The 57671-nt window shown below is 73.0% G+C and carries 54 protein-coding genes and 1 tRNA gene (2 of these 55 only partly in view); 44 read left to right on the plus strand and 11 right to left on the minus strand.

The window, feature by feature from the left end; translation table 11 throughout:
• Positions 1-334 carry the 3' portion of a hypothetical protein gene (locus tag ACQ1X7_RS03500; protein ID WP_432476761.1) on the plus strand. The gene continues 92 nt to the left of window position 1, outside the view, so 334 of the gene's 426 nt are visible here — the last part of the coding sequence; its start codon lies beyond the left edge, outside the window; its stop codon occupies positions 332-334.
• Here ACQ1X7_RS03500 and pth read toward each other — a convergent pair.
• Positions 324-926, minus strand: a complete 603-nt coding sequence (gene pth, locus ACQ1X7_RS03505) for an aminoacyl-tRNA hydrolase (RefSeq protein ID WP_432476762.1) — start codon at positions 924-926, stop codon at positions 324-326. The genes ACQ1X7_RS03500 and pth overlap by 11 nt on opposite strands.
• An 81-nt stretch (positions 927-1007) precedes the next feature.
• Between pth and ACQ1X7_RS03510 the strand changes: the two genes are divergently transcribed.
• Positions 1008-1802, plus strand: coding sequence for a 3'(2'),5'-bisphosphate nucleotidase CysQ (locus tag ACQ1X7_RS03510; RefSeq protein WP_432476763.1), 795 nt, complete (start codon positions 1008-1010; stop codon positions 1800-1802).
• A gap of 6 nt (positions 1803-1808) precedes the next feature.
• Here the strand turns inward: ACQ1X7_RS03510 and ACQ1X7_RS03515 are convergent, their stop codons facing one another.
• Positions 1809-2828: a transglycosylase SLT domain-containing protein gene (locus tag ACQ1X7_RS03515; protein ID WP_432476764.1), complete on the minus strand. Its 1020-nt coding sequence runs from the start codon at positions 2826-2828 to the stop codon at positions 1809-1811.
• Between the two features lie 99 nt (positions 2829-2927).
• Here ACQ1X7_RS03515 and mfd point away from each other — a divergent pair, with 99 nt between their 5' ends.
• The 9 genes from mfd (at position 2928) to ACQ1X7_RS03560 (ending at position 14953) form a co-directional block, all read left to right on the plus strand.
• Positions 2928-6482 carry a transcription-repair coupling factor gene (gene mfd / locus ACQ1X7_RS03520; protein WP_432476765.1) on the plus strand — a complete coding sequence of 1185 codons (3555 nt, stop codon included), beginning with the start codon at positions 2928-2930 and terminating at the stop codon, positions 6480-6482.
• Positions 6479-7159 carry a hypothetical protein gene (locus ACQ1X7_RS03525; protein WP_432476766.1) on the plus strand — a complete coding sequence of 227 codons (681 nt, stop codon included), beginning with the start codon at positions 6479-6481 and terminating at the stop codon, positions 7157-7159. Before mfd ends, ACQ1X7_RS03525 begins: the two co-directional genes overlap by 4 nt.
• 8 nt (positions 7160-7167) lie before the next feature.
• Entirely contained in the window at positions 7168-7779 is a 612-nt protein-coding gene (locus ACQ1X7_RS03530) for a MazG family protein (protein WP_432476767.1), read from the plus strand.
• 160 nt (positions 7780-7939) lie between these two features.
• Positions 7940-8707 (plus strand): GntR family transcriptional regulator, encoded by a 768-nt coding sequence (locus ACQ1X7_RS03535; RefSeq protein ID WP_432476768.1) that lies wholly within the window; start codon positions 7940-7942, stop codon positions 8705-8707.
• A 23-nt stretch (positions 8708-8730) separates the two neighbouring features.
• Positions 8731-9045 (plus strand): 4Fe-4S dicluster domain-containing protein, encoded by a 315-nt coding sequence (locus tag ACQ1X7_RS03540; RefSeq protein ID WP_432476769.1) that lies wholly within the window; start codon positions 8731-8733, stop codon positions 9043-9045.
• Positions 9046-9055: 10 nt separating this feature from the next.
• Positions 9056-10504 (plus strand): ABC transporter substrate-binding protein, encoded by a 1449-nt coding sequence (locus ACQ1X7_RS03545; protein ID WP_432476770.1) that lies wholly within the window; start codon positions 9056-9058, stop codon positions 10502-10504.
• Positions 10501-11358 (plus strand): ABC transporter permease, encoded by an 858-nt coding sequence (locus ACQ1X7_RS03550; protein WP_432476771.1) that lies wholly within the window; start codon positions 10501-10503, stop codon positions 11356-11358. Before ACQ1X7_RS03545 ends, ACQ1X7_RS03550 begins: the two co-directional genes overlap by 4 nt.
• Entirely contained in the window at positions 11358-12197 is an 840-nt protein-coding gene (locus tag ACQ1X7_RS03555) for an ABC transporter ATP-binding protein (RefSeq protein ID WP_432476772.1), read from the plus strand. The genes ACQ1X7_RS03550 and ACQ1X7_RS03555 overlap by 1 nt, the downstream gene beginning before the upstream one ends.
• Positions 12194-14953 carry a fumarate reductase/succinate dehydrogenase flavoprotein subunit gene (locus ACQ1X7_RS03560; protein ID WP_432476773.1) on the plus strand — a complete coding sequence of 920 codons (2760 nt, stop codon included), beginning with the start codon at positions 12194-12196 and terminating at the stop codon, positions 14951-14953. Before ACQ1X7_RS03555 ends, ACQ1X7_RS03560 begins: the two co-directional genes overlap by 4 nt.
• A gap of 60 nt (positions 14954-15013) precedes the next feature.
• Here the strand turns inward: ACQ1X7_RS03560 and ACQ1X7_RS03565 are convergent, their stop codons facing one another.
• Positions 15014-16471, minus strand: a complete 1458-nt coding sequence (locus ACQ1X7_RS03565; protein WP_432476774.1) for an Nramp family divalent metal transporter — start codon at positions 16469-16471, stop codon at positions 15014-15016.
• A gap of 166 nt (positions 16472-16637) precedes the next feature.
• The gene (locus tag ACQ1X7_RS03570; RefSeq protein WP_432476775.1) at positions 16638-17867 is read right to left on the minus strand and encodes a hypothetical protein; all 1230 of its coding nucleotides are present in this window, start codon (positions 17865-17867) and stop codon (positions 16638-16640) included.
• A 201-nt stretch (positions 17868-18068) separates the two neighbouring features.
• On the opposite strand from ACQ1X7_RS03570, the gene ACQ1X7_RS03575 reads away from it, so the two are divergent.
• Complete coding sequence (locus tag ACQ1X7_RS03575; protein ID WP_432476776.1) at positions 18069-18914, plus strand: DUF4397 domain-containing protein; 846 nt, start codon at positions 18069-18071, stop codon at positions 18912-18914.
• Positions 18911-19645: a class F sortase gene (locus ACQ1X7_RS03580; RefSeq protein ID WP_432476777.1), complete on the plus strand. Its 735-nt coding sequence runs from the start codon at positions 18911-18913 to the stop codon at positions 19643-19645. Before ACQ1X7_RS03575 ends, ACQ1X7_RS03580 begins: the two co-directional genes overlap by 4 nt.
• A 4-nt stretch (positions 19646-19649) precedes the next feature.
• Here the strand turns inward: ACQ1X7_RS03580 and ACQ1X7_RS03585 are convergent, their stop codons facing one another.
• A complete protein-coding gene (locus ACQ1X7_RS03585; RefSeq protein ID WP_432476778.1) occupies positions 19650-20744 on the minus strand; it encodes a sulfite oxidase in 1095 nt (364 codons plus the stop codon).
• 143 nt (positions 20745-20887) lie between these two features.
• On the opposite strand from ACQ1X7_RS03585, the gene eno reads away from it, so the two are divergent.
• The 9 genes from eno to ACQ1X7_RS03630 all read left to right on the plus strand — a co-directional run bounded on the left by eno (position 20888) and on the right by ACQ1X7_RS03630 (position 27276).
• Entirely contained in the window at positions 20888-22165 is a 1278-nt protein-coding gene (gene eno / locus ACQ1X7_RS03590; protein WP_432476779.1) for a phosphopyruvate hydratase, read from the plus strand.
• A 19-nt stretch (positions 22166-22184) separates the two neighbouring features.
• Positions 22185-22766, plus strand: a complete 582-nt coding sequence (locus ACQ1X7_RS03595) for an FtsB family cell division protein (protein ID WP_432476780.1) — start codon at positions 22185-22187, stop codon at positions 22764-22766.
• A 5-nt stretch (positions 22767-22771) separates the two neighbouring features.
• Positions 22772-23272, plus strand: a complete 501-nt coding sequence (locus ACQ1X7_RS03600; protein WP_432476781.1) for a DUF501 domain-containing protein — start codon at positions 22772-22774, stop codon at positions 23270-23272.
• Between the two features lies 1 nt (position 23273).
• A complete protein-coding gene (locus ACQ1X7_RS03605) occupies positions 23274-24230 on the plus strand; it encodes an exopolyphosphatase (protein ID WP_432476782.1) in 957 nt (318 codons plus the stop codon).
• Complete coding sequence (locus ACQ1X7_RS03610) at positions 24227-25054, plus strand: uracil-DNA glycosylase (RefSeq protein ID WP_432476783.1); 828 nt, start codon at positions 24227-24229, stop codon at positions 25052-25054. The genes ACQ1X7_RS03605 and ACQ1X7_RS03610 overlap by 4 nt, the downstream gene beginning before the upstream one ends.
• Positions 25055-25066: 12 nt before the next feature.
• On the plus strand, positions 25067-25585 hold the full coding sequence (locus ACQ1X7_RS03615) for a glycine cleavage system protein R (RefSeq protein ID WP_432476784.1): 519 nt from the start codon (positions 25067-25069) through the stop codon (positions 25583-25585).
• Positions 25582-26139, plus strand: coding sequence for a peptide deformylase (gene def / locus ACQ1X7_RS03620; RefSeq protein ID WP_432476785.1), 558 nt, complete (start codon positions 25582-25584; stop codon positions 26137-26139). Before ACQ1X7_RS03615 ends, def begins: the two co-directional genes overlap by 4 nt.
• A 31-nt stretch (positions 26140-26170) precedes the next feature.
• Positions 26171-26244, plus strand: a tRNA-Leu gene (locus ACQ1X7_RS03625).
• A gap of 159 nt (positions 26245-26403) precedes the next feature.
• The gene (locus tag ACQ1X7_RS03630) at positions 26404-27276 is read left to right on the plus strand and encodes a Bax inhibitor-1/YccA family protein (protein WP_432476786.1); all 873 of its coding nucleotides are present in this window, start codon (positions 26404-26406) and stop codon (positions 27274-27276) included.
• A 52-nt stretch (positions 27277-27328) separates the two neighbouring features.
• Here ACQ1X7_RS03630 and ACQ1X7_RS03635 read toward each other — a convergent pair whose 3' ends face one another.
• Positions 27329-28354: an SGNH/GDSL hydrolase family protein gene (locus ACQ1X7_RS03635; RefSeq protein ID WP_432476787.1), complete on the minus strand. Its 1026-nt coding sequence runs from the start codon at positions 28352-28354 to the stop codon at positions 27329-27331.
• A 61-nt stretch (positions 28355-28415) separates the two neighbouring features.
• Between ACQ1X7_RS03635 and ACQ1X7_RS03640 the strand changes: the two genes are divergently transcribed.
• The 7 genes from ACQ1X7_RS03640 (at position 28416) to ACQ1X7_RS03670 (ending at position 36768) form a co-directional block, all read left to right on the plus strand.
• On the plus strand, positions 28416-29801 hold the full coding sequence (locus ACQ1X7_RS03640; protein ID WP_432476788.1) for a cystathionine beta-synthase: 1386 nt from the start codon (positions 28416-28418) through the stop codon (positions 29799-29801).
• Between the two features lie 265 nt (positions 29802-30066).
• Entirely contained in the window at positions 30067-30597 is a 531-nt protein-coding gene (locus ACQ1X7_RS03645; protein ID WP_432476789.1) for an alternate-type signal peptide domain-containing protein, read from the plus strand.
• A 23-nt stretch (positions 30598-30620) separates the two neighbouring features.
• On the plus strand, positions 30621-31448 hold the full coding sequence (locus ACQ1X7_RS03650) for a hypothetical protein (protein ID WP_432476790.1): 828 nt from the start codon (positions 30621-30623) through the stop codon (positions 31446-31448).
• Entirely contained in the window at positions 31445-32398 is a 954-nt protein-coding gene (locus ACQ1X7_RS03655) for a signal peptidase I (protein WP_432476791.1), read from the plus strand. The genes ACQ1X7_RS03650 and ACQ1X7_RS03655 overlap by 4 nt, the downstream gene beginning before the upstream one ends.
• Complete coding sequence (locus ACQ1X7_RS03660; RefSeq protein ID WP_432476792.1) at positions 32395-33249, plus strand: hypothetical protein; 855 nt, start codon at positions 32395-32397, stop codon at positions 33247-33249. Before ACQ1X7_RS03655 ends, ACQ1X7_RS03660 begins: the two co-directional genes overlap by 4 nt.
• A 9-nt stretch (positions 33250-33258) precedes the next feature.
• Positions 33259-34647 (plus strand): sigma 54-interacting transcriptional regulator, encoded by a 1389-nt coding sequence (locus ACQ1X7_RS03665; RefSeq protein ID WP_432476793.1) that lies wholly within the window; start codon positions 33259-33261, stop codon positions 34645-34647.
• A gap of 111 nt (positions 34648-34758) precedes the next feature.
• Positions 34759-36768: a VWA domain-containing protein gene (locus tag ACQ1X7_RS03670; protein WP_432476794.1), complete on the plus strand. Its 2010-nt coding sequence runs from the start codon at positions 34759-34761 to the stop codon at positions 36766-36768.
• 96 nt (positions 36769-36864) lie between these two features.
• On the opposite strand, the gene ACQ1X7_RS03675 is transcribed toward ACQ1X7_RS03670, so the two are convergent.
• Complete coding sequence (locus ACQ1X7_RS03675; RefSeq protein ID WP_432476795.1) at positions 36865-37719, minus strand: ABC transporter substrate-binding protein; 855 nt, start codon at positions 37717-37719, stop codon at positions 36865-36867.
• Between the two features lie 24 nt (positions 37720-37743).
• On the opposite strand from ACQ1X7_RS03675, the gene ACQ1X7_RS03680 reads away from it, so the two are divergent.
• The 3 genes from ACQ1X7_RS03680 (at position 37744) to ACQ1X7_RS03690 (ending at position 40366) form a co-directional block, all read left to right on the plus strand.
• A complete protein-coding gene (locus ACQ1X7_RS03680) occupies positions 37744-38523 on the plus strand; it encodes a sulfite exporter TauE/SafE family protein (protein WP_432476796.1) in 780 nt (259 codons plus the stop codon).
• A gap of 140 nt (positions 38524-38663) precedes the next feature.
• A complete protein-coding gene (locus ACQ1X7_RS03685; protein ID WP_432476797.1) occupies positions 38664-39758 on the plus strand; it encodes an S-(hydroxymethyl)mycothiol dehydrogenase in 1095 nt (364 codons plus the stop codon).
• Positions 39758-40366, plus strand: a complete 609-nt coding sequence (locus ACQ1X7_RS03690) for an MBL fold metallo-hydrolase (RefSeq protein ID WP_432476798.1) — start codon at positions 39758-39760, stop codon at positions 40364-40366. Before ACQ1X7_RS03685 ends, ACQ1X7_RS03690 begins: the two co-directional genes overlap by 1 nt.
• Here ACQ1X7_RS03690 and ACQ1X7_RS03695 read toward each other — a convergent pair.
• The gene (locus tag ACQ1X7_RS03695; protein WP_432476799.1) at positions 40363-40674 is read right to left on the minus strand and encodes a DUF202 domain-containing protein; all 312 of its coding nucleotides are present in this window, start codon (positions 40672-40674) and stop codon (positions 40363-40365) included. The two genes, ACQ1X7_RS03690 and ACQ1X7_RS03695, sit on opposite strands and share 4 nt — an antisense overlap.
• A gap of 1 nt (position 40675) precedes the next feature.
• A complete protein-coding gene (locus tag ACQ1X7_RS03700; protein ID WP_432476800.1) occupies positions 40676-41035 on the minus strand; it encodes a DUF202 domain-containing protein in 360 nt (119 codons plus the stop codon).
• A gap of 71 nt (positions 41036-41106) precedes the next feature.
• On the opposite strand from ACQ1X7_RS03700, the gene ACQ1X7_RS03705 reads away from it, so the two are divergent.
• On the plus strand, positions 41107-42894 hold the full coding sequence (locus ACQ1X7_RS03705) for a glycoside hydrolase family 3 N-terminal domain-containing protein (protein ID WP_432476801.1): 1788 nt from the start codon (positions 41107-41109) through the stop codon (positions 42892-42894).
• Here the strand turns inward: ACQ1X7_RS03705 and ACQ1X7_RS03710 are convergent.
• A complete protein-coding gene (locus ACQ1X7_RS03710; protein WP_432476802.1) occupies positions 42891-44048 on the minus strand; it encodes a THUMP-like domain-containing protein in 1158 nt (385 codons plus the stop codon). The two genes, ACQ1X7_RS03705 and ACQ1X7_RS03710, sit on opposite strands and share 4 nt — an antisense overlap.
• A gap of 210 nt (positions 44049-44258) precedes the next feature.
• On the opposite strand from ACQ1X7_RS03710, the gene groES reads away from it, so the two are divergent.
• From groES to ACQ1X7_RS03735, 5 genes are all read left to right on the plus strand, one after another.
• Positions 44259-44552 (plus strand): co-chaperone GroES, encoded by a 294-nt coding sequence (gene groES / locus ACQ1X7_RS03715; RefSeq protein WP_432476803.1) that lies wholly within the window; start codon positions 44259-44261, stop codon positions 44550-44552.
• 90 nt (positions 44553-44642) lie between these two features.
• Positions 44643-46262, plus strand: coding sequence for a chaperonin GroEL (gene groL / locus ACQ1X7_RS03720; RefSeq protein ID WP_432476804.1), 1620 nt, complete (start codon positions 44643-44645; stop codon positions 46260-46262).
• Between the two features lie 126 nt (positions 46263-46388).
• The gene (locus ACQ1X7_RS03725) at positions 46389-47642 is read left to right on the plus strand and encodes a multidrug effflux MFS transporter (RefSeq protein ID WP_432476805.1); all 1254 of its coding nucleotides are present in this window, start codon (positions 46389-46391) and stop codon (positions 47640-47642) included.
• A gap of 9 nt (positions 47643-47651) precedes the next feature.
• Complete coding sequence (gene guaB / locus ACQ1X7_RS03730; protein WP_432476806.1) at positions 47652-49154, plus strand: IMP dehydrogenase; 1503 nt, start codon at positions 47652-47654, stop codon at positions 49152-49154.
• Positions 49155-49171: 17 nt separating this feature from the next.
• Positions 49172-49795: a TetR/AcrR family transcriptional regulator gene (locus tag ACQ1X7_RS03735; RefSeq protein ID WP_432476807.1), complete on the plus strand. Its 624-nt coding sequence runs from the start codon at positions 49172-49174 to the stop codon at positions 49793-49795.
• Positions 49796-50038: 243 nt separating this feature from the next.
• On the opposite strand, the gene ACQ1X7_RS03740 is transcribed toward ACQ1X7_RS03735, so the two are convergent.
• Positions 50039-50425 carry a VOC family protein gene (locus ACQ1X7_RS03740; protein ID WP_432476808.1) on the minus strand — a complete coding sequence of 129 codons (387 nt, stop codon included), beginning with the start codon at positions 50423-50425 and terminating at the stop codon, positions 50039-50041.
• A 202-nt stretch (positions 50426-50627) separates the two neighbouring features.
• Between ACQ1X7_RS03740 and ACQ1X7_RS03745 the strand changes: the two genes are divergently transcribed.
• The 6 genes from ACQ1X7_RS03745 to ACQ1X7_RS03770 all read left to right on the plus strand — a co-directional run.
• Complete coding sequence (locus ACQ1X7_RS03745; protein WP_432476809.1) at positions 50628-52616, plus strand: pre-peptidase C-terminal domain-containing protein; 1989 nt, start codon at positions 50628-50630, stop codon at positions 52614-52616.
• 64 nt (positions 52617-52680) lie between these two features.
• Positions 52681-53787: a GuaB3 family IMP dehydrogenase-related protein gene (locus ACQ1X7_RS03750; protein ID WP_432476810.1), complete on the plus strand. Its 1107-nt coding sequence runs from the start codon at positions 52681-52683 to the stop codon at positions 53785-53787.
• Entirely contained in the window at positions 53787-54257 is a 471-nt protein-coding gene (locus ACQ1X7_RS03755; protein ID WP_432476811.1) for an SRPBCC family protein, read from the plus strand. Before ACQ1X7_RS03750 ends, ACQ1X7_RS03755 begins: the two co-directional genes overlap by 1 nt.
• Before the next feature lie 2 nt (positions 54258-54259).
• Positions 54260-55366 (plus strand): NAD(P)H-binding protein, encoded by a 1107-nt coding sequence (locus tag ACQ1X7_RS03760; protein ID WP_432476812.1) that lies wholly within the window; start codon positions 54260-54262, stop codon positions 55364-55366.
• 12 nt (positions 55367-55378) lie between these two features.
• Entirely contained in the window at positions 55379-57091 is a 1713-nt protein-coding gene (locus tag ACQ1X7_RS03765) for a glycerol-3-phosphate dehydrogenase/oxidase (protein ID WP_432476813.1), read from the plus strand.
• Positions 57092-57268: 177 nt separating this feature from the next.
• A protein-coding gene (locus ACQ1X7_RS03770; protein ID WP_432476814.1) for a succinic semialdehyde dehydrogenase crosses the window boundary here: on the plus strand, positions 57269-57671 show its 5' end (the start). 1214 nt of this gene lie beyond the right edge of the window; the window shows 403 of its 1617 coding nt (coding positions 1-403); the start codon lies at positions 57269-57271; its stop codon lies beyond the right edge, outside the window.

Genomic DNA, 57671 nt, shown 5'->3' on the forward strand with positions numbered 1-57671 from the left:
CCACACCGTGACGATCGGGCTGGCCAGCCGCGGGCTGACCGCGGCACGCGCCGGCCGCCGCGCAGGGGTGGGCGCCGACCTGCGCCCCGGAGACGTGGCCGTGCTGATCGACGACCTCGACGGCGAGGCAGCGGTGCGCTGGGCGTGCGACCTGGTGCAGCACCAGGGGGTGCCGTGGCTGGTGCTGACCGCTGCGCCGCCGGGTCCGGTCTGGGATGCCCTCCTCCGGAGCGGCGCGGACACCGCCATCCTGCCCTCCACCACGTCCCTCGACGAGGTCGAGGCTGCCCTCGTCGTGCTGCTGCGCGGCAGCGAGCGCGTCGTCAGGTGTTGAAGCGCTGCTGGGTCCTCTCCAGGCCGTCGGTGAGCAGCGAGACGACCGCGTCCGCGGCGTCCACCACCTGCACCGGCAGCAGCGACGTCTCCGCAGCGGAGTACCGCGACAGGACGAAGTCCGAGACCTCGGTCCGGCCCGGCGGCCGTCCGATGCCCAGACGTACGCGGTAGAAGTCGCCCGTCCCGAGGGAGGAGCGCAGCGAGCGCAGGCCGTTGTGCCCGTTGTCCCCGCCCCCGAACTTGATCCGAAGCGTGCCGAAGCCGATGTCCAGCTCGTCGTGGACCGCCACGAGGTGGTCGGGGGCGATCCCGTAGAACGCGAGCAGTGCCTTGACCGGCCCGCCGCTCTCGTTCATGTAGCAGCGCGGTCGGGCCAGCACCACGCGCGGTCCGGGCACCGCGAGCCTCCCCTCGACCACGTCGGCACGCCCGGACTTGTGGGACCGGAACCGCGACCCCATCCGCTCGGCCAGCACGTCGGCCACCCGGTAGCCCACGTTGTGGCGGTGGTCGGCGTACCGGGGTCCGGGGTTGCCGAGGCCGACCACGAGCCAGGGTCCGTGGTCGTCTCCCGGGGTCTGCACCGCCATGGGCGCATCCTCCCAAGGCTCGGCTCCGTGAGGTAGCCAGGGCCGACGATCCGGGTGCGGGACGCGTGAGAAGGTGGTGGAGTGAGCGATGCGAACCCCGAGACGGCCGACAGCGCGACCCGTGACGACCACGCCTTCGCGGCCTGGGCGGCCGAGCAGGCCGGGGCCCGGCTGCTCGAGGTCCGGGGCCAGGGCCTCGAGGGCAGGGAGCTGAAGGACGCCGGGGACGCCGCCGCCCAGGAGCTGCTCGCCCGGCTGCTCGCCGAGCATCGCCCCGCCGACAGCGTGCTCAGCGAGGAGGCGAGCGACGACAAGGCACGGCTCGACGCCGACCGGGTGTGGATCATCGACCCCCTCGACGGGACCCGCGAGTTCTCCGAGCCGCCCCGTGACGACTGGGCCGTCCACGTCGCCCTGTGGGAGCGGGACGGTGGCGAGCACGGCGAGCTGACCGCCGGAGCCGTCGCGCAGCCGGCGCTCGGCGAGACCTTCCACACCGGGACGCCGCCCGTGGTCGCGCCGCCGACGTCGTCCAGGCCGCGGATCGCGGTGTCCCGCACCCGGCCGCCGGCGTTCGTCGAGGCGTTGGCCGGCGAGATCGACGCCGAGCTGGTGCCGATGGGCTCGGCCGGCGTGAAGGTGATGAGCGTGGTGCGCGACGTCGCCGACGCCTACGTGCACGCCGGTGGCCAGTACCAGTGGGACAACGCCGCTCCCGTGGCCGTCGCCCGCGCGGCCGGGCTCCACTGCTCGCGGGTGGACGGGTCGCCCCTGGTCTACAACGAGGACGACACCTCGCTGCCCGACCTGATCGTGTGCCGCCCCGAGCTCGCCGACACCATCATCGACTTCGTGGTGCGCCACGGCACCGCCTGACGGCGGTCACCCGGCCGGACGACCCTCGCGCTCGAGCCAGCGTCGTACCGGCACCGGGCGTCGCTCGGAGTAGCCCTCCGGCAACCAGATGCTGCCGGCGCGGGTCAGGTAGTAGATCGGCCACTGGTGGTAGGCGAGGTAGGTCCGCGGCCGTCGCTGCATCACCTCGGCGTAGAGGCTCACGCCGCGGACGTACGCCGAGGAGTTGTTGTAGCGGTAGAGCGCGCCAGACGGGTCGCGGGCGAAGCCGTTGGCGCGGAGCAGCCGGCCCGCGGCCAGGATCGCGTCGTGCGGGTCGTGGACGTCGCCGCCCTGCCCGTAGATGTCCCACGTGGTGGGGATGAACTGCATCGGTCCCTGCGCCCCGGCGACCGAGGTGCCGTCGATGCGCCCGAAGCCGGTCTCGACGAGGTTGATCGCGGCGAGGTACTCCCAGTCGACGCCGTAGCGGCGCTCGGCCTCCTGGTAGTAGCGGCGCAGCTCGGCTGCCGGCCGGGGCTCCACGATCCGCCACGCGGGCAGCTCGGTGGCCAGGTCGGCGTCACGGGTCGGGTGCATGGAGCGGAAGGCCCGCCGTGCTGTGACGTTGGCGCGGGTCTCGCGGCGCAGCGTCGCGGGGAGCAGCGCCGCGACCCGACGGTCCCAGCCCGGGCGGTCGGCCACCGCGCGGTAGGCCAGCTGCTGGGCGTGGCCGGCGGCCGCGAGCCGGGCCGGGACGGTGCCGGGGTCGGCGACGGCGCGCGCCGCCGCCTCGATCTGCGCCGCGGCCTCACGCGGGGAGCCCGGCGCACCGGGGCGTCCGTCGAGGGCGGCCGCCAGCGGGTCGGGCTTCCGGGATCCGACCGCGGACCCGTCGGGACGACCCCCGCCGGAGGCCGATCCGGCCGAGGCCGACCGGTCGGCGGAGGGGGACTCTGCGCCGTCGCCGGACGTCGCGGGACGCGGGTCGTCCGGTGCCGGCGGCGCCTCGCTGCACCCGGCCAGCACCAGCAGCAGCCCTGAGGCGGCCAGCGCTCCACGCGTCATCCCGCCACCGTAGACTCGCCCCCGAAACCCCCCGGCCCGACGGGGGTGACACCCCCTCCACGTCCGCGGGAGGGGGATCTCCGTGTGCGAAGGGGAAGCGTGACCCTCACCCAGCTGGCCGACGAGGTGCTCGGCGCCCCGACCCTGGCCTCCCTCGTCGACGACGCCCGCAGCGGGTCGGTGCGCAGCCTCGACCTGGTCGCGCCCGAGGGGCTGCGGCCCTTCCTCGTCGACGGCCTGGTGCGCGCCGGCCGCACCGTGCTGGCCGTGACCGCCACCTCCCGCGAGGCCGAGGACCTGGTCACCGAGCTGGGCGACCTGGTGGGACCCGACCTCGTGGCCTACTACCCGAGCTGGGAGACGCTGCCCCACGAGCGGCTCAGCCCGCGCAGCGACACCGTCGGTCGGCGGTTGGCGGTGCTCCGCCGGCTCCGGCACCCCGGCGGCACGGCCGGCACCGGTCCGCTCCGCGTGGTGGTCGCGCCGGTGCGCGCGGTGCTCCAGCCGCAGGTGCGGGGACTGGGCGACCTCGAGCCGGTCGAGCTCGCCGTCGGCGACGACCGGGGGCTCGAGCAGGTCGTGCGCGGCCTCGCCGACGCGGCGTACACCCGGGTCGACCTGGTCGAGAAGCGCGGGGAGTTCGCGGTCCGCGGCGGCATCGTCGACGTGTTCCCCCCGACCGAGGAGCACCCCGTCCGGGTGGAGTTCTGGGGCGACGACGTCGAGGAGATCCGCACCTTCGCGGTCGCCGACCAGCGCACGCTGGAGCCGCTCGACCGGCTCTGGGCTCCGCCCTGCCGCGAGCTCCTCCTCACCGACGACGTACGCCGACGCGCAGCCGAGCTGGGCGAGGCGCACCCCCAGCTGCTCGGGCTCACCGACCAGATCGCCGCCGGCATCGCCGTCGAGGGGATGGAGTCGCTGGCACCCGTGCTGGTCGACGAGATGGAGCTGCTCGTCGACGTGATGCCGGCGGACACCCACGTCCTGGTCGTCGACCCGGAGCGCGCGCGCACCCGCGCCCACGACCTGGTGGCGACCAGCCAGGAGTTCCTCGGGGCGAGCTGGGCGGCCGCCGCCGGTGGCGGCACCGCACCCATCGACCTCGGCGCCGCGTCGTACCGGGAGATCGGCGACGTCCGGGTCCACGCGCTCGAGCGCGACACCCCGTGGTGGACGGTCAGCCCGTTCGGGCTCGACGACGAGACCAGCGGCGTCCGCGACCTCGGTGCCCGTCCGGTCGACCCCTACCGCGGCGACGTCGCCCGCGCCGTCGGCGACGTGGAGTCCTGGCGCAAGGACGGCTACCGCGTGGTCGTGGTCTTCCCGGGCCACGGCCCCGCGCAACGACTGGTCGAGACCCTCGGCGAGCACGACGTCCCCGCCCGGCTGGTCGAGGAGGCGCGCGGTGACGCCGACGTCGTCGAGGTCACCTGCGGTGTCCTCGGCCACGGCTTCGTCGACGAGGCCCGGCGGCTGGTCGTCATGTCGGGCGACGACATCTCCGCACAGGGTGCCTCGACCCGCGACATGCGCCGGATGCCGGCCCGCCGCAAGAAGCAGATCGACCCGCTCGAGCTGTCGGCCGGCGACTACGTGGTCCACGAGCAGCACGGCGTCGGCCGCTTCGTCGAGATGCGCCAGCGCGAGGTGCAGGGCGCGGTGCGCGAGTACCTCGTCCTGGAGTACGGCGCCAGCAAGCCCAGACGAGGGAGTGGCCCGCTCCATGACGTCTTGTACGTGCCGGCCGACGCGCTCGACCAGGTCACCCGCTACGTCGGCGGCGAGCAGCCGAGCCTGGACCGGCTGGGCGGAGCCGACTGGACGAAGCGGAAGAACCGCGCCCGCAAGGCGGTGCGCGAGATCGCGGCGGAGCTGATCAAGCTCTACGCCGCCCGGCAGGCGACGCAGGGGCACGCCTACGGCCCCGACAGCCCATGGCAGCGCGAGCTCGAGGACGCCTTCCCGTTCCAGGAGACGCCCGACCAGCTGAGCACGGTCGACGAGGTCAAGGGCGACATGATGCGCCGCGTGCCGATGGACCGGCTGGTGTGTGGCGACGTGGGCTACGGCAAGACCGAGATCGCGGTCCGGGCCGCGTTCAAGGCGGTGCAGGAGGGCAAGCAGGTCGCCGTCCTGGTGCCGACCACGCTGCTGGTGACCCAGCACCTCTCGACGTTCGCCGAGCGGATGAGCGGCTTCCCGATCACCGTGAAGCCCCTGTCGCGGTTCCAGACCGACGCGGAGGCGCGTGACGTCACGGACGGCCTGCGCGAGGGGACGGTCGACGTGGTGATCGGCACCCACCGGCTGCTCAACCCCGACGTCCGGGTCAAGGACCTCGGCCTGATCATCGTCGACGAGGAGCAGCGGTTCGGCGTCGAGCACAAGGAGCAGATGAAGCGGCTCCGCACCTCGGTCGACGTGCTCAGCATGAGCGCGACGCCGATCCCGCGCACCCTCGAGATGGCGGTGACCGGCATCCGGGAGATGTCCACCATCACCACGCCGCCGGAGGAGCGGCACCCGGTCCTGACCTACGTCGGCGCGTACGAGGACCGCCAGGTGACGGCGGCGATCCGGCGCGAGCTGCTGCGCGACGGCCAGGTCTTCTTCATCCACAACCGGGTCAGCTCGATCGAGAAGGCCGCGGCCCGGATCCGGGAGCTGGTGCCGGAGGCACGGGTGGCGACCGCGCACGGCCAGATGGGGGAGCACCAGCTCGAGCAGGTGATGCTGGACTTCTGGGAGAAGCGCTTCGACGTCCTGGTCTGCACCACGATCGTCGAGTCGGGGCTCGACGTGTCCAACGCCAACACCATGATCATCGAGCGGGCCGACACCCTCGGCCTGTCCCAGCTCCACCAGCTGCGCGGCCGGGTCGGTCGCAGCCGCGAGCGGGCCTACGCCTACTTCCTCTACCCGGCCGAGAAGCCGCTCACCGAGACCGCGCACGAGCGGCTGGCCACCCTGGCCCAGCACTCCGACCTGGGCGGCGGCATGGCGATCGCCATGAAGGACCTGGAGATCCGCGGCGCCGGCAACCTGCTGGGCGGCGAGCAGTCCGGCCACATCGCCGACGTCGGCTTCGACCTCTACGTGCGCCTCGTCGGCGAGGCGGTGCAGGAGTTCAAGGGCGAGTCGGAACCGGAGCTGCGCGAGGTCCGGATCGAGCTGCCGGTCGACGCCCACCTGTCCCACGACTACATCCCGAGCGAGCGACTGCGTCTCGAGATGTACAAGCGGCTCGCGGAGGTCCGCACCGACCTCGACGTCGACGAGGTGCTCGCCGAGCTCCACGACCGGTACGGCGAACCGCCCGAGGCCGTGGCCGCGCTGCTCCTGGTCGCCCGGTTCCGGGCGCGGGCACGGCAGGCCGGGATCGGTGAGGTCACCATCGCCGGCCGCAACGTCCGCTTCTCGCCGGTGACCCTGCCGGAGTCGCGCGTCGTCCGGCTGCAGCGGCTCTACCCGAAGAGCATCGTCAAGACCCAGCTCGACACCGTGCTGGTGCCCCGTCCCGGCACTCCGGGGGCGACGGGCCGTCCGCTCGAGGGAGTGGCTTTGCTTGAATGGGCGCGCACCGTCATCGACTCCGTGATCGACCCCGTCACCGGCCCCCAGGAGTCCGGCCAGCCGAAGGAGCAGCAGTGAGCAAGTCCCGTGGTCCCGCCCGTGCGGCAGGTGTCGTCCTCGCGGCGGTGCTCCTGCTGAGCGGCTGCGCCGACCTGCACCCCGGCGCGGCCGTCCAGGTCGGCGACGAGCAGATCACCGAGACCGAGCTCGACGAGGTCACCAGCAGCTACTGCGAGGCGGCCCGGTCCTCGCTGGACCAGCAGGCACAGACGGTGCCCAACGGCTTCTTCCGGACCGGCATCGCGGGCCTGCTCGCGATGCGGGAGGTCGCCGAGCAGGCCGCGGCCGAGCTCGGCGTCACGGTCGGGCCCGAGGACTACCAGCAGCAGCTCGACGCCCTCCGCGAGCAGATCGCGTCGCTCCCCGAGGACCACCAGGAGGCCGTGCTCACGGTCGAGACCGCCCGCCTCTACACCCAGGCCGCGCAGCGGACGATCGGTGAGGACGTCCTCGGCGGGGAGGGCGACGAGGCCGCCTTCACTGCCGCCGGCGCCGCGGAGATGCAGCGCTGGATCGAGGAGAACGGCGTCGAGTTCGACCCCGCGCTCAACGTCACGATGCGCGACGGTCAGCCCGCGCCGACCGACAACTCCCTCTCGTTCGCGGTGAGCGAGGGCGCCAAGGCCGGGCAGGAGGAGCAGCCCAACTCGGCCCTCGCGGCCGAGCTGCCCGAGTCCCAGCGCTGCGGCCGCTAGCAGGCGCCGTGCCCGGCGACGACCAGGAGCTGCTGGAGTTCCTGGCGGTCATGCGTCGACTGCGCGCCGAGTGCCCGTGGAAGGCCGAGCAGACCCACCGGTCGCTCGCGCGCTACCTGCTCGAGGAGACCCACGAGACGCTGGAAGCCATTGACACCGGCGCCAGCACCGGAGACTGGGAGCACCTCCGCGAGGAGCTCGGTGACCTGTTGCTGCAGGTGTTCTTCCACGCGGCCATCGCCGAGCAGGACGGCGCCTTCACCACCGGCGACGTCGCGCGCGACATCTCCGCGAAGATGCGTCGCCGCAACCCGCACGTCTTCGGTGACCTCGCCGACCCGACGCTGGACGCGCGCGCCGTCAACGAGCTCTGGGAGGCCCGGAAGGCCGAGGAGAAGCATCGCGGATCGGTGACCGACGGGATCCCGCCCGGGCTGCCCGGGCTGCTGCTCGCCGACAAGGTGCTGGACCGCCTCGAGCGGTCGGGCGCGCCCGCTCCGACCGACCCGGGCGACCCCGACCTGGGCGAGCGCCTGCTCGCCCTCGTGGCCGAGGCGCGGCGCGAGGGCGTCGATCCCGAGCAGGCGCTGCGCGACGCCGTACGCCGTCGGCTGCCCTGACGCTCCGCACCTCGGATCGACGCTCCGACACGCCCGAGCGGGGTGGCGGATCGGCTCGGGAGGGCCTGTCCGTGCAGGTCAGAGCGCCAGTCGCAACTTTCTCGGTGGCGTTTCCATCCGCGTTGGCAATTAATTCTAGTGACTCACTACAGTTAGGCGCGTGCCGGACACCGACCTCCTCGAGGACCAGTCACCTGCGCGCCGTGGACGACGGACCGACGACGCGCGCCGGGTGGCCGACGTGCTGCGCCGCGTCGTCACCGACGGCGCCCCCGGACGACTGCTGCCCTCCGAGGACCTGCTCGGTGCCGAGCACGGCGTCTCCCGCAACGCAGTCCGGGCGGCCTTGGACCTGCTCCGGGCCGAAGGCCTGGTCGAGAGGATCCAGGGCACCGGGACCCGAGCCATCGGTGGTGCGCTCCCGCACGGCATCGACACCCTGCGTGGCTTCGCGGAGACCTTCGGGGCCTGTGGCGACGTGCGCAACGAGGTGCGGCTGGCCCGGTTGACGCGCGCGTCCGCTCCGGTCGCTGCGGGACTGGAGGTCGCCGTCGGGAGTGACGTCCTCTGCCTGGAGCGGCGGCGCCTGGTCGACGACCACCCGGTCTCGCTCGACCTGACCTTCGTGGTCGCGGACCTCGGGGAGGAGCTGCTCGGCTGCGACCTCGCGAGACGCGACGTGTTCGTTCTGCTCGAGCAGCTCGCGGGTCAGCCACTGGGGCGGGCGGAGCTCTCGATCGAGGCGACCACCGCCGACCGTTCGGCGGCCGACGCGCTCGAGGTCACGCCGGGGTCACCGCTGCTCCTCGTCGAGCGACTGACCCGGCTCGAGGACGGGCGCCCCGTCGACCTCGAGTTCCTGCGGCTCCGGGGTGACCGGATCAGCCTGCGCGGCACCACCCGACGGCCGCCGCCCGACCTGCCCTGAACCCACTCGAGAGGAGCACCACCGTGACCGACGCACACGTCGAGACCGGCCCGGCACCGCGCGGCCGGGCCTCCCGCAAGGCGGGCTGCAGCGACGGGACGTCGTCTCCGCCACCCCTGGTCGACATCCGGGTCGACGTACCCGTCTCGGTCGACCAGTCCCTGTGTATCGAGGGCTGCAACCTCTGCGTCGAGGTGTGCCCGCTCGACGCACTCGCGATCGACCCCGACACCGGCAAGGCCTACATGCACGTCGACGAGTGCTGGTACTGCGGCCCCTGCGCCGACCGCTGCCCCACGGGCGCGGTGACCGTGAACATCCCCTACCTGCTCCGCTGAGAGGACTCCGATGACCCGCACCAGAGCCGCACTGCCCCGCGCCGCCGCCGCGACCGGAGCGGCGGTGCTGACGCTCGGCCTCGCCGGATGCCAGCTGGCGGGAGCCGACGGAGGAAGCGGCGCCGACGAGGCCGACGTCGTCACGATCGGCTACCAGTCCAAGACCATCAACACCGTCACGGCCGGCACGTTGCTGCGGGAGCGCGGGTTCTTCGAGCAGGAGCTCGAGAAGGTCGACCCGGACCTCGAGGTCGACTGGCAGGACTACGACACCGGCGCCCCGATCACCGCCCAGATGCTCGCCGGCAAGATCGACATCGGCTCGATGGGCGACTACCCGCTCCTCATCAACGGCTCCCGTGCCGGCACCGGCGAGGGCGGCAGCTCGATGGTCGCCGTGACCGGCTACAACCTCGACGGTGCGCTGAACGGCGTCGTAGCGGCAGCCGACTCCGATGTCGAGACCCTCGAGGACCTCGACGGCGGGACCATCTCGGCGAGCGTCGGCTCGGCGGGCCACGGCACGCTCGTCCAGGCGCTCGACGAGGCGGGGATCGACCCCGACGAGGGGGTCTCCGTCGAGAACCAGGACCCGCCCGTCGGAGCGTCCTCGCTCCAGGCGGGCTCGGTCGACGCGGTCGCACAGTTCGTCGCCTGGCCGGCGCTGCTCGCCTTCCGAGACGACGCCCGTCTGGTCTACGACGGGGGGCGGCTCGAGGTGCCGACCCTCCACGGGACGGTGGTCCGCGACGACTACACGGCCGAGAACCAGGACGTCGTCACGGCCTTCCTGACCGCCCAGCAGCGAGCCACCGAGTGGCTGCACGACCACCCGGTGGAGGCTGCCGAGATCGTCGCCGAGGAGACGGGCCTCCCGGTCGAGGTGGTCTACCTCTACAACGGCCGGGGCGGTGTCTCGACATTCGACACCACGCTCAAGGAGCAGCAGGTGGCCGCACTCGAGCAGGACGTCCCGTTCCTGGAGAGCATCGGGGTGCTCGAGGACCCCGTCGACGTCCGGGAGTTCATCGACGACAGCCTGGTGCGCCAGGTGTGGGGCGACGACTACGACGCCGCCGCCCGGGACACCGCCAACCCGGCGGCGATCACCGGTCGCGACCGGGTCTGCGACCGGCCGGTGAAGGAGCCGGAGACCGCGGGTGAGGTGTGGGTGCAGGGCGAGGATGAGCCTCGCCCCGTCGCCGACCCGACCTGTCTGCTGCGCAACGTCGCCGCGGCCGAGGAGGCAGGCGCCACGGTGCGGGCGTCGTACGTCCCCGACGCGATCACCGGCACCCGCTGGTTCGCCGACCGGATGATCTGGGTGCAGGACGGCGAGGGGCTGCTCCCGTTCGCCACGCGGGAGTCCGCCGACGAGTACCTCGACCGGAGCGGCGGCGCCGCCGAGGTGTCGTGGGAGGAGGCCCGCGCAGCGGCGCAGGAGGTGGGGACCCGGTGACCGCGGTGCAGGAGCGCGTGGTCGTCGAGGACCCACCACCCGTGGAAGACCCGCCGCGCTCGAGGTCGCGGCGGCGGGTCACGCCGACGCGGTGGCTGGTGCGGCTGGCCGCCCTCGCCGCCGCGGTGATGCTGTGGCACCTGCTGACCGAGAACGACGTGGTGATGTGGCTGCGCTTCAACCGGCTCCCGGGTCCGGTCGAGGTGGCAGAGGCGTTGGCCGCCCAGCTCGGCACGAGCCGCTACTACCTCGACCTGGGGCAGAGCCTGGTCCGGATCATCAGCGGCTTCGCGATCGCCTCGGTGGCAGGGGTCGGGCTGGGCATCCTGCTGGCCCGGTCGCGGTGGCTGACCGACCTGCTCCAGCCGCTGCTGGAGGTGGCACGCCCGATCCCTGCCATCGCCCTGGTACCGGTGGCGATCCTGCTGTTCCCCACCAACGAGCAGGGGATCGTGTTCATCACCGCCACCGCAGCGTTCTTCCCGATCCTGGTGAGCACGCGCCACGCCGTGCGCGCGCTCCCCACGGTGTGGGAGGACGCCCTGCTCACGATGGGTGCCTCCCGTCGTCAGGTGCTGTCGACGGTGGTGCTGCCCGGCATCGTGCCCGGCGTCTTCGGGGGCCTCTCGGTCGGCATGGGCGTGGCCTGGATCTGCGTGATCTCCGCGGAGATGATCTCCGGCGACCTCGGCCTCGGTTACCGCACCTGGCAGGCCTACACGATCGTCGACTACCCCGCCGTGATCGTGGGGATGCTGTCGATCGGGGTGGTCGGCCAGCTCACGTCCAGCTGCATCGAACAGCTCGGTCGCCGGCTGACCCGGTGGCTCGCCTCCGAACAGAGGAGCCAGTGATGACGACGACCACGACGCGCACCACCAGCGTCGAGACACACCCCACGCCCGCCGCCGACGTCCGTCCCGCGGCCATCCGCGCCGAGGGCCTGACGCTCGGGTACGCCGGCGAGCCGGTCGTGGACGGGGTCGACATCGACGTCGAGCCCGGCGAGATCCTGGTCGTGCTCGGCCACTCCGGATGCGGCAAGTCGACCCTGCTCCGCGCGTTCGCCGGCCTGCTGCGGCCGCTGGCCGGCCGGGTGGTCGCGGACGGCGGCGACGTCACGGGGCCGGACGCCGAGCGGGCGCTCGTCTTCCAGGACGACGCCCTGCTGCCGTGGCGCACCGCACGCCGCAACGTGGAGCTGCCACTGAAGCTGCACGGGGTGGCCCGGCGCGAGCGGCGCAGGGTCGCCGAGCAGTGGCTCGAGCGGGTCGGCCTGTCGCGGTACGCCGAGCGACTCCCCGGGCAGCTCTCCGGCGGCATGCGGCAGCGGGTCCAGCTGGCCCGGGCGCTCGCCGGTTCGCCGGGGCTGATCTGCATGGACGAGCCGTTCGGAGCGCTCGACGCGCAGACCCGCGGCTCGATGCAGCAGCTGCTCGTCGAGACCTGGGCCGACTCCGGCTGCACCGTCGTGTTCGTCACCCACGACGTCGACGAGGCGATGGTCCTGGCCGACCGGATCGTCGTCCTCGGCCGGCACGGCATCGTCTCGGAGCACCGGCTCCTGCATCCGCGCGATCCCGGGCGGCCGCCTCGGCCCGAGCAGCGCGCGGAGATCCTCGAGGCCCTCACCCGGACCCAGTCGCTCGCGCCCGTGACCCGCCGTACCGACCCCGCGAAGGACCTGGCATGACTCCCCGCCCCAGCCCCACCGCGAACCGGCCCACCCCGGTGGGCCGGACCACCACCCGGTCGGCCCACGTCGCGATGGAGGTCCCACCGGTGACCCCCTCGCGCGAGCTGGTCTGCGACGTGCTCGTCGTCGGGGGCGGCACCGCCGGAACCATGGCGGCGATCACGGCCGCCGAGGCCGGCTCCGACGTGCTGCTGCTCGAGAAGGCGCACGTGCGGCACTCCGGCGCCCTCGCGATGGGCATGGACGGCGTGAACAACGCCGTGATCCCCGGCAAGGCCGATCCCGACGACTACGTCGCCGAGATCACCCGCGCCAACGACGGCATCGTCAACCAGGCCACCGTCCGGCAGACCGCCACCCGCGGCTACGACATGGTGCGGCGGCTGGAGAAGTACGGCGTGAAGTTCGAGAAGGACGAGTACGGCGATTACCACGTCCGTCAGGTCCACCGCTCGGGCTCCTACGTGCTGCCGATGCCCGAGGGCAAGGACGTCAAGAAGGTGCTCTACCGGGTGATGCGGCGGCGCGAGCTCCGCGAGCGGCTCACCATCGAGAACCGGCTGATGCCCGTCCGGGTGCTGACCTCCCACGGCCGCGCGGTGGGCGTGGCGGCGTTCGACACCCGCAGCGGGGAGTTCGTGACCGTCAGCGCCCGGGCGGTGATCCTCGCAACCGGTGCCGCCGGCAGGCTGGGGCTGCCGGCCAGCGGCTACCTCTACGGCACCTACGAGAACCCCACGAACGCCGGCGACGGGCACGCGATGGCCTTCCACGCGGGGGCGGAGCTCAGCGGGATCGAGTGCTTCCAGGTCAACCCGCTCATCAAGGACTACAACGGCCCGGCCTGCGCCTACGTCGCCAACCCCTTCGGCGGCTACCAGGTCAACTCCGATGGCGACCGCTTCGTCGACTGCGACTACTGGTCCGGCCAGATGATGGCCGAGGTGAAGGAGGAGATCGACTCCGCCCGTGGACCCATCTACCTCAAGCTCACGCATCTGCCCGACGAGACGATCTCCCAGCTCGAGGGGATCCTCCACCACACCGAGCGGCCGACCCGCGGCACCTTCCACGCGGGTCGCGGTCACGACTACCGCACCCACGACGTCGAGATGCACATCTCCGAGATCGGGCTGTGCGGCGGGCACTCGTCGTCCGGCGTCTGGGTCGACGAGCACGCGCAGACAACGGTGCCGGGCCTGTACGCAGCGGGCGACCTGGCGTGCGTCCCGCACAACTACATGATCGGCGCCTTCGTCTTCGGCGACCTGGCGGGTGCCCACGCCAGCGGGCACCTGCCCGACGCGCGGCTGCCGCTGCCCGAGGACCAGGTGGCGGCGGCCCACGACCTCGTCTACCGGCCGCTGCGGCACCCGGACGGTCCGCCCCAGCAGCAGGTCGAGTACAAGCTGCGCCGGTTCGTCAACGACTACGTCGCCCCGCCGAAGACCGCCCGCAAGCTCGAGATCGCCGTCGAGACCTTCGCCCGGATGACGCGGGAGATCGAGCAGATGGGGGCGCGCACGCCGCACGAACTGATGAGGTGCGTCGAGGTGAGCTTCATCCGCGACTGTGCCGAGCTCGCCGCGCGGGCCTCGACCGTGCGCGAGGAGAGCCGCTGGGGTCTCTACCACGCCCGCGCGGACCTCCCGCTGCGGGACGACGACGCGTGGTTCTTCCACCTGAACGTGCGTCGGCGTACCGACGGTGCGACCGAGTTCGTGCGCCGACCGGTCAACGACTACCTCGTGCCCCTCGACGACGTGCAGATCCCCGAGGGCGCACCGCAGGACGCAGCCGTGATCGCGGTCGTCGAGCCGAGCCGGACCACGCACGAGGTCCGCGAGGACCGGGTCCGTACGGCGGACGAGGAGCAGCAGTCACCGCGGATCCTGGAGCTGCTGGCGCTCACCGAGGCCGGCGCCGACCTGACCGCCCTCGCGGGCTTCCTGTCCGACGACGACGCCCGGGTCCGTCGAGCGGCGATCGCCTCGGTGACCGAGCTGGTGCCCGCGGGGACCGGACCGGCGCTCGCCACGCTTCTGGTGGACGACGACGCCGACGTGCGACACGCGGCGGGCGACGCGCTGCGGGAGCTGGTCGAGGTACTGCCTCCCTCACCCGAGCTGCGCGACGCCCTGTCCGCGTCGCTCGAGGCGGGCGACCCGGTCGCGCGCTCGGCCGTGGTCGACGTGCTCCGTGCGCTCAGGCTGGGGGACGCCGACGCGTTCCGCGCTGCCGTCGCCGACACCGACGCCCGGGTCAGGATCCAGGGCGTCCGCGGGCTGGTGTCGCTCGACGATGTCGAGGGCGTGACCACAGCGGCCTCGGACGAGGTGCGCGAGGTGCGGGTGGTCGTCGCGCACGGCCTGGGCACGATCGGTGTCACCGCGTCGGCACCGACGCTGGAGCGTCTGGCCGACGACGGTGACCTGCTGGTGCGTGCTGCCGCGCTGGAGGCGGCGGCGGGCCTGCCCGACGTTCCTCGGCTGTGGGAGCTCGCGGCCGCCTCCGTGGGGCACCCGGCGTGGCAGGTGCGCGTCGGCGCCGCGCGGGGCCTGGCGGGGGCGCCGGACACGGTGGCGGTATGGCCGCTGCTGGCCGCGCTCGGCGACCCCCACGCCGACGTCCGCAAGGCCGCGGTGCTGTCGCTGGCGACGCGCACCACCGACCCGGAGGTGCGGGACGCCGTGGAACGGGCGACCAAGGACACCGACGCCGACGTCCGCGGCCACGCCCGGCGCGCCCTGTGAGCCCGGGTGCCTGGGAACGCCACGCGGAGCGTTCCCGGGCACCCGCGACGGCGACGTGGATCAGATGCCGAACAGCTGCTTGGCCTGGTCCCAGAGCAGGATCACGGAGAAGAAGCCGTAGAACACGCACGCCCAGAGGACCGCGCCGAAGCGTCCGCCGGTCAGGCCGATCTCCCGCGGCAGCACGCCCCGGTTGAGCCGCACCAGCAGCAGCGAGTAGATGAACATCACGACGCCGTTGAGCGCGGAGGCGATCACCAGCAGCACCAGCGGCTGGTCGACGCCGATGAGCAGGATCAGGGAGCCGAACAGGATCATGGCCCAGACCGTGATGAAGTAGAGCTTGCTCTCGCTCCAGCGCTCGTTGTCGCGCAGCGCCCCCGTCTTGAGCACGTCGGCGGTGAGCCGGGCGATCATGTCGAGCACCGTCAGGTTCGTGGAGAAGAGCACGACGCTGCCGATCAGCCAGAAGGCCGTCGCGAGCCAGGCACCGTAGTCGGCCTCCAGCGCCTCGCCCTGGAGCTTGATGAAGTCGAAGCTCTCGGCCGAGCTGCCGGTGCCGACGGTGACGTAGGCGAGGGTCATGAAGACCAGCAGCGCGACGCCGCCGATGAGGAGGAACGTGAGCAGCTGCTCGCGGTTGGCGACCTTCCACCAGCCGCGCCAGCGGCGCATGTTCTCGTCGGTGCGCTTGAAGAAGTAGCCCGTCGTCGGCGCCGCGATCTCCTCGCCCGTGAACGGCGAGACGACCTTGGGGAGCCGGGCCCCCATGCCGAGGCCCTTGTCGCGGACCCAGTTGGACTGCACGAGGTTCATCACGCCGCCGGCGCCGGCGAAGGCGACCGCGCCCATCAGCACCGCGATCGGGACGTCGGAGAACCCGCCGGGAATCTCCTGCACCTCGACGAAGCCCTGGGCGAGCGCGGTGTAGCCGTCGGGGCCGAGCAGCGCCACCGCGGCGTACACGACGAAGATCACGATCAGCGCCACCATGAAGAACTGGATCTTCTCGACCGTCCGGTAGACGACGGGCGACACCGTGAGCACGATCCCGATCAGGACCAGCACCCCGATGGTGAGGTAGGGGATCAGGTCCTCGGAGAAGCCGAGTGCGAAGCTGAGGGTGGTGGTGCCTCCGGTCGCCCAGCCCGGCCACATCCAGGCCAGCACGCCCATGACGATGAAGAGGATCCCCCACGGCTTCCAGAGCCGGGTGAAGCCGGTGACCGCGGTCTCGCCGGTGGCGAGGGTGTAGCGCTCGATCTCCATGTTGAGGAAGTACTGCGTGGTCACGCCGATCACGACCAGCCAGACCAGCGTCAGCCCCGCCTGGGTCGAGATGTAGGGCCACAGCACGAACTCGCCCGAGCCGATCGCGCCTGCCAGCAGGAGCACGCTCGGCCCGACCACCTTCCCGAGCGACGCGGGCTCCGGCAGGTCGGCGTACTGGACGGGTGGGACGTTCTTCGCCGGGATCTCGGTGGCGGGCTCGCCACGGGACTCGCTGACGTCGGTCATGGCCGAGACTCCTCTGTCCGACACGCGGCTCGGATGGGGCCCCCGGTCGTCGGAGGCCACCGAGCTGCGTGCGATCGAGTGGGAGGGACCTCAGACGTGCTGCAGTTCCTCGAACCTAGTGGCCTGCGTGACGACCGGTCAACGACCGTGCACCGAGGGAGGTACCTCAGGCCGGCGGGAGGTCGACGAGCGCCACGACGCTCGACCGGTCGGCCGTGACGGGCTCGGTGTGCCAGCCGTCGCCGTCGGGTACGCCGCACAGCTGGCGCTCGCGCGGCTCGTCGACGCAGACCAGCGTGTGGACGACCGCACCGCGTACCTGGACCACCGCCGGCTGGGAGTCGAGCGCTGCCGACGCCGCCGGGCGGATCGCCAGGGTGGCCCGGCCGTCCGGCGCCGTGACGCTCTGCGCATCGGCGTTCTCGACCCGGTAGCGCAGCTCGATCGTGGTCGCCGGCCGAGGCAGCGAGAGCTCGCGCTCCTTCCCGATCTCGGTCGAGCCGGCGATGGCGAGGTCCTGGTCGTCCGCCGACACGCTCAGGTCCACGAGACGTGGCAGGCCGAAGGCCTCCGGCGGACCGGGGGGAGCCGAGAGCGGCAGCACCGTGATCGGCTCGGGCAGCAGCACCCGCTCCACGACCTCGAGATCGCCGCTCCCCAGCGGGGAGACGCTGAGGTGGATGCCCGGCCGGCTGAGACCCGGACCCTGGGCCGCGCCCCCGCGCTTGGACGCGCTCGGATCGGCCTGCCCCCCGGTGACGGCTCCCTGCTCGGCCGACGGCGCCTCGCCGGGCAGCCGGGTGGCGCCCAGGATCGCGGCCGCGACGACCATCCCGGTCACCGCGGCGATCGCACCCCCCCGGCGGCTCGGCGAAGCCAGGAGGCGGCCTCTCCGCGTCCGCAGGCTCGTCGCCCGGCCCACGACAGCGCCCGCGCCCACGTCCCGACGGCCGGTGGCGCCGAGACCGGTGACCAGGTCGTCGGTGGTGTCGCCGATCGCGGTGAGCCAGCCGGTGGAGGCGGCGCCGACCGAGCCGATGCCGTGGACGGCGCCCGGGCGGGCCGTACTGACACCGCGTCCGCTGCTGGTGCGGACCGCGCCGACCCACCGGAACGGTCGGACCACGGCCGACCCGGCACGGGCGAACCGGTCGGCCGCCGTCGCCAGCGCGAACGACCAGCGCCGGTGCCGCCACGCGGACCGGGGCCGCCGGGCCGGTCTCGGCGAACGGGGTGCGGTGTCGGCGTACCCGTGCCCGTGGCGGTGGAGGAGCGTGGAGATCCGTCCGGGTCGCCGCCCCCTGCGACGGTCGCGCAACCCGTCGGTCTGCTCGAGCCACCAGTAGCCGACGGCCTCCCGCACGCGAGCCGTGGCACGGCCCAGCGTCCGACGCACTCGACTCGGCATCGTCGTGCCACCCCCCGATGGACGATCCGGACCCGCAAACCCCAGAAGCGGCGCCCGACCGGCTGAGGTTACCTCCCGGAGCCGGGCCTGCGCGCCCCCCGAAGGGGTTTTCTTTCGACGCCGGAGGTGCATACTGCAAGGGCGGCGGCATGGGGATTGCCGCCATGGGGTGGAATCGGGGGGTTCCTCATGCTTTCTCGCAAGGCGCTGGTTGCTGTGCTCGTCGCCGGCCTCGTCGTTCCCGGCACCGTCCTCGCCGGGTCCGCGGCTGCGGCGAAGCCGAAGGCAGGCGAGGTGTTCCTCGTCCAGGGTGTCGTCGGGTCCACGTGGGACTTCAGCGTCGACGGCGACGTCGTCGGTGAGGGCGTGGAGGCCAAGGAGATCGTGGGGGGTCTCGACCTCTCGCCCGGGGAGCACCAGGTGGAGGCGACGGCCGACGACGGGACGTCGGTCGACGCGATGGTCGACGTACGACCGGGCGAGAGCCTCGACGTCGTGCTGCACCTCCCGGTCGACGCCCGTCGGCCGGCCGTGCTGACGAGCTTCGCCAACAACCGCTCGCCGGTCCCGGACGGCAACACGCGGCTGTCGATCGCGCACACCGCGGCGGTGGGTCCGGCCGACATCAAGGTCGACGGCAAGGTGCTCTTCTCCGACGTGGCCAGCGGCGAGCAGCTGACCGTGGTCGTGCCCGCCGACACCTACCGGGTCGCCGTGGTGCCGAGCGCCACGGACGACCCGCCGGTGCTCGGACCGGTCGACCTGCCCGTCCCGGGCGGCAAGTCGATGCGCGTGTACGCCGTCGGGGTGGCCGAGCGCGGCACCATGGACGCGATCGTGCACACCATGCCGGTGTCCTCCCAGGGGTCGGCCACGGCGCCGGGCGGCGTTCCCGGTGGGACAGGCGGCCAGCACGACACGTCGTCCGCGACGGGGTCGTCCGCGCTGGTGCGGAGCGGCCTGGTGGCGTTGGCCGCCTCCCTCGCCCTGGTCGGCGTCGGTGCGGTCCGGAGAGCGGCACCGGTCCGGACGTGAGCGGGCCGCGGCTCGCGGCGGCAGGGGTCCTGGCCGCGGCCGGCCTGGGACTGCTCGCGGCGGCGTACGCCGACGGGCAGCCCGAGCCGGCGCCACCGGCCGGGCCGACGGCGGGACCGGCCACCGCGGAGCCGAGTGCGCCCGAGCGCGGGGTGGGACGCCGACTCACCACCTCGGTCCCGAGGCCACCGGACGACGCGCCTGATCCTGCCGCGCCGGAGGCTGACTCGCCCGGTCCGGCTGCGGTCGGCGAGCTCCTCCCGGCGCAGTGGCCGGAGCTCCGGCCGACCAGGCTGTTGCTCCGCCCCGAGGGCGGAGGAGCGGCCGCTGCGGTCGACCCGGTGGACGTGGTCGACGGCGTCCTGGAGCTGCCGGAGGACGCCGACCGGGTGGGCTGGTGGCGCGGCGGCTCCCGCGCGGGATCGCCGTTCGGGACCGTCGTGGTCGCGGGCCACCTCGACTCGGCGACCGACCCGGTCGGCTACCTGGCCGGGCTCACCGGGCTGGCGGCCGGGGAGCTCGTCGAGCTGTCCGACGGCGGGGAACGGCAGCGCTACCGGGTGGTCCGCAACTACCTCCTCCCGAGCGCCGACCTGTCGTCGCGCTCGGACCTGTTCGCGCAGCAGCGGCGCCACCGGCTGCTGCTCATCACCTGTGGGGGGCCGTACGACGAGGTGCGCGGCCGCTACCGCGACAACCGCATCGTCGAGGCGGTTCCGGTGGTGGGCTGACCGGTCAGCGCCCGGGCTCGCGGACGCGGACCGGGTGTCGCATCACGGCGTCGAAGAGGTAGCCGTCGTCGTTGTCGGTCGCGCGGTCCGGCTGGGTCCGGCCCGTGGTGTCGGTGGCCCGGACCCGGATCTCGTGGTCGCCCGCGCGGTCCGGGGTCCAGGGAAGCTCCCAGTGCGCCCACCCGTTCACCAGGTTGTCGCCGTCGAGCTCTGCCCGCCGCCACGTCCGGCCGCCGTCGGTGCTCACCTCGACCCGCTCGACAGCGGCCTCGCCGGCCCACGCGCGGCCGGCGAGCCGCACCTCGCGGCCAACCGTGGGGTCTCCGTCTCCCTGCTCGTCGAGCACGCTCTTGACGGGGAGCCGGCCCAGCTCGGCGTCGGCGCCCTCCCAGCCAGGACCGTGCATGCGGTACCACAGGGTGTTCCACGGCGAGTCGACCTCGGTGCGCGTGACCCTCAGCTCACCGAGCCACTTGATGCTGGCGATGCCGACCCAGCCGGGCACGACCAGGCGGGCGGGGAAGCCGTGGTCGCGGGCGAGCGGCTCGCCGTTCATGTCGAGGGCGACCAGGACGTCGTCCATGGCCTTGGGGAGCGGCAGCGGACGACGGACCCGGCCGTGGTCGACCCCGTCGACGACGTAGCGGTCGTCGAGCCCGACGGGGGTCACCTGGACGGCGTCGCGTCGCAGGCCGGCGTGGTCGAGGAGCTGCGAGAGCGGGACGCCGCTCCAGCGGGCCACGCCGATGGCGCCGAAGCGCCAGGGGGTGCCGGGTCGCGGAGTGCCCTGCTGGTCGCCGAAGAACCGGCGTCCGTTGCCGGTGCACTCGAGGGCGACCTCGAGGGTGACGGAGGTGAGGCGCCGCAGGTCGGCCAGCGACCAGACCGTCTCCCGCTGCACGCCGTCGCCCGAGATCAGCAGCCGCCAGGCGCCGGGGTCGATCTCGGGGGCGGTGGTGTGGTTGCGGACGAAGAACCGCTCGGTCGGCGTGACGCAGGGGACCGGGCCGTCCCACCGGGTCTCGACGTCGGCGCCCGTCTCGTGGGCGTGGAGGTCGAACCAGTCACCCACGGGCCGTCCCTCGCGGTCGCGCAGCATGGGATATGTCTATCAAACGGGTGTAGTTAGCCGCACATCGGCACGCAGCTCCGCGGGCGGCGGGCGCGGACGGCCACCTGACCCTGCGCGGGGACGCCACTAGGCTGCGAGGCAGCCGGTCCCCGAAGCGTCAGGAGCACACCGTGGCTGTCATCCAGGCCGTGTCCGCCCGCGAGATCCTCGACTCCCGAGGCAACCCCACCGTCGAGGTGGAGGTCTTCCTCGACGACGGCACCGGCGCCCGCGCCGCCGTGCCGAGCGGCGCGTCGACCGGCGCGTTCGAGGCGGTCGAGCTGCGCGACGGCGGAAAGCGGTACGGCGGCAAGGGGGTCGCCAAGGCCGTCGACGCCGTGGTCCGCCAGATCGGGCCGGCCATCGAGGGCCTCGAGGCCGACGAGCAGCGGCTGGTCGACCAGGCGATGCTCGACCTCGACGGCACCCCCAACAAGGGCTCGCTCGGCGCCAACGCCATCCTGGGCGCCTCGCTGGCTGTGGCCAAGGCGGCCGCCCACTCCTCGACCCTCCCGCTCTACCGCTACGTCGGTGGCCCCCACGCCCACCTGCTGCCGGTGCCGATGATGAACATCCTCAACGGTGGCGCCCACGCCGACACCAACGTCGACGTGCAGGAGTTCATGATCGCCCCCGTCGGGGCCGCCACCTTCCGCGAGGCGCTCCAGCAGGGGGCCGAGGTCTACCAGGCCCTCAAGTCGGTGCTGAAGAAGAAGGGGCTGGCCACCGGCGTCGGCGACGAGGGCGGCTTCGCGCCCGACCTGCCCTCCAACCGCGACGCGCTCGACCTGATCGCCGACGCGGTGAAGTCCGCCGGGTTCAAGCTGGGCAAGGACTTCGCGCTCGCGCTGGACGTCGCGGCGACCGAGTTCTGCGAGAAGAAGAAGTACGTCTTCGAGGGCCAGAAGCGCACGGCCGACGACATGACCGCCTACTACGCCGACCTGGTGGCCTCCTACCCCATCGTCTCGATCGAGGACCCCCTCGACGAGGAGGACTGGGCCGGGTGGCAGACGATCACCGCGGAGCTCGGCGACCGGATCCAGCTGGTCGGCGACGACCTGTTCGTCACCAACGTCGAGCGGCTGCAGCGCGGCATCGACACGCAGGCCGCCAACGCGCTGCTGGTCAAGGTCAACCAGATCGGGACCCTGTCGGAGACCCTCGACTCGGTCGACCTCGCCCACCGCAACGGCTTCCGGTGCATGATGAGCCACCGCTCGGGCGAGACCGAGGACGTCACCATCGCCGACCTCGCCGTGGCCACCAACTGCGGTCAGATCAAGACCGGGGCGCCGGCCCGGTCCGAGCGGGTGGCCAAGTACAACCAGCTGCTGCGGATCGAGGAGGAGCTGGGCGACGCGGCACGGTACGCCGGCGCGGGCGCGTTCCCGCGTTCGAGCCGGTGACCCCACTACGCTGGGGCCGGTGAGCCAGCGACGCAGCGGGACCGGCCCCGGAGGGTCGCGCCGCCCCGGCCGGCGGGACGCCGCCCGGACCCCGCGCCCTCGCGCCGCCCTCGCCCCCCAGGTCGCCGACGAGACCGCCGGAGGCGGCGAGACCCGGCGGCGCCGGCCCCGCCTCACCGGCCGCTCGCTGGTCCTCGTGCTCGTGGTCGCCGTGCTCGCCGTCTCCTACGCCTCGTCGATGAAGGCCTACCTGCAGCAGCGCGCCCACATCGCCGACCTCAAGGAGCAGATCGCCGAGCGGTCCGCCGACATCGACGCGCTGGAGCGCGAGAAGCGCCGCTGGAACGACGAGGCGTTCGTGCGCGCCCAGGCCCGCGACCGGTTCGGCTACCTGATGCCCGGCGAGACGGCGTACGTCGTGCTCGACGAGGACGGCAAGCCGATCGAGACCCGCTCCCAGCTGCACGATCCCGATGAGGTGCTGCGCGAGCCGCCGAAGCCGTGGTGGGAGGACGCCTGGACCTCGGTCGAGCTGGCCGGCGACCCGCCGCGGGAGCGGGGGCTCGCGCCGGCCAGCGAGCTCGACGCCCCGGGGGAGTGACGGAGGTGGACACCTCACCCGCCTCGCCGGCCGACGAGGCGGTGGTCGCACGGCAGCTGGGCCGGGCTCCGCGCGCGATCGCCGGGGTCGGCCACCGCTGCGGCTGCGGGCTGCCCGACGTCGTCACGACCGAGCCGCGGCTGCCCCGCGGCACTCCGTTCCCGACCACCTACTACCTGACCTGCCCGCGGGCCGCGTCCCGGATCGGGACGCTCGAGGGCTCGGGACTGATGAAGGAGATGGAGGACCGGCTCGGCACCGACCCGGAGCTGGCGGCGGCCTACCGCGCGGCCCACGAGGCCTACCTCGCCGACCGCGGCTCGCTCGGCCGCGTGCCCGAGATCGAGGGCATCTCCGCCGGCGGCATGCCCGACCGGGTCAAGTGCCTCCACGTCCTCGCCGCCCACGCACTGGCGGCGGGGCCGGGCGTCAACCCCCTCGGCGACGAGGTGCTGGCGCTGCTCGGCGAGTGGTGGGCGGCCGGTCCGTGCGTCACCGGAGGTTGAGGTGCGAGCGCAGCGAGCCTCGAAACCCCCGCACCTCACGGCGGGCCCGGTCGCCGCGGTCGACTGCGGGACCAACACCCTCAAGCTGCTCATCGGGTCCTTCGGCGACGGCGCCCTCGACGTCGCCGTGCGCGAGTCGCGGATGGTCCGGCTCGGACAGGGCGTCGACCGGACCGGCCGGCTGGCCGACGAGGCGCTCGCGCGGGCGTTCGCCGCGATCGACGAGTACGCCGCCCTCGTCCGCGACCACGGCGTACCCCCGGGCCGGACCCGGTTCTGCGCGACGTCCGCCACCCGCGACGCCGCCAACGGCGCGGTGTTCACCACCGGGGTGCGGGAGCGGCTGGGGGTGACGCCGGACGTGCTCAGCGGCGACGAGGAGGCGGCGCTGGCCTACGTCGGCGCCATGCGCGGGCTGGCGTACGACCCCGCGGAGCCGGTGCTCGTGCTCGACGTCGGCGGCGGGTCGACCGAGGTGATCCTCGGCGGAGGTGAGGGCGTCCGCGCCGCCGCGTCGATGGACGTCGGGTCGGTGCGGCTGCACGAGCGGCACGTCCGGCACGACCCGCCGACGGCCGGAGAGGTGGTCGCGATCGAGGGCGACGTCGACGACGCGCTCGACGGGTGCGGGGTCCCGCTGGGCGAGGCCGTCACGGTCGTCGGCATCGCCGGCACCTGCACCACCCTCGGCGCCGCGGTCCTCGACCTTCCCCGCTACGACCCCGACGCCGTCCACGGGTCGGTCCACGACGTGGCCGACGTGCGGGCCACGATCGAGCGGGTGGTCGGGATGACCGTGGAGCAGCGGCTGGCCCTGCCCTACCTGCACCCGGGTCGGGCCGACGTGATCGACGCCGGACTGCTGGTGGTGGCGCGGGTCCTGGCCCGCACCCCTGTCGACCAGTTCACCGTCAGCGAGGCCGACCTCCTCGAGGGCATCGCCTGGTCGCTGGCATGAGCAACGAGCTGCCCCACCCTGTCACCGGACGCCTCTTCCCCTCGCCAGTCCCGCCGGGCACGGGCTGGCCGGACGACCCCGCGCGGGCGGACACCCGCTCGGCCCGCACGGCGGCCGGCGTACGGCAGCTGGCGGCCACGGACGACCTCGGTGAGCTGGACGCCCGGGTGTCGGTGTGCCGGGCCTGCCCGCGACTGGTGCAGTGGCGCGAGGACGTCGCCCGGGAGAAGCGGGCCTCGTTCGCCGACCAGCCCTACTGGGGTCGGCCGATCCCCGGCTGGGGCGACCCCGAGCCCTCGCTGCTGATCGTCGGGCTCGCGCCCGCGGCCAACGGCGGCAACCGGACCGGCCGCATCTTCACCGGCGACCCGAGCGCGGACTGGCTCTTCGGCAGCCTGCACCGCACCGGGTGGGCGGCGCAGGAGACCAGCCACCACGCCGGCGACGGGCAGCAGCTGATCGACGCGCGCATGGTCGCGACCGTGCGCTGCGCACCGCCGGAGAACAAGCCGACGGCGGTCGAGCGGAACACCTGTGCGCCGTGGATCGCCGCCGAGATGGCGCTGCTGCCCACCGTGCGAGCCGTCGTCGCGCTGGGCTCCTTCGGCTGGGACGGTGCCGTTCGTTCACTGGTCGCCGCGGGAGCCCCCGCGCCGGAGACCCGGCCGCGATTCGGCCACGGCGCCGAGGTCGAGCTGGGCGAGGTCACGCTCATCGGCTGCTACCACCCGTCGCCGCACAACACCTACACCCGGCGGCTGACCCGGCCGATGACCGACGAGGTCTTCGAGCGGGCACGGGCGGTGACCGGCTCCGCGCGCTGAGATACTGGGTCGGTGACCCGCCACGCCATCACCGTCCTCGGCCACGACCGCCCCGGGATCATCGCCGAGACCACGGGCCGGCTCGCCGGACTCGGGCTCAACCTCGAGGACTCCACCATGACCCTGCTGCGGGGTCACTTCGCGATGATGCTGGTGTGCGAGGGCGAGGCGTCCTCCGCCGACATCGAGACCGCGCTGGCGCCGCTGACCGGCGACGGGACGCTGACCGTGACCGTGCGCGGGGTCCCGGCCGAGCCGGCGTACGAGGCCTCCGGCTCGCCGTGGGTGCTCACCGTGCACGGGGGAGACCGGCCGGGGATCGTCTCCGCGGTGGTCGGCGAGGTGGCTCGGGCCGGGGGCAACATCACCGACCTGACCACGCGGCTGGCCGGCGACCTCTACCTGCTGGTCGCCGAGATCGACCTGCCGCGCGGCATCGACGTGGACGCGTTGCGCGACGCCGTCGACGCGGCGGCGGCCGACCTGGGGGTCGGCGCGACGCTGCGCGAGGCTGAGGCCGACGAGCTGTGACGCCCGACCCGACCGTGCTCGCCTGGACCGAGGCGGAGCTCGGTGTCGACGGACGCGTGCTCGACGTGGTGCGCGCACCGGCCGACGTGCTGGCGTCCCCCGGCGCGCGCGTCGACCCGACGGCCGACGACGTCGTCCGCCTCGCTGCCGACCTGGTCGCCACCATGCGGGTGTCACCGGGCTGTGTCGGCCTCGCTGCGCCGCAGGTCGGTGTCGGGGCCCGGGTGTTCTGCGTCGACGTGACCGGCCACCCCAAGACCCGGCAGCACCACGGCACCTTCGTGTTGTGCAACGCCGAGGTCGTCGAGTCCAGCCGCAACGAGCGGGCCCGGGAGGGGTGCATGAGCGTCCCGGACCTGACCGGCGACGTGAAGCGCGCCTCGCGGGTCGTCGTCCACGGCCGGCTCCCCGGGAGCGGGCAGGAGGTCACCTTCCCGGCCGAGGCGTTCGAGGCACGCGCGCTGCAGCACGAGATCGACCACTGCCAGGGGCTGCTGTTCCTCGACCGGGTGGCGGGCGCGCACGCGGTGCACCCGCGCAAGACCTACTTATAGTCCCGTCAGCGTAGTCCAGTCAGCGGGACCGGCCCCGGTATCCCAATCGGCAGAGGAGACCGCCTTAAAAGCGGTTCAGTGTGGGTTCGACCCCCACCCGGGGCACCCGGCACGGCCGTCCGCGTGAGAAAACCCGTAGAGTCCGGCGCGTGGCGGGAACAGCCGTCGCCGCCCGGTCGTTCAGACTCCGTACGCACACTACAGTTGGGCGTACACACGGCGAGCCATCAGAGCGATGGCCGCCCGGCCTCCAAGGAGGAGACCATGCAGAGCAACAACCCGGTGTTCCGCCGTTCGGAAGCGTTCAACGGGTCACAGGCCAACGCCTACGGCAACCAGACCTTCCCCGGCAACGGGACGGCGTACGACGGCTACGGCCAGACCGGTGTCCAGCAGGGCTACGCACCCGCCCCCACCACCGGCGAGCGGATGACCGTCGACTCGGTCGTCCAGAAGACCGCGATCAGCCTCGGCGTGGTCATGCTGACCGCCGCGATCACGTGGTGGTGGGTCGGCGACATCTCGAGCCCCAGCGACGCCTCGATCGGAACGCTCTACCTGGCGCTGATGGTGGGCTCCTTCGGTGCCTTCGCGCTGTCGATGGTCAACTCCTTCAAGCGGGTGATCAGCCCGGCGCTCGTGATCGCGTTCGCCGCCCTGGAGGGTGTGGCCCTCGGCGCGTTCAGCAAGTTCATCGACGTCTTCATCGTTGGGACGCAGGCCGAGGGCCTCGGCAACAACGTCGTGATGCAGGCCGTGATCGGCACCTTCGCCGCGTTCGCCGGCACGCTCGCCGCCTACAAGATCCTCGACATCAAGGTCGGCCAGAAGTTCCGCACCTTCGTGATCGCCGCCATGTTCGGCATGGTGGGCCTCGGTCTGCTCGAGGTGGTGCTGCAGCTGTTCGGCACCGGCACCGGCATCCTCGGGTTCGGCGGCGCCGGCCTGCTGTTCGCCATCGGTGGCCTGGTGCTCGGCGTGTTCATGCTGATCCTCGACTTCGACTTCGTCGAGCAGGGGATCGCGGCCGGGATCGAGGAGCGGGAGTCGTGGCGCGCCGCGTTCGCGCTGACCGTGAGCCTGGTCTGGATCTACACCAACCTGCTGCGCATCCTGGCGATCTTCAGCCAGGACTGACGCACAGCGACAGCGACACCACGGCCCGCCCGGTCCTCCGGGCGGGCCGTGGTCATGTCCCGGGGCTCTCGGCGGGCTCGGACGCCGCGGGTGCCTCCGAGGCGGTCTCGGGGTGGCGGCGCCGGTGGCGCAGCTCGACCCAGAGGCCGCGTACGCCGCGTCGGGACCCGCCGACCTCGACGCCGTCGAGCTCGGTCCCCGGCGTCTCGACCGCCTCGACCGCGGCGGTGGCGACCGGGCGCAGGCCCTCGCCGCGCAGTGCCTCCGGGGCCTCGAGGGCGTCGGGCCCCTCCCCGAGCGCCGCGAGCACCGAGGGCAGCAGCACGTCGGCCAGGGCGCGGTAGCCGTCGGCGGAGGGGTGGAACCGGTCCGGGCCGAAGAACAGCGCCGGCGCCGCGTCGAACTCCGGTCCGAGGATGTCGCCGAGGGAGACGGTGCGCCCGCCCTCCTCCACGACGGCGATGGTCTGGGCCGCCGCCAGCCGGCGCGACCAGAGCCGCGCCACCTGCTTCAGCGGTGGCGGGATGGGGCGGATCGTGCCGAGGTCGGGGCAGGTCCCGACGATCACCTCCACGCCCTCGTCCCTCAGCCGGTGCACCGCCTCGGAGAGGTTGCGGACCGAGGTCGCCGGGAGCACCTGGTGGGTGATGTCGTTGACGCCGATCAGCACGAGCGCGAGGTCGACGCCGGTCTGGAGCGCCGCGTCGACCTGGCCGGCGAGGTGGTTCGACTGCGCCCCGACGACCGCGAAGGACCGCAGGTGCACCCGCCGGTCGGCGCGCACGGCCAACCCGCTGGCCAGCTGGGCCCCGGGGGTGTCCTCGACCCGGTCGACCCCGTAGCCGGCGGCGCTCGAGTCACCGAGCAGCGCCACCTTGACGGCGGGCCCGGGTCGACCCCGGCCGTACCACCCGGTCGCGTCCGGCGGGGGGACGTCCCGCGTCTCCCCGATCGCCCTGCGGGCGAGCCGGGCCTCGGTCACCAGCAGGCCGTAGAGGCCCAGGCCCAGCGCGGAGAGGCCTCCACCGCCGTACGCCGCGGCCGAGGCCAGCTTGCGTGCAGCGGCCGTCTTCCCCACGGGTCAACTGTACGGAGCCGCCGTTTCCGCCGTGACGGGTTCGGCCCTCTAGATTGAACGGGTGCAGTACGCGAACTCCCTCATCGACCTGATCGGCAACACCCCGCTGGTACGGCTCCGGCGCTCCCTGGACGGGCTGGAGGCCCCCCTCGTCCTGGCCAAGGTGGAGTACTTCAACCCCGGCGGGTCGGTGAAGGACCGGATCGCCACCCGGATGATCGAGGCGGCGGAGGCCTCGGGCGAGCTGCAGCCCGGCGGCACGATCGTGGAGCCCACCTCCGGCAACACCGGGGTGGGCCTGGCCATGGTGGCCCAGCAGAAGGGCTACCGGTGCGTGTTCGTGTGCCCCGACAAGGTCAGCGAGGACAAGCGCAACGTGCTCAAGGCGTACGGCGCCGAGGTGGTCGTCTGCCCCACGGCCGTGGCCCCGGAGCACCCCGACTCCTACTACAACGTCAGCGACCGGCTCGCCGCGCAGCCCGGCGCGTGGAAGCCCGACCAGTACTCCAACCCCCACAACCCGCGCTCGCACTACGAGACCACCGGGCCGGAGATCTGGGAGCAGACCGAGGGGCGGATCACCCACTTCGTGGCCGGCGTCGGCACCGGCGGGACGATCAGCGGCACCGGGCGCTACCTCAAGGAGAAGAACCCCGACGTGCAGGTGATCGGCGCCGACCCGGCCGGCTCGGTCTACTCGGGCGGCACCGGGCGGCCGTACCTGGTCGAGGGCGTCGGCGAGGACTTCTGGCCGGAGGCCTACGACCGCGACGTCGCCGACCGGATCATCGAGGTCTCCGACGCCGACTCCTTCGCCTTCACCCGACGGCTGGCCCGCGAGGAGGCGTTGCTGGTCGGCGGCTCCTGCGGCATGGCGGCGTACGCCGCCAGGCAGCTCGCCCACGAGCTCGCCGCCGAGGGACGCACCGACGCGGTGGTCGTCGTGCTGCTGCCCGACTCCGGCCGCGGCTACCTCACCAAGGTCTTCAACGACGAGTGGCTCGCGCAGTACGGCTTCGCGACCGCCGAGAGCGGCGCCACCGACCGCACCGTCGGCGAGGTGCTGCGCGGCAAGACCGGGCGGCTGCCCGACCTGGTGCACACCCACCCCAGCGAGACCATCGCCGAGGCGGTCGCCATCCTGCAGGAGTACGGCGTCTCGCAGATGCCCGTGGTCCGGGCCGAGCCGCCGATCGTGGCCGCCGAGGTGGCCGGGTCGGTGTCCGACCGGACCCTGCTCGACGCGCTCTTCGCCGGGCACGCCCGGCTGACCGACGCGGTCGAGGAGCACATGTCGGCGCCGCTGCCGACCATCGGCTCGAACGAGCCTGCCCAGGCTGCCGTGGAGCTGCTCGAGGGCGCCGACGCCGTCCTCGTGCACGAGGCCGGCAAGCCCGTCGGGGTGCTCACCCGGCAGGACCTGCTGGCCTTCCTGGCCGCCGGCTGACCCGCCGGGATGCCCGGCTGGTCGTTCGTCCCTCGGGACTAGTCCGAGAGGACTACGCCGCAGATCATCCTGTCCGTGTTGGCACACTGACCGGTCGACAGGCGAATCCGGGCATATCTGGCAACAAATCTTCCTGTCGGTAACGCGTCTCCCACGAGTAGTACACGCATCAACTGTTTCGCCGAACTCGGGTCCCCGGGCTTCATAGCGTCCTCTCATCGCGGCACCCACCCCCGGGAGCCGCACCAGAGAAACGGGATTCGACATGAACAAGATGATCAAGGGCTCGATCGCCGGCGCTACCGGTGTCGCACTGCTGATGGGTGGCTTCGGCACCTACGCCCTGTGGAGCGACAGCGAGAACCTCCAGGCCGCCAAGGTGCAGTCCGGCGAGCTGGACATCGCCACCTCGGCCGGTGTCTGGGACGACGCCAACACCGCCGCGTCCAACGACTGGAACGCGTCCGACAAGATGGTCCCCGGCGACAAGGTCACCTACACCCAGACCTTCACCGTCAAGGCCGAGGGCAAGAACCTCAAGGGCACCGTCGCCTACGTGAAGCCCTCGCTCTCCGGCAACACCTTCTCCAACGCGCTCACCCACACGGTGGACGTGACCTCGAGCAGCGCCACCATCACCGGCTCCGGCACCAGCTTCTCGTTCAACCAGCCGTTCGGCACCGCGACGCTGACCGCCAAGGTCACCTACACGCTGCCCGCCTCGGTCAGCAACCAGGTCGACCAGAACAAGGAGGCCACCCTCCCGGCCGCCGCGTTCACCATCACCCAGAGCTGAACCGGCTACCTGGTCACCTGGTCATGAACCGTCGAGTCCCGCTCTTCGTCGCCGTGGTCGGCGCCCTCCTCATCGGGGGCGCCACCACGGGGACGACGCGCGCCTCGTGGGTCGACCAGGGCAACCTCCAGGCGGCGAGGGTCAGCTCCGGGACCATGGGTCTCGCGGGCTCGGCCACGCCGGCCGGCATCTCCGTCGACCGCGGCTCCTCGGCCACCACGCTCGTCACGGTGTCCGACACGTCCAGCACCGCGGCCAGGAACCTCCGCCAGCGCATGACGCCGTCGCTGACGGGCTCCCTTCCCAGCGGCGTCACCGCCAGCCTCACGACCTCCAACGGGAGCAACTGCGGCACCGCGTCGCAGGGTCCCGTGGACCTCAACCCGGGTGGCAGCACCACGATGTGCGTCACCGTGACGGCCTCCTCCTCCACCGCTGCAACGAGCGCGAACGTCAACGTCGCCTTCTCGGGTGCCCAGGTGCGCGGCGGGACGGTCGCCGGCTGGACGACGCCGCAGCAGACCGTGACCATCCCGGTCTCGATCGCGGCCAACCTGATGCTCTCCTGCGGCGGATCGGTCAACCCCGGTCCCCAGTACCGCCTGACGTGGAACGACGTCGACGCCGACGCCTACGTCGTCTACCGCTCCTCGAACCCGAACGGGCCGTGGCAGACCGTCGGCCTGACCGGCAGGAACACGCTCCAGTACGTCGAGGACCAGTGGTCCACCAGCCAGCAGAGCTACTTCGCGGTCCAGGCGATCGACAACTGGTCGGTCACCCTGACGAGCAACGTCCTCTCCGTGCGCCGCAGCGGGAACTCCAACACCTTCACGTGCGGTGCACCATGAGCCACGACGTCCGTCACTTCGTCACCCAGGCCTTCAGCTGGGCCCTGCTCGCGTCGGTCATCGCCGGTGCGCTGGCCCTGATCGTGATCCCGAAGGCGAACGACGCCCGGCCGCTGACCGTGCTCACCGGCTCGATGACCGGCACCTACGACGCCGGCTCCGTCGTCATCGTCAGGGACGTCGACCCGGAGACCGTGCAGGTCGGTGACGTGATCACCTTCCAGGCGCTCTCCGACAACCCGGCCCTCACGACCCACCGGGTCGTCGACATCGCCTACGGCTCCGAGGGCACGACCTACGTCACCAAGGGCGACGCCAACGACGCGGTCGACCCGTGGACGGTCACGGCCGAGCAGATCAAGGGCGAGGTGTGGTACTCCGTGCCCTTCGTCGGCTACCCCTCGACCTGGCTGGCGTCCGGCTGGCTGCACGTCGCGGTCCAGGTCATCGCGGTGGGGCTGCTGATCTACGGCGGCTGGTTCCTCACCTCCGGCGCGGTCGAGCGGCTGCGCGGCAACGGCCGGCGTCGCGAGGACGGCGACGCCGACGCCGACCCGGACGTGTCCGCGCTGCCCGCTGAGCTGCAGCTGGACGTCCGACCCCAGCCGCTCGCGCTGATGGCGCCGTCGAGGAAGACCCCGGCCGCGCTGCCGGCTCCGGCCACGATGGCGGCGCTCCCGGTTGCGGCCCCGAAGGCCGCGGCGAAGAAGGCCGCGCCGAGGAAGGCGGCAGCGAAGAAGGCTCCCGCGAAGAAGGCTCCCGCGAAGAAGGCCCCGGCCACGAGGGCCCCCGCGAAGAAGGCCGCGCCGAAGAAGGCCGCGCCGAGGAAAGCGGCGGCGAAGAAGGCTCCCGCCAAGAAGGCCCCGGCCACGAGGGCCCCCGCGAAGAAGGCCGCGCCGAGGAAGGCCCCAGCCACGAAGGTCCTGGTCACCGCGGGGGCGGCGTCATGACCCGGCGCGTCGTCGGGCTGCTGAGCGCCGTCGTGTCCCTGGTCGCCGCCCTGGTGGTCCTCACCGGCGGAACCGCCGCCGCGAGCCCGTCCGGCGTCCAGGTCGGGCTCCACCCGGCCGGACCGTTCTCCGACGCCCTCCCGCAGTCGTTGTTCCGCGGTACCGGAAAGCTGGTTCCCGGTGACGTCGTGACGCGCACGTTCTACGTGAGGAACGGGTCCGACGTCGACACCCGGGCCAGCGTGCGGGTGCTCCTCGACGAGGACGCCGCCCTCGCCCGGGCCCTCGACGTGCAGGTCGGGCTCGGCGGCGGACCCGTCCAGCGTGGAACCGGCAGCCGAGGCGTCACCGACCGCGTCGTCCTGGCACCCGGCGACGTACGAGCCATCGACGTAGCGCTCTCGTTCGACAGGAACGTCACCGGCCTGCAGGACATGAGCGAGCGCGCCGCCCTGGACCTGCTCGTCACCCTCACCCAGACCCGGTCCTCGACCGGTGTGGACCCCTCCGACCCGTCCGACCCGTCGAACCCCTCAGACCCCTCCGGCCCCGCGGCCGACCCCGCGGGGTCGGAGCAGGGATGCCAGGCGCAGGTCTCGGTCCCCCTCGCGGATGCCGGCGACGCGCCCCGCCCCGCGGCACCCTCCGACGATCGCCCCGCCTGCGTGCCCACCTCGGTCGCCTCCGGCGCACCCGGGAGCGTGGCGATCCCGCTCGGAGTCCCGACGGAGGACCCGATGGCCGCGGCGCGGTTCGCGGTCCTGGCGGTCCTGGCTGGAGCAACCCTCTTCGTCGTCGCCGGCCGACGGCGGCGCGACGACGACCGGACCACGGTTGCCCCTCGGGGCTAGCGTGGGCGCGTGACGCCTGCACCCGAGGACACCACGCTCGCCGGGCTGCGCGCCGGTGGGCACCGGCCCCAGCCGCTGCGGCAGGAGATCCGCACGAACCTCCTGGCGAAGCTGGCCGCCGGCGAGGACCCCTGGCCCGGCCTGCACGGCTTCGACGACACGGTCGTCCCCCAGCTCGAGCGTGCGCTCATCGCCGGCCACGACGTCGTGCTGCTCGGCGAACGTGGGCAGGGCAAGACTCGGCTGCTGCGCTCCCTGGTCGGGCTGCTCGACGAGTGGACGCCGGTCATCGAGGGCTCCGAGCTGGGCGAGCACCCCTACCACCCGGTGACGCCCGCGTCGCGGCGGAGGGCCGCCGAGCTGGGCGAGGCGCTGCCGGTGACCTGGCGGCACCGCGACGAGCGGTACGCCGAGAAGCTGGCCACCCCTGACACGTCGGTGGCCGACCTGATCGGCGACGTCGACCCGATGAAGGTCGCCGAGGGTCGCCACCTCGGAGACCCGGAGACGATCCACTTCGGCCTGATCCCGCGCAGCCACCGCGGCATCGTGGCGATCAACGAGCTGCCCGACCTCGCCGAGCGGATCCAGGTCGCGATGCTCAACGTGATGGAGGAGCGCGACATCCAGATCCGCGGCTACGTGCTGCGGCTCCCGCTCGACGTGCTCGTCGTCGCGAGCGCCAACCCCGAGGACTACACCAACCGGGGCCGGATCATCACGCCGCTCAAAGACCGGTTCGGTGCCGAGATCCGCACCCACTACCCGACGGAGCTCGACGACGAGATGGCGGTCGTCCGCCAGGAGGCGCACCTCGTCGCCGACGTACCGGAGCACCTGCTCGAGACGCTGGCCCGGTTCACCCGCAACCTCCGCGGGTCCGGGAGCATCGACCAGCGGTCCGGGGTGTCGGCGCGGTTCGCCATCGCCGGGGCTGAGACGATCGCCGCGGCCGCGCTGCACCGCGCCACCCGGCAGGGCGAGGAGCGCGCGGTCGCCCGGGTGGTCGACCTCGAGACCGCGGTCGACGTGCTCGGCGGCAAGATCGAGTTCGAGTCCGGCGAGGAGGGCCGCGAGCACGAGGTGCTCACCCACCTGCTCCGCACCGCGACCGCCGAGACCGTCCGCCGCCACCTGCGCGGCATCGACCTCGCGCTGCTGGTCGAGGCCATCGAGGACGGGCTGATGGTCACCACCGGCACCCAGGTCAGCGCACGCGACTTCCTCGCCGGACTGCCGGTGCTGGGCGAGTCCGAGCTGTACGACGAGATCTGCGACCGGATGGGCGCCACCGACGACGGGAGCCGGGCGGCCGCCATCGAGCTCGCCCTCGAGGGCCTCTACCTCGCCCGCCGGATCGGCAAGGAGTCCGAGGACGGGGAGACGGTCTATGGGTGAGCACGCGTCCCCCCGTTCCTGCCCGGCTGGGGGGATAGCTGGACGGGAAAATCATGCCCGGAGCGTCCGGAACCATGATTTCCGCGTCCAGCTATCCCCTGGGGGAGTGTCGTGAGTCGCTACCGGAGGTACGACGGCGGCGACCCGCTGGCGCCGCCGGTGGATCTCGCCGAGGCGCTCGACGAGATCGGCCAGGAGGTGATGGCCGGCTACAGCCCCGAGCGGGCGATGCGGGAGTTCCTGCGCCGGGGCGGGCGCGACCAGAACGGTCTCGACGACCTGGCCCGCCGGGTGGCCGAGCGGCGCCGCGAGCTGCTGCGTCGCCACGACCTCGACGGCACCCTGCAGGAGGTCCGCGAGCTGCTCGACCGGGCGGTGCTCGAGGAGCGCAAGCAGCTGGCCCGCGACGTCGAGATGGACGACGGCGACCGGGCCCTCCGCGAGATGCAGCTCGACAACCTGTCGCCCAACACCGCTGCGGCGGTCAGCGAGCTGGCGTCGTACGACTGGCAGAGCCGCGAGGCGCGCGAGGCCTACGAGCAGATCAAGGACCTGCTCGGCCGCGAGCTGCTCGACCAGCGGTTCGCCGGCATGAAGCAGGCGCTCGAGAACGCCACCGACGAGGACCGTGCGGCCGTCAACGAGATGCTGTCGGACCTCAACGACCTGCTCGAGAAGCACCAGCAGGGGACCGACACCCAGCAGGACTTCGACGACTTCATGGCCAAGCACGGGCAGTTCTTCCCGGAGAACCCCGGGAACATCGACGAGCTCCTCGACACCCTCGCCCAGCGCTCCGCGGCCGCCCAGCGGATGCTGAACTCGATGTCCCCGGAGCAGCGACAGCAGCTGATGGAGCTCTCGCAGCAGGCGTTCGGCTCCCCGGCGCTGATGGAGCAGCTGGCCCGGATGGACGCCAACCTGCAGGCGCTCCGGCCCGGTGAGGACTGGGGCGGCTCCGAGCAGTTCGAGGGACAGGAGGGGATCGGCCTCGGCGACGGCACCGGCGTGCTGCAGGACCTCGCCGAGCTCGACCAGCTCGCCGACCAGCTCTCCCAGTCCTACGACGGCGCCCGCCTCGACGACGTCGACCTCGACGCGCTGGCGCGGCAGCTCGGCGACCGTGCCGCGGTGGACGCCCGGACCCTGCAGCGGCTCGAGCAGGCGCTGCGCGACAGGGGCTACCTGCACCGCGGCTCCGACGGCCAGTACCGGCTCAGCCCGCAGGCGATGCGCCAGCTCGGCAAGGCGCTGCTGCGCGACGTCGCCCGGCGGATGTCGGGCCGGCAGGGACAGCGCGAGCTGCGTGCCGCAGGAGCGGCGGGGGACCTGTCCGGCGCCACCCGCGAATGGGCGTTCGGCGACACCGAGCCGTGGGACGTCACGCGCAGCATCGGCAACGCCGTCCGCCGCACGGTCGGTGAGGGCGGCGACCCGCGGAGCGGCGTACGCCTCGAGATCGGGGACGTCGAGGTGCAGGAGACCGAGGCGCGCACCCAGGCGGCGGTGGCGCTGCTGGTCGACACGTCGTTCTCGATGGCGATGGACGGCCGCTGGGTGCCGATGAAGCGCACGGCACTCGCTCTGCACACGCTGATCCGGTCGCGGTTCCGCGGTGACGCCCTGCAGCTGATCGCCTTCTCGCGGCACGCGCAGGTGATGGAGATCGAGCAGCTCACCGGGCTCGACGCCCGGTGGGACAAGGGCACCAACCTCCACCACGCGCTGCTCCTGGCCAACCGCCACTTCCGCAAGCACCCGACCGCGCAGCCGGTCCTGCTCGTCGTCACCGACGGCGAGCCCACCTCCCACCTCGAGCCCGACGGCGAGGTGCACTTCTCCTACCCGCCGCACCCGCTGACGATCTCCTACGCCGTGCGTGAGCTCGACAACGCGCAGCGGCTGGGCGCGCAGACGACGTTCTTCCGACTGGGCGACGACCCGGGTCTGGCGCGCTTCATCGAGTCCATGGCGCGGCGGGTGGAGGGCAGGGTCGTCGCTCCCGAGCTCGACGACCTCGGAGCGGCCGTGGTCGGCTCCTACCTGGGCGACCGGGCGGCGGCGTCGTACCGCGACCACTTCGGCGACTGGACGGGCGGGCGCGGCTTCTGGGTCGGCTGACCCTCACCCGAGTAGTCGAGTTGGGCCTCCCTCACCGTTGAGTTGGGCTTCCCGCCGCCACGAGGCCCAACTCAACCGCTCTGAGGCCCAACTCGACTATCCAGGGGGTGGGTGGAGGAGGGCGGCGAGCTCCTCGACGCCGTCGACGAGACGGGTGCCCGGTCGCGCCCAAGCGGCGTTCGCGTCGACCGGGTGGACCGGTACGCCGGCCGGCAGCCGGCCGGTTCCCATCAGCTCCTCGGCCAGCGTGGTGGCGCCGGCCAGGTCGTAGCCGCACGGCGCGACCACGAACACGTCGGGCCGCGCCTCCCGGACCGCCTCCCACGTCACCCGCTCCGACTTCGCTCCGGGCGTGCCGAGGAGCGGCTCGCCACCGGCGGCGGTGATCATCTCGGGGACCCAGTGGCCGGGTGCGAACGGCGGGTCGGTCCACTCCAGCAGCATCACCCGCGGCCGCGGCAGCCCCTCGACCCGCGTCCGGACCTCGGCGAGCCGCGCGCGCTGGTCGGCGACGACCGCCTGCGCCGCGGCCTCGTGGCCGGTGGCCTTCCCGAGCACCTCGATCGAGGCGAGCACCTCCTCGAGGGTGTGCGGGTCGATGGTCAGCACCTCGGCGGTGCAGCCGAGGTGGGCCAGCGCGTCGTCGACGACCGAGACGTCGACCGCGCAGACCGCGCACAGGTCCTGGGTCACCACCAGGTCGGCGTCGAGGCCGGACAGGGCTCCGGCGTCGAGGTGGTAAAGGTCCTCGCCGCGACGCATCGCGTCCGCGACGTACGCGTCGATCTCGGCGGGCGAGAGCCCCTCGGGCATCGCCGAGGTCGACACGATCGTGCGGGTCCGGGCCTCGACCGGGAAGTCGCACTCGAAGGTCACGCCCACCACGTCGTCACCGGCACCGATCGCGAACAGGATCTCGGTGGTGGAGGGGAGCAGCGACACGATCCGCACGGGGTCGACCCTACGATCTCTCGGGTGGCCGACCCCGACCTGACCGTCCTGCTGCTGCTCGCGCTGGCCGCGCTGGCGGCGGGGTTCGTGGACGCCGTGGTCGGCGGCGGGGGACTGGTGCTGCTCCCGGCGCTCTTGCTGGGCATGCCGGGCGCGACGCCGGTCCAGGTGCTCGCCACCAACAAGGTCGCGGCGATCTGCGGCACGACCGTCAGCAGCGCGACGTACTACCGCCGGGTCCGGCCCGACCCCCGCACCTTCCTGCCGCTGATGGTCCTCTCGTTCATCGGCGCGGTCCTCGGCGCGGTCGCGGCGTCCTGGATCCCGGCCGAGGCCTTCGACCCGATCGTGCTGGTGGTGCTCGTCGTGGTCGGCGCCTACGTGTTGTTCAAGCCGGAGCTGGGGGAGGAGACCGCGTTGCGGTTCGCAGGCCACCGGCACCTCGCGCTCGCGATGCTGACCGGCCTGGCCATCGGGTTCTACGACGGCGCGCTGGGGCCGGGGACCGGGTCGTTCTTCGTGTTCACGCTGGTCGGGCTGCTGGGCTACTCCTTCCTGGAGGCCAGCGCCAAGGCCCGGTTGGCCAACTGGACCACCAACCTCGGCGCCCTGGTCGTGTTCGTGCCGATGGGGGCGGTGCTGTGGGAGGTCGGCCTGGTGATGGGCCTCTGCAACCTGGTGGGCGGCTACCTCGGCGCCCGGGTCGCGATCTCGCGCGGCAGCCGCTTCGTCCGGACGTTCTTCATCCTCGTCGTGTCGGCGTTCGTGATCACGATCGGCGGTGACGTGCTCGGTGTTTGGTGAGGCGTCCCACCCGACATCCGTGCTGTCGTGCGGATGACGACACCGATGTCGGGTACGACGGGCCCAGCCGGTCGCAGAGGAGTCCGGGGGACGTGGTAACCCCGTGCCCGGGGCTTGGCCGGTGTGGTTGAGTCGCCCGCATGCACCAGGTGAGAGGCGTCGTCGCCCACGGCAAGGGCGAGCCCGTCCGGATCGAGACCATCATCGTCCCCGACCCGGGGCCGGGCGAGGCGCTGGTGCGGGTCCAGGCGTGCGGGGTCTGCCACACCGACCTCCACTACCGCGAGGGCGGCATCAACGACGAGTTCCCGTTCCTGCTCGGCCACGAGGCGGCCGGGACGGTCGAGGCGGTCGGAGAGGGGGTCACCGACGTCGCTCCGGGCGACTTCGTGGTCCTCAACTGGCGCGCCGTCTGCGGCGACTGCCGCGCCTGCAACCGCGGGGAGCCGTGGTACTGCTTCAGCACGTTCAACGCGACCCAGCGGATGACGCTGGAGGACGGCACGGAGCTGAGCCCGGCGCTCGGCATCGGGGCGTTCGCCGAGAAGACCCTGGTCGCGGCCGGTCAGTGCACGAAGGTCGATCCGGAGGCGCGCGCGGCCGCCGTCGGGCTGCTGGGCTGCGGGGTGATGGCAGGTCTGGGGGCCGCGATCAACACCGGTCACGTGGGTCGCGGCAACTCCGTCGCCGTCATCGGCTGCGGCGGGGTGGGTGCCGCCGCCGTCGCCGGGTCGGCGCTCGCCGGGGCGTCGAAGATCATCGCCGTCGACCTCGACGACCGAAAGCTGGAGGGCGCCCGCCGGCTCGGCGCGACCCACACCGTCAACGGCAGCGAGCAGGACCCCGTCGAGGCGATCAAGCAGATCTGCGGCGACGACGGGTCCGACGGTGCCGACGTCGTGATCGACGCCGTGGGCCGCCCCGAGACCTGGAAGCAGGCCTTCTACGCCCGCGACCTCGCCGGGACGGTCGTGCTGGTGGGTGTGCCGACGCCCGACATGAAGGTCCCCGACATCCCGCTGATCGACGTCTTCGGCCGCGGGGGTGCCCTCAAGTCGAGCTGGTACGGCGACTGCCTGCCCAGCCGCGACTTCCCGATGCTGGTCGACCTCTACCGGCAAGGACGACTCGACCTCGACGCCTTCGTGAGCGAGGAGATCGGGCTCGACGACGTGGAGGCGGCCTTCGCCAAGATGGACGGAGGCAACGTGCTGCGCTCCGTGGTGGTGTTCTGATGGCGGTGCGGGTCGACCACGCCGTCGTCAGCGGCACCTTCTCCCTCGACGGCGAGACCCACGAGGTCGACAACAACGTCTGGGTCGTCGGCGACGACGAGCAGTGCGTGGTCATCGATGCGCCGCACGATGTCGACGCGATCCTGGAGGTCGTCGGCGCCCGGTCCGTGAAGGCGATCGTGTGCACGCACGCCCACGACGACCACGTCCGGGTCGCGCCCGAGCTGCGCGAGCGCGTCTCGGCGCCGATCCTGCTCCACCCCGACGACCGCCCGCTCTGGGAGCTCACCCACACCGAGCATCTCTGGGACGCCGACCTCGCGGACGGGCAGTCGATCACCGTCGGCGGCGCGGCCCTGACCGTGCTCCACACCCCGGGGCACGCGCCGGGCGCGGTCTGCCTCTACGTCCACGACCTCGGCTGCGTGTTCACCGGCGACACCCTCTTCCAGGGCGGGCCCGGCGCGACCGGCCGGTCGTTCAGCGACGAGGACGTCATCGTCGAGTCGATCCGCCGGCGCCTGTTCGCGCTGCCCGACGAGACGGTCGTCCACACCGGCCACGGCGACGACACCACGATCGGCGCGGAGCGCGAGTCGCTCGGCTAACCCACGACCAGCGCCGCGAGCTCGGCCACGCCCATCGCCACCACGCTGACGGCGACCGCGGCCGCCCACCCGCCGATGCCCGGCCGTGCGGCGTCCTCCCGCACCCGGCCCCGGTAGCGCCGACGGGTGTCCAGCATCACCCACCCGCACAGCCCCAGGCAGACGGCGAGGACGACGAGCGCCCCACCGCCGAGGTCGCCGTACGTCAGTCGGGCCAGCACCGCAGCGGCGACGGCCACCGACAGGCCGGTGCGCTGCCAGGCGAGCGCGGTGCGCTCGGCCTGCATCCCGTGGACCGGGTGGGCCACGTCAGAACCCCACCAGGACGGCGACGCCGATGGCGATCGTGACGACCGCCAGCAGCAGTCCGAGGGTCGACCCCGGCAGCGGACGCCGGAGCCGGATCGCCCTCTCGGCGGCGGCCCAGCGCCACCAGGACGCGCCGGCGCAGACGATGCCGAGCAGCACCAGCGCGGCGGCGAGGGCCAGCTGCAGGCCGGCGCCCATGGCGAGGTCGATCTGGTCGAGCGCCACCCCGGCCGCGAGCAACGCCAGGGCCGTGCGCAGCCAGGCCAGCAGGGTCCGCTCGTTGGCGAGGCTGAACCGGTAGTCCGGCTCCTCGCCCTCGGCGTACACCCACCCCGGCCAGCGGCGGCGCTCGCTCCCCATGGCAGGAGCCAACCACACCCGGGCGAGGACGCGGGTTGGCCGGCACCCCCGGGCCCGGGCACGATGAAGGCGTGCCCGCGCTCGCCCGATCTCGCCTGCTCGGCGTGCTCACCGTCCTGCTGCTGGCGGCCACCGGCTGCCAGGGCGACGACGACGACCCCGCGACGTCGGGGGGCGACGACCCGCCTGCCGACGCCACGGCGAGCGGAGAGGCCGAGACGCCCGGCCCGGCGGACGAGCTGGCGCTGACGCCGGGCTGGGGCCCCACCGAGGCCGAGCTCGACGCCGCGGCACGACAGGTCGAGCGGCTCCCGCTCCCGGCGCTGGCGGGACAGGTCATCGTCGCGTCCTGGTCCGGCACCGCCGCCCCGGTGCGGATGGTGCGCGACCTGCACCTCGGGGGTGTGGTCGCCTTCGACGAGAACCTGACCTCGCCCGCCCGGACCCGCAGCATGCTCTCGACGCTCCGCCGCAAGGTCGACCGGCCGTGGCCGCTGTTCCTCTCCGTGGACCAGGAGGGCGGGATCGTCGAGCGGGCCGCGACGACGCCGTTCCCGGCGTTCATGAGTGCGGGCGCGGCCGGCGACGAGGCCCTCACCACCCGCGTCTACCGGCAGTACGGCGCCGAGCTGGCCGGCCTCGGCTTCACGGTCGACTTCGCGCCGGTCGCCGACGTCACCAGCGGACCGGACGACCCGACGATCGGCTCCCGCTCCCCGGGCTCGGACCCCCGCCTGGTCGGGGAGCAGGCGGTCGCGGCCGCCGAGGGGCTCGGGGCGGGCGGTGTCGTCCCCGTGCTCAAGCACTTCCCGGGCCACGGCTCGGTGCCCGCGGACAGCCACCTCGAGCTGCCGGTGCAGCAGCGGTCGCTCGGGGAGCTGCGCCGGGTCGACCTGGCCCCGTTCGCCACCGCGATCGACGCCGGCGCCCCCGCCCTGATGACCGGGCACCTCGACGTCCGGGCCGTCTCCCCCCGCAAGCCCTCCAGCCTGTCCCGCAAGGTCACCACCCGCCTGCTGCGTCGCGAGCTCGGGTTCGACGGACTCGTCGTCACCGACTCGCTCCAGATGGCGGCGGTGACGGAGGGTCGCGACCCCGGTGAGGTGGCGGTGAAGGCACTCCGCGCCGGCAACGACGTCCTGCTGATGCCCACCGACCCGGCGGCGGCGCGGGCCGCCATCGTCCGTGCGGTCCGGCAGAACGACCTGCCGCGGTTCAGGCTGCTGCAGGCGGCGGCCCGTCAGGTCGCCCTGCTCGAGCACGCGAGTGGTCGCTCCGGTACGCCGGTCGGATCCGCGCGGGACGCCTCCCGGGAGCTCTCGGCCGCGGCGGTGACCGTCGCGTCCGGCCCGTGCCGGGGTCGCGTGGTCGATGGCGCGGTCGTGGCCACCGGCGATGCCGAGGCGGCCGCGGCCTTCGGCGGTGCCGCCCGGGCGGCGGGCCTGGAGGTGCTGTCGCCCCGAACGGCGCCCGATCGGCTGGCCTCAGCCCGCCCTCGACCCGAGCGCGGGCAGGACGAGAGCGCCTCGGCGTACCGGCAGCGGCTCGTCCGCTGGCGTGCCGCCGAGCGCCGGCGCCGCGCCGCCCTCGCCGACTGGCGGGCGGCCGAGGCGCGGAGGCTCTCGGGCGCGACCACGGTGGCCTTCGCGGGCTACGGCGACGGCCCGGTGTCCGCGGAGGTCGCGGTCGCGACGGACACGCCGTACGTCCTGGCCGGCTCGGACGCCCCGGTGCGGATCGCCACCTACGGCACCACGGCCGGCGCGATGTCGGCCCTCGTCGACGTGCTCACCGGTGAGGAACGGGCCCCCGGTCGGCTGCCGGTCGACGTGGCCGACGTGGAACGACCCGGGTGCTAGAAGGGCTCGACCAGCAGCGCGGTGCCGTGGCCGGCGGCCCTGGTCAGCACCAGGGTCGCGGTCCGGTCGCCGCGCAGCGCCAGCCGGTGCCGCAGCTCCTCGGGGCTGACCGAGACCCCACGCTTCTTGATGGTCAGGACCCCGACCCCGCGCTCGCGCAGCGCGGCCCGGAGCTGCTTCTCGCGGTAGGGGAGCCGTTCGAGGACGCGGTAGCCGCGCGCGAACGGCGTCCGGTACGACGCGTCGCTGGTGAGGTAGGCGATGTGCTCGTCGACCAGGCCGCCGTCGACGCCGGCGGCGACGGCGGTCACCAGGCCCGCCCGGATCACCGCGCCGTCGGGCTCGTAGAGGAAGTCGCCGACCTCGCGCACCCCCGCCCCCGGGTCGTCCTCGTCGGTCAGGGTGGCCAGGCCGCCGTCGCCGATGACCGTGGCGCGACGCGCGGTGGTCGCCAACCGGCCCGACCACAGCGCGGCCTCCTTGACCTCGCCGTGGTCGCTGACCCACTCCGCCTCGACGCCCTCGGGCAGCAGCTCGTGGGGGACGCCGGGCGCCACCTTCACGCAGGAGTCGCGGCGCAGCAGCGCCTCCACGAACGACCAGGGCGGCTCCCAGTCGTCGACCGACCAGGTGCGGCCCCGGGCCGAGCGGCGGGCCGGGTCGGCGTACGCGACGTCGAAGGGGGTGGTGTCGACGGTGGTCGCGTCGGCGACCATCACCGCTCCCGGCACGCCGAGCGCGGCCAGGTTGGCCTCCGCGACCGCCACCCGGACCGGGTCGAGGTCGACGCCGGCGGCCGTGATGCCGGCGGCCGCCGCGGCGACCAGGTCGCCGCCGATGCCGCAGCCGAGATCGACGAGCGTCGAGACCGACGCGGCGCCCAGTCGCGCGGCGCGGTGGCGGGCGACGGAGAGCCGGGTCGCCTGCTCGAGCCCGTCGGGGGTGAAGTACATCCGCGCGGCCTCGGCCCCGAACTTGGCGGCGGCCCGCCTGCGGAGCTCGACCTGCGTGAGCGCCGCCGCGACCTGCTCCGGGGAGGCCTGCCGCCGCAGTTCGCGCTGGATCGTGAGCTCGTCGCCCTCGACCGACGTGGCCGCGGCGAGCAGCTGCTGGCCGTCGTCGGTGAGCAGCCACCGGAAGGCGTCGAGGTCCACCTGCACGATCCTGTCAGACGGAAGGACGGCCCCCTTCTGGCACTCGTTCCGACCGAGTGCTAGCGTCGGTGCTGGCACTCTCGCCGTGAGGGTGCCAGCGCTTGCGACGACGTACGGCTCCCGCGACGGCGTACCGAACCCGCAGGCTCACACGTCCCAGGAGCCGCTGGCTCCCCCAGAGGTTGAAGAGAAAGTGGAGGTTGATCTGAAGTGTCGGTCAACATCAAGCCCCTCGAGGACCGGATCGTCGTGAAGCCGCTCGACGCCGAGCAGACCACCGCCTCCGGCCTGGTCATCCCCGACACCGCCAAGGAGAAGCCCCAGGAGGGCGAGGTCCTGGCGATCGGGCCCGGCCGTATCGACGACAACGGCAACCGCGTCCCCGTCGACGTGGCCGTCGGCGACAAGGTCATCTACAGCAAGTACGGCGGCACCGAGGTCAAGTACGCCGGCGAGGAGTACCTGATCCTCAGTGCCCGCGACGTGCTCGCCGTGGTGGCCTGACCGTTTCCCTGATCCGGGTCGTGTGCCTGAGCGAGCGCCCAGGCGCACGCCCGGGCACACGACCCGATCTCGTTCCTGACTAGGAGAGACATGCCCAAGATCCTGGACTTCGACGACTCCGCCCGGCGGGCGTTGGAGCGGGGCGTCGACGCCCTTGCCGACACCGTCAAGGTGACCCTCGGCCCCAAGGGCCGCTACGTCGTGCTGGACAAGAAGTGGGGCGCGCCGACCATCACCAACGACGGCGTGACCGTCGCCCGTGAGGTCGAGCTCGACGACCCGTTCGAGAACCTCGGTGCCCAGCTCACCAAGGAGGTCGCCACCAAGACCAACGACGTCGCCGGTGACGGCACCACCACGGCCACCGTGCTCGCCCAGGCGATGGTCCACGAGGGCCTGCGCGCCGTGGCTGCCGGCGTCAACCCGATGAGCCTCAAGCGGGGCATGGACGCCGCGGCCGAGGCCGTCGGCGACGCGCTGCTCGAGGCCGCCCGTGAGGTCGAGACGACCGAGGACATGGCCTCCGTCGCCACCATCAGCTCGCGCGACGCCCACATCGGCGACCTGCTCGCCCAGTCCTTCGACAAGGTCGGCAAGGACGGCGTGATCACCGTCGAGGAGTCCAACACCATGGGCACCGAGCTGGAGTTCACCGAGGGCATGCAGTTCGACAAGGGCTACATCTCGGCATACTTCGTGTCCGACCCCGAGCGGATGGAGGCCGTCCTCGACGAGCCCTACATCCTGCTCCACCAGGGGAAGATCTCCTCGGTGCAGGAGCTGCTCCCGGTGCTGGAGAAGGTCATGCAGGCCGGCAAGCCGCTCTTCGTCCTCGCCGAGGACGTCGAGGGCGAGGCGCTGTCGACGCTGGTCGTCAACAAGATCCGCGGCACCTTCAACGCCGTCGCGGTGAAGAGCCCGGCCTTCGGCGACCGCCGCAAGGCGATGATGCAGGACATCGCGACGCTGACGGGCGGCCAGGTCGTGGCGCCCGAGGTCGGCCTCAAGCTCGACCAGGTCGGGCTCGAGGTGCTCGGTCAGGCCCGCCGCGTCGTGGTGACCAAGGACAACACCACGATCGTCGACGGCGCGGGCGACCACGCCGAGGTCGAGGCCCGCGTCAACCAGATCAAGGCCGAGATCGAGAACACCGACTCCGACTGGGACCGCGAGAAGCTCCAGGAGCGGCTCGCCAAGCTGGCCGGTGGCGTGTGCGTGGTCAAGGTCGGCGCCGCCACCGAGGTGGAGCTGAAGGAGAAGAAGCACCGCATCGAGGACGCCGTCTCCGCGACCCGCGCCGCCATCGAGGAGGGCATCGTCCCCGGCGGTGGCTCCTCGCTGGTGCACGCCGTGTCGGTCCTCGACGGTGACCTCGGCCTGTCCGGTGACGAGGCCGCCGGCGTCCGGATCGTGCGCAAGGCCGCCGACGAGCCGCTGCGCTGGATCGCCGAGAACGGCGGCGACAACGGCTACGTCGTGGTCGCCAAGGTCCGCGAGGGCGGTACCGGCACGGGCTACAACGCCGCCACGTCCGAGTACGGCGACCTGGTCGGCCAGGGCGTGCTCGACCCGGTGAAGGTGACCCGCTCCGCGCTGGTCAACGCCACCTCGATCGCCGGCATGCTGCTGACGACCGAGACCCTGGTCGTCGACAAGCCCGAGGACGAGGAGCCGGCTCCCGCCGGCCACGGTCACGGCCACGGCCACTGACCGGTTGACCTGGGCCTCGCTGGAGGTCGAGTCGGGCCTCACTTCCCCACGCGGGGGAGTGAGGCCCGACTCATCTCCGAGCGGGGCCCCACTCGACCTCCCCGGCGTGTGGGAGGCTGGCGCCCGATGACCAGCCCGGCCGACCGTCGCCTCCGGTGGCTGCTCCCCACCATCCTCGCCGGGCTCTCGATGCTCGGGCCGTTCAGCATCGACACGCCGTTCCCGGCGTTCCGCGCGATGAGCGACGACTTCGGCGTCACCAGCGACGAGATGCAGCTCGTCGTGTCGACGTACCTCGTCTCGTTCGGGCTGATGAGCCCCTTCCACGGTCCGCTCTCCGACGCGCTCGGACGCAAGCCGGTGATCCTCGGGGGCGTGACGGCGTACGTCGTCGCGTCGGTCGGCTGCGCGCTGTCCCCCGACCTCGGGACGCTGCTGGTGTTCCGGGTGCTGCAGGGGCTGAGCGCCGGTGGCGGGGTGATCGTCAGCCGGACCCTCATCCGCGACGTCTACGAGGGCGCCGAGGCACAGCGGCTGATGAGCCGGGTGATGATGATCTTCGCGCTGGCGCCGGCGATCGCCCCCGTGATCGGTGGGGTGCTGCTGCAGGTCGGCCCGTGGCCGGTCACGTTCTGGTTCATGGCGCTGGCCGCCCTGCTGCTGGTGGCGGTGGTGGTGGTGTGGCTGCCGGAGACCCACCCGGCGGAGCGTCGGATCCCGCTGCGCGTGGGGGCGCTCGTCGGCGGTCTCGCCGCCGTGGCCCGCAACGGCCGGTTCCACCGGGTCGCCTGGTCGGCGGCGCTCACGTTCGGCGGGCAGTTCATCTACATCAGCAGCGCCTCGATCATCGTCGTCGACCTGCTGGGCCTGGGCGAGCTCGACTTCTGGGTGCTGTTCGCACCGCTGGTCGGCGCCGTGATGCTCGGGTCACAGCTCAGCAGCTGGGCCGCGGGCCGGATCCCCGGCAACCGGCTGGTCACCGGCTCCCTCCTCTTCTGCGTGACCGCCGCCGCGGCCAACGTCGCGGTCGCGACGACCGTCGGCCCGGTGCTGCCCTGGGTGGTGCTGGGGCCGGCCCTGCTCGCCCTCGGCACGGTGGCCGCCTATCCGACGATGCAGCTGATCCTGCTGGACCTGTTCCCCTCCGGGCGGGGCTCGGCGGTGTCGTTGTTCACCTTCTTCACGCTCCTCCTCAACGGGACCGTCGCCGGCGCGGTGGCTCCGTTCGTCACCGACTCCGTCGGCACCGTGGCCCTCGCCTCCGCCGCGATGGTCGCCGCCGGTCTGCTCCTGTGGTTGTGGCACCTCGGGTCGCCGGCGCCTCCCACCCACGACCCGACCGGATCGGGGCGCGACTCGGTAGGCGGGACGAGGACCTAGACTGCAGGCGTGGAGGTCCCTGAGAAGTTCGCCGCCCTCGGTCTCACCTACGACGACGTGCTGCTGCTGCCGGGCCACTCGGACCTCGCCCCCAGCGAGATCGACACCACGACGCGGCTGACGCGGGAGATCTCGCTGCGTGCCCCGCTCGTGAGCGCGGCCATGGACACCGTCACCGAGTCCCGGATGGCGATCGCGATGGCCCGCCAGGGCGGGCTCGGCGTCCTCCACCGCAACCTCTCGATCGCCGACCAGGCCTACCAGGTCGACCTGGTCAAGCGGACCCAGACCGGGATCATCTCCAACCCGGTCACGATCGGCCCCGAGGCGACCCTGGAGGAGCTGGACCGGATCTGCGGCGAGTACCGCGTGTCGGGCCTCCCCGTCGTCGGCGTCGACGACCAGCTGCTCGGGATCTGCACCAACCGCGACCTGCGGTTCACACCGGTCGCGGAGTGGGCGACCACCAAGGTCGACGAGGTGATGACCCGGATGCCGCTCGTCACCGGCCACGAGGGCATCTCGCGGGAGGAGGCGACCGCGCTCCTGCGCAAGCACAAGCGGGAGCGGCTGCCGCTGGTCGACGACCAGGGCCGGCTCCGCGGCCTGATCACCGTCAAGGACTTCGTGAAGTCCGAGCAGTTCCCCCACGCCTCGAAGGACGCCCACGGACGGTTGCTCGTGGGTGCCGCCATCGGCTACTTCGGCGACGCGTGGGAGCGCGCCACGACCCTGGTCGAGGCGGGCGTCGACGTGCTGGTCGCCGACACCGCCCACGGCAACGTCCGGATGCTGCTCGACATGGTGCGGCGGCTCAAGGGCGACCCCGCGACCCGCGAGGTGCAGGTGATCGGCGGCAACGTGGCCACGAAGCAGGGTGCCCAGGCGTTCGTCGACGCCGGCGCCGACGCGATCAAGGTCGGGGTCGGACCCGGTTCCATCTGCACGACCCGCGTCGTCACCGGCGTCGGCGTGCCCCAGGTGACCGCGGTCTACGAGTCCGCGCTCGCGGCCCGCCCGGCCGGCGTCCCGGTGATCGCCGACGGCGGGATGAAGCACTCCGGCGAGATCGCCAAGGCGATCGTGGCCGGCGCCGACTGCGTCATGGTCGGCTCCCTGCTGGCCGGGTGCGAGGAGTCCCCGGGCGAGCTGGTGTTCGTCAACGGCAAGCAGTACAAGTCCTACCGCGGCATGGGCTCGCTCGGCGCGATGAGCAGCCGCGGCAAGAAGTCCTACTCCAAGGACCGCTACTTCCAGGCCGAGGTCACCAGCGACGACGAGATCGTGCCGGAGGGGATCGAGGGCCAGGTTGCCTACCGGGGCCCGCTCGCCGCCGTCGCCCACCAGCTCATCGGCGGCCTCAACCAGTCGATGTTCTACGTCGGTGCCCGCACCATCCCGGAGCTTCAGGAGAAGGGGCGGTTCGTCCGGATCACCTCGGCGTCCCTCGCTGAGAGCCACCCGCACGGCGTGCAGATGACCGTCGAGGCACCGAACTACTCGGGGAGCTGAAGGACCGAGGCTGCCCTGTGAGCACCAAACGGCGCTACGACGCGTCCGGCCGCCGCGCCGCTGCCGAGCAACGACGGACGCGGGTCGCCGAGGTCGCCTCCGACCTGTTCGCGCGGCACGGCTGGTCCGGGACGACCATCTCCGCGGTTGCCGCGGAGGCGGGGGTCTCCGCCGAGCTGGTCTCCAGCTCCTTCGGCGGCAAGCCCGGCCTGTTCATGGCGGCGTTCCGCCACCGGACCATGGGCGGACGCACCCTGACCGAGGCCTTCGGTGAGCTGAGCCTGGAGGAGGAGCGGGACCTCGACGCCCGGCTCGACCGGTTCGTGGCGTTCGCCTGCGACACCCTGGAACGGGTGGCGCCGCTCTTCTCCGTGCTCTCCCTGGCCGCGGACCAGGACGCCGACCTGCAGCTCCTCGTCGAGGGGGCTGCCGGACGCCATGACGAGACGATCCGCGGGGCCGTCGGGCTGCTGGCCACGGGCACCGTGCCGGAGGAGGCCGTCGACGAGCTCGTCGTGATCACCCGCTCGGAGGTGTTCCTCGCCTTCCGCCGCACTCGCGGGTGGTCCGTCGACCAGTACGCCGCCTGGTTGCGCGGCCGGACCAGGGCGCTGCTCGTGCCCGATCAGGGTGCTCCCTGATCCCGGATCCCGGGGAAGGGTCCCGTGGCGGCCCGATTTTCGCTACAGTTCACCAGTAGCCAATTGGCGGGACCACTCGACGCTCGTGGGGAGCGCCGAGCCGTGCCCGCCGAGGGCTAGGGGCACCTGCCCACGGACTCGTGTGACCGGCTCCGACCGGTCATCAGCACGATCCGCCGGTGGCGCTGGTCGGCGGGGGAGACCGGCGCCACCGGTCGCGCGCCCGGTCCGGTCCGGGCCGGCTCAGCCGCGGTCGAGGTAGAGGCAGAACGGGTGCCCGGCCGGGTCGAGCATCACCCGGACGTCGTCCTGCGGCTGGAAGCCGGCGAGCCGTGCGCCGAGTGCCTGCGCGTCGGTCACCGCCTCGGGGACCGAGGAGACCCCCACGTCGAGGTGGACCTGCATCTGCTGGTCGCCGGGCCCGGCCGGCCACTCCGGCGGCGTGTGGTCGACCTCGAGCTGGAACGCGAGGTAGGTGGTGCCGCTCCGGTGGAGGGTCACGAAGGTGCCGTCGCGCTCGTCGACGTCGCCGCCGACCAGGGCCGCGTAGAAGCGGCTCAGCCCGACCGGGTCCGGGGTGCCGAGCACCGTCCCGATCCAGCCGGTGTATCCGGGGATGCCGCTGCCCATGCCGTCTCCTCCCACGGGGTCGACCCCCAGCATGGCGTACGGGGCTCACGAGGGTCTGGACGCCGGCGGCTGGTCCCCCTAGGTTGCATCCGTCAGGGATTCGGGCCCTGCACACTCTCGGGAGTCGGCCGGTCGCGTCGGCCGGCGGCCTACGGGGCGTCCAGGTGACCCGGTCCGTACTTCTCGGGGGAGGACCCGCCTCATGCGCAGGACCCTTGTCGGTGCCGTCGTCGCGACGACAGCCATCGGCCTCACCATCACCACCACCGCGGTCGCGGCACCGGATCGCGACGGGCTGACCAAGGCCCAGCGCGACGCGCTGGACGTCGGCCTCCAGGTCGCACCCAAGACCGTCGGGAGCCAGGCCAAGGCGGCCCCCGGGCCGAACCCGTACCTCGCCAACCTGCCCTCGTTGGAGGACGCCGACTACTTCCGCTGGAACAAGCAGATGCGCGCGGCCGCCGAGCGGCGCGCGGACACCGCCGCCCTGCGCGCCAACCGGCGTGCGGCGACCCGCGACATGACCGGCGTCGCACCCGCGCCGCCGTTCGTCCACGACGAGGAGGAGCCCGCCGGGAGCGCCGGCTCCAACGACACCTGGGAGAACGCCGAGCCGATCCCGCAGTTCGGGACCAACCGCAACCGCAACAACCGGCTGCGGATCCTCGGTGAGCTCGCTGACCTGCCGGGGGCCACGCCCGAGGACGTCGAGGTCACCGAGGACAACGGCGCGATCCCGCTGGCCACCGACACCGGCATCGAGGGCAGCGGGGCGGCCACGACCGACTCGGTGCTCGGGGACGGTCCCCACGGCAGCGAGACCGGCGACGGGAGCAACGACTTCGAGTTCTTCTCGATGGAGGTCGGTGCGGGCCAGTCGATCCTGGCGTCGACCCTCGGCGGGCCGAGCGGCACCGACACCGTCCTCGCCGTCTACGACGCCGACGGCACCACGCTCGCCGCCGCCGACGACTCGGCCGGCACGCTGCAGAGCGAGCTCACCTACACGCCCGAGGAGCCCGGCACCTACTACCTGCTCGTCGCCGGCTACGACTTCTTCGGGCCGCTGCCCAACGACCCGTTCGACTCCGGCAGCGGCAACGGCGGAGCAGACGAGGGCGGCTACACCCTCGACCTGTCCGTGCAGCAGATCGACCGCGACTTCTACTCCGTGCGGCTGCGTCCGGGCGACACCGTCGGCGCCGTCGGCAACGGCGCGGCCCAGACGCTGGCGGTGACCACACCGTCCGGCGAGGAGCGCGTGGGCGGCACCAACACCGACGCCTCGTCGCTCTACCCGCCGACCTCGCCGTTGCCCGGCGGGGGAAACACGACCGTGTCCTACGTCGCCGAGGAGGCCGGCTGGTACGCCGTCGAAGTGGCGGGCGGCACCGGTGACTACGACGTCACCGTCGAGGCCTACCGGCCCGGCGCGGAGGTCGACGAGACCAGGCGCACCCAGACCGTGCTGCTCGACTTCGATCCCGGCCGGGTCAACGCGGGCACCTGGGGCGGCCCCGGGGTCCGTGAGGTCTCGCCGTTCTCGGCGTTCGTGCCGCGCTGGGGCATCCCCCGCGCCTCGGCCCGTCAGGTGGAGAGGCAGGTGCTCCAGGAGGTGCGCGCCAACCTGCGGCGTGAGGTCCAGGCCGGCGGCCTGAACCCCGACGTCAACGTCGACGTGCTCGACGCACGCAACCACCAGAACCTGATCGGCAAGGAGAACGTCTCCCGGATCTACGTCGCGGGGACCATCGACGAGACGGGGATCCCCACGATCGGGATCGCCCAGTACATCGACCCGGGCAACTTCGGCCACGAGGACGAGGCGATCGTCCTGCTCGACGTGCTGAGCGAGCCTGCCGGACCGGTCTCGTCGCTGAACACCTTCATCGGCGCATCCAGTGACCGGGTGGCGTTCGTGTCCCAGGCGGTCGGTAACGTGACCGCCCACGAGGTCGGGCACACCATCGGCAACTACCACACCGACAACGCCAACGACGTGCACAACGTCATGGACTCCGGTGGCGCCAACTTCGCCGACAACCTGTACGGCGTCGGTCCCGACGGCATCGGCGGCACGGCCGATGACGAGAACATCGGGTTCCGGACCGACACCTACTCCCCGGTGGAGGGCTTCACCGGGCTGGAGGACACCCTCAACGTCACGGCCTGGGCCTACTCCGGCCGCTGACGCAGCGCTCACGCGGCCGTGGCCCGCACCTGCGGGCCACGGCCGTCGTGACAGACTTCGGGGCGTGACCGAGATCGAGATCGGCCGGGCCAAGCGGGGCCGGCGCGCGTACTCCTTCGACGACATCGCGATCGTCCCCTCGCGGCGCACCCGCGACCCCGAGGAGGTCAGCGTCGCGTGGCAGATCGACGCCTACCGCTTCGAGCTGCCGGTGCTCGCGGCGCCCATGGACTCGGTGATGTCGCCCTCGACCGCGATCGCCTTCGGCGAGATGGGCGGCCTGGGGGTCCTCAACCTCGAGGGGCTGTGGACCCGCTACGAGGACCCCACCGACCTGCTCGACGAGGTCGCCGGCCTCCAGGGGGCCGACGCGACCGGCCGGATGCAGGAGATCTACGCCGAGCCGATCAAGCCGGAGCTGATCACCGCGCGGCTGCGGGAGATCCGTGAGGCCGGCGTGACCGTAGCCGGCTCGCTGTCGCCGCAGCGGACCAAGGAGTACGCCAAGACGGTCGTCGACGCCGGTGTCGACATGTTCGTCATCCGCGGCACCACCGTGAGTGCCGAGCACGTGTCCAGCCAGGCCGAGCCGCTCAACCTCAAGGAGTTCATCTACGAGCTCGACGTGCCCGTGGTGGTCGGTGGGTGCGCGACCTACCAGGCCGCGCTGCACCTGATGCGCACCGGCGCGGCCGGCGTCCTGGTGGGCTTCGGCGGCGGTGCGGCCCACACCACCCGGACCGTGCTGGGCGTCGAGGTGCCGATGGCGAGCGCGGTCGCCGACGTCGCGGCCGCCCGCCGCGACTACCTGGACGAGTCCGGCGGCCGCTACGTCCACGTGATCGCCGACGGCTCCATCGGCCGGTCCGGCGACATCGCGAAGGCGGTCGCCTGCGGCGCCGACGCGGTCATGGTCGGGTCGCCGTTCGCCCGCGCCTCCGAGGCGCCCGGTCGGGGCTTCCACTGGGGTGGTGAGGCCCACCACGCCGACCTGCCGCGCGGCGAGCGGGTCCAGTTCGCGCCCGTCGGCACGCTCCGGGAGATCCTGTTCGGTCCCTCCCGGGTCGCCGACGGCACCATGAACCTGATCGGTGCCCTGCGGCGGTCCCTGGCCACGACCGGCTACACCGAGCTCAAGGAGTTCCAGCGGGTCGAGGTCGTCGTCCGCTGATGGCCACCTTCTCCGGACGGCGGCACGACGTCGCCGAGGTCCCGCACCCCGTCGAGGCGGTGTGGGAGCTGCTGGTCGACCCCGACCAGATCGCCCGGATGACGCCGCTCGTGCACTCGATCGAGGTCGACGAGCAGGAGCGGTGGGTCTGGCACCTGCACAAGGTCCCGCTGCTCGGGCGCGGGGTCGACCTGACGATGACCCAGGAGATGGACTTCACGCCGACCTCGCGCATCGACTTCCGGCACCCGCCCCTGGGGCCGCGCTCGAGGGCGGGAGCCGAGGGCCACTACCTGCTGGCGCCGGTCCACGGAGCCACCCGCCTCGAGATCGACCTGACCGTGCGGGTCCAGCTGCCCGTCCCCGGGGTGACCCGGGCCGCCGTGCAGCCCGCCATCCACGGCGTGCTCGTCCAGATGGGCCACCGCTTCGCCACCAACCTGCTCGCCGAGCTGCGACGGAGGGGCTGACCGTGACCGCCACCGACGACACCCGACGCCGCGTCCTGGTGCTCGGCGCCACCGGCTACATCGGCTCGCGGCTGGTGCCGGCCCTGCTGGAGGCCGGCCACGAGGTGGTCGCGTCGTCCTCCCGGACGCCCGACCCGTCGGCGTACGACTGGGGGGACGCGGTCGAGTGGCGCCGTTGCGACGCGACCGACCCGGCGCAGGTCGCCCGGGCCGTCGAGGACGTCGACGCCCTGTGCTACCTGGTGCACTCGCTCGACGCTGCCCACTTCGCCGACCGCGACCGGGTGGCCGCCCGGACGACGGCCGCGGCCGTCGCCGCCTCGGGCGTGCGCCGGGTGGTGTACCTCTCGGGGCTGGTGCCCCACGCCTCGGGTCAGCCGCTCTCGGACCACCTCGCCTCGCGCCACGAGGTCGAGGGGCTGCTGGCCGCGTCGGGTCGGTCGACGCTCGCCCTGCGTGCCGGTGTCGTGATCGGGGCGGGGTCGACGTCCTTCGAGATCGTCCGCCAGCTGGCGATGCTGCTGGTCGTCCAGCCGGCGCCGCTGTGGATGCGCCACCGCGTGCAGCCGGTCGCGGTGAGCGACATGGTGCGGGCCCTGGTGGAGGCGCTGGAGGGGGAGCAGCCGACCGGCAGCCTCGACGTCGGCGGCCCCGACGTCCTCAGCTACGTCGACCTGATGACGATGGTCGGCCGGACCGCCGGGCTGCTGCGGCTGCGGGTGCCGGTGCTGGTGGCGCCGAGCACGGCGGTCGGGCTCGGCATGGCCGCGCTGACCGCCGCCCCCCCGCGGACGGCGCTGACGCTGGCGCACAGCCTGCGCGACGACATGGTCTGCCGACCCGGCCGCACCTGGGTGCCCGCCGCCGGAGCGCCGCTGCTCGGCGCCGAGACCGCTGTCCGGCGGGCGCTGGCCGGCGACCCGGACCACGCCGAGTCGGCCCGTCCCGGTGACGCTCGCTGGACCCGTCGGGTCCCCCTCGTCGAGTCGGTGCCGTCCCCCGCCTCGGTGCGCGCCGCCGGCGTGCTCGCCGTACGCCGGCTGCGGGAGGGCGTCGAGCAGGCGCGCCGGCTGCGGGACCGGGCCGACCGGACCCGCCCCGACGCCTGAGACGATGGGTCCATGACCAGCGCGCTCAGCCCGGCTGCCCGTGCCGAGGCGCTGGACGCGCTGGCGGCCACGACGGCCGACGAGCCGCTCGACGTGCTCGTGGTGGGCGGCGGCATCACCGGCGTCGGCATCGCCCACGACGCCGCGACCCGCGGGCTCGCGACGGCGCTCGTCGAGCAGCGCGACCTGGCGTCCGGCACCAGCAGCCGCAGCTCCAAGCTGCTCCACGGCGGGCTCCGCTACCTGGAGATGCTCGACTTCGGCCTGGTCCACGAGGCCCTCCAGGAGCGCGGGCTGCAGCTGACCCGGCTGGCGCCGCACCTGGTCCGGCCGGTGCCGTTCCTCTACCCGCTGCGGCGTCGGTGGGAGCGCCCGTACGTCGGGGCGGGACTGGCGCTCTACGACGCGATGGCGACCTTCGGGCCCTACGAGATGGGGCTGCCGCGGCACCGGCACCTGTTCCGCCGCCAGGTGGCCCGGATCGCGCCCGACCTGCGCTCCGAGGACCTCGTCGGCGCGATCCGCTACTACGACTGCCAGGTCGACGACGCCCGGCTCGTGGTGACGATCGCGCGGACGGCGGCCAGCCACGGCGCCCAGGTCGCGACCCGGACCCGGGTGACCGGCTTCCTCCGCGAGGGGGACCGGGTGGTCGGCGTACGCGCCACCGACCTGGAGACCGGCCGCGAGCTCCAGGTCCGCGCCCGCGTGGTGATCAACGCCGCCGGCGTGTGGACCGACGAGATCCAGGACCTGTCCGGCAGTGGCCAGCTCCGGGTGCGCGCCTCCAAGGGCGTCCACCTGGTGGTGCCGCGCGACCGGATCCGGTCCGAGTGCGGGCTGATCACCCGGACCGAGACCTCGGTGCTCTTCGTCATCCCGTGGGGCGCGCACTGGATCATCGGCACCACCGACACCCCCTGGGACCTCGACAAGGCGCACCCCGCCGCCAGCCGGGCCGACATCGACTACCTGCTCACCCACGTCAACACCGTGCTCCGTGACCCGCTCGACCACGCCGACGTCGAGGGCGTCTACGCCGGCCTCCGGCCGCTGCTGGCCGGCGAGTCCGAGCCGACGTCGCGGATCTCCCGTGAGCACACGGTGGCGGTGCCCGCGCCGGGGCTGGTGCTGATCGGGGGCGGCAAACTGACGACCTGGCGGGTGATGGCCAAGGACGCCATCGACGCCGTCGTCGACCAGCTCGAGGACACCCAGGCGCCGGTCCGGTCGTGCATCACCGACCGGGTGCCGCTGGCCGGGGCCGACGGCTTCGAGGCGCGGACCAACCAGCGGGTGATGATCTCCCGCCGGACGGGGCTGAGCCTGGCGCAGATCGACCACCTGCTCGGCCGCTACGGCGGACTCCTCGACGAGCTCGTCGCCCAGGTCGCGCAACGACCCGAGCTGGCCGAACCGCTCCCCGGTGCCGAGGACTACCTGTCGGTGGAGGTCGTGCACGCCGTCACCCACGAGGGAGCGCGCCACCTCGACGACGTGCTCACCCGGCGTACCCGGATCTCGATCGAGACCTTCGACCGCGGCACCCGCGTCGCGCGGGCCGCCGCCGAGCTGATGGCCGGCGAGCTGGGCTGGGACGAGGCCCGGCTCGCCGACGAGGTCGACCACTACCTGCGCCGGGTCGAGGCGGAGCGGCAGTCGCAGCGCACCGCGACCGACCGCGAGGCCGACGAGGCGCGGGTCAGCGCTCCCGACATCGTCTGAGCCCGGCCTTCTCGGATAGTTGGACGCGAAAATCACCATCTCCGAGCCTCGAACCATGATGTTTGCGTCCAGGTATCGCCCAGTGAGCGTCTTGACAGACGGCGCGTATGTGTCAAGGGTCTCAGTCGGCTACCGAGGGGTAGCCCGCGAGAGGTGGGTCACATACTCTCGGTCGGTATGAGCTCCCAGCACCCCCGAGGCGGGCCGCTCGTCGACGGGCCGGCAGATCCCGAGCACGACCCGGCCGCCAGCTACGGGCTCGACCCCGGCTACGTGCGCCGCCTCACCGACCGGATCGTGGCGACGTCCGGTGAGACCGCCGCGACGTCCTCGCCGCTGAGCGGGCAGCCGCTCGCCCACGTGCCGCAGTCCACCGACGGCGACGTCGGGGAGGCGTTCTCCCGGGCACGACGCGCGCAGCAGGAGTGGACCCGGCGCAGCCTCGACGAGCGGGCGGCGATCCTGCTCCGGCTGCACGACCTGGTGCTCCACCGGCAGGACGAGATCATCGACCTGATCTGCTGGGAGTCCGGCAAGGCCCGCAAGCACGCCTTCGACGAACCGCTGCACATCGCCCTCA

Origin of the sequence: Nocardioides sp. GXQ0305 (assembly GCF_050880345.1) — a bacterium.
Classification (GTDB): Bacteria; Actinomycetota; Actinomycetes; order Propionibacteriales; family Nocardioidaceae; genus Nocardioides.

Bases quoted from the DNA above. Each gene is read 5' to 3' on its own strand.
- pth (WP_432476762.1), bottom strand. From the start codon at position 926: ATGGCGGTGCAGACCCCGGGAGACGACCACGGACCCTGGCTCGTGGTC.
- ACQ1X7_RS03515 (WP_432476764.1), bottom strand. From the start codon at position 2,828: ATGACGCGTGGAGCGCTGGCCGCCTCAGGGCTGCTGCTGGTGCTGGCC.
- ACQ1X7_RS03545 (WP_432476770.1), top strand. From the start codon at position 9,056: ATGACCCGCACCAGAGCCGCACTGCCCCGCGCCGCCGCCGCGACCGGA.
- ACQ1X7_RS03555 (WP_432476772.1), top strand. From the start codon at position 11,358: ATGACGACGACCACGACGCGCACCACCAGCGTCGAGACACACCCCACG.
- ACQ1X7_RS03560 (WP_432476773.1), top strand. From the start codon at position 12,194: ATGACTCCCCGCCCCAGCCCCACCGCGAACCGGCCCACCCCGGTGGGC.
- ACQ1X7_RS03565 (WP_432476774.1), bottom strand. From the start codon at position 16,471: ATGACCGACGTCAGCGAGTCCCGTGGCGAGCCCGCCACCGAGATCCCG.
- ACQ1X7_RS03575 (WP_432476776.1), top strand. From the start codon at position 18,069: ATGCTTTCTCGCAAGGCGCTGGTTGCTGTGCTCGTCGCCGGCCTCGTC.
- ACQ1X7_RS03585 (WP_432476778.1), bottom strand. From the start codon at position 20,744: ATGCTGCGCGACCGCGAGGGACGGCCCGTGGGTGACTGGTTCGACCTC.
- ACQ1X7_RS03610 (WP_432476783.1), top strand. From the start codon at position 24,227: ATGAGCAACGAGCTGCCCCACCCTGTCACCGGACGCCTCTTCCCCTCG.
- ACQ1X7_RS03630 (WP_432476786.1), top strand. From the start codon at position 26,404: ATGCAGAGCAACAACCCGGTGTTCCGCCGTTCGGAAGCGTTCAACGGG.
- ACQ1X7_RS03645 (WP_432476789.1), top strand. From the start codon at position 30,067: ATGAACAAGATGATCAAGGGCTCGATCGCCGGCGCTACCGGTGTCGCA.
- ACQ1X7_RS03650 (WP_432476790.1), top strand. From the start codon at position 30,621: ATGAACCGTCGAGTCCCGCTCTTCGTCGCCGTGGTCGGCGCCCTCCTC.
- ACQ1X7_RS03655 (WP_432476791.1), top strand. From the start codon at position 31,445: ATGAGCCACGACGTCCGTCACTTCGTCACCCAGGCCTTCAGCTGGGCC.
- ACQ1X7_RS03660 (WP_432476792.1), top strand. From the start codon at position 32,395: ATGACCCGGCGCGTCGTCGGGCTGCTGAGCGCCGTCGTGTCCCTGGTC.
- ACQ1X7_RS03685 (WP_432476797.1), top strand. From the start codon at position 38,664: ATGCACCAGGTGAGAGGCGTCGTCGCCCACGGCAAGGGCGAGCCCGTC.
- ACQ1X7_RS03690 (WP_432476798.1), top strand. From the start codon at position 39,758: ATGGCGGTGCGGGTCGACCACGCCGTCGTCAGCGGCACCTTCTCCCTC.
- ACQ1X7_RS03700 (WP_432476800.1), bottom strand. From the start codon at position 41,035: ATGGGGAGCGAGCGCCGCCGCTGGCCGGGGTGGGTGTACGCCGAGGGC.
- groL (WP_432476804.1), top strand. From the start codon at position 44,643: ATGCCCAAGATCCTGGACTTCGACGACTCCGCCCGGCGGGCGTTGGAG.
- ACQ1X7_RS03725 (WP_432476805.1), top strand. From the start codon at position 46,389: ATGACCAGCCCGGCCGACCGTCGCCTCCGGTGGCTGCTCCCCACCATC.
- ACQ1X7_RS03740 (WP_432476808.1), bottom strand. From the start codon at position 50,425: ATGGGCAGCGGCATCCCCGGATACACCGGCTGGATCGGGACGGTGCTC.
- ACQ1X7_RS03745 (WP_432476809.1), top strand. From the start codon at position 50,628: ATGCGCAGGACCCTTGTCGGTGCCGTCGTCGCGACGACAGCCATCGGC.
- ACQ1X7_RS03755 (WP_432476811.1), top strand. From the start codon at position 53,787: ATGGCCACCTTCTCCGGACGGCGGCACGACGTCGCCGAGGTCCCGCAC.
- ACQ1X7_RS03765 (WP_432476813.1), top strand. From the start codon at position 55,379: ATGACCAGCGCGCTCAGCCCGGCTGCCCGTGCCGAGGCGCTGGACGCG.